Source organism: Microcoleus sp. K1-B1 (genome assembly GCF_036704705.1).
GTDB lineage: Bacteria > Cyanobacteriota > Cyanobacteriia > Cyanobacteriales > Microcoleaceae > Microcoleus.
In genome coordinates, this window is the sequence record NZ_JAUBSH010000043.1 from 1 (window position 1) to 57,671 (window position 57,671).

The following is a 57,671-nucleotide window of genomic DNA, read 5'->3' on the forward strand; positions in this document are numbered from 1 at the left end:
TATTTTTACCAACGGGGGATGAGGGCTATAAGTCAGATTCAGTCTAGCTCTTAGCCATCTTGTCACCCCCCCAGCTACGGGACACCTGGTGCGAAGGCTTATGCTTGAAAGTTTAGGATATAAGACATATTGCAAAACGCAGATGATTTGGAATCATCTGCGTTCATCGGCTGTTTAATTAAACCCTATTAAACTGAAGCCGCAACCTTATCTAAAGGCCGCACTTCAGCGAGTAATTTGTGCAAAGCCTCACCTTCAACTACTTCAGTTTCCAACAGTTGCTGCGTGATTGTTTCCAACAATTCCCGATTGGCTTTCAGAATATCCAAAGCTTGCTGATGTGCAGTTTCGACGATTTCTTTGACTTCTTGGTCGATCGCCTCAGCAGTCTGAGCACTGACGGCACGGCGGGCATTTCCCATACCGTCATTGAGGAACATTGATTGTTGACCTCGATCGTAAGCAAGAGGCCCCAAAACCTTACTCATCCCGTAAGTTGTCACCATCCGTTCAGCTAAATCAGTCGCCCTTTGCAAGTCGTTGGAAGCGCCAGTAGTAATGCTACCAAACACCACTTCCTCAGCCGATCGCCCTCCAAGCAGTGTAGCAATCTGACCGCGCAATTCCGATTCATCCAACAAGAAACGGTCTTCTGTCGGTACTTGCAACGTGTAACCCAATGCTGCCATACCGCGCGGGACGATCGATATTTTGGCCACTTCGCCGCCGCCGGTCAGTGCAGCACCAACCATCGCGTGCCCGACTTCGTGGTAAGCCACAATCTTTTTCTCTTTTTCATTGAGCACCCGGCTTTTCTTTTCCAAGCCAGCTACAACGCGCTCAAACGCCTCAAAAAAGTCTTCCTGCGCCACAGTTAGTCGCTTGTTACGAGCGGCTAACAAAGCAGCTTCATTGACCAAATTTGCCAAATCTGCGCCCGAAAAACCGGGGGTACGAGTGGCGACGGCCTTCAAGTCAATATCCGGGCCCAACTTCACTTTTTGAGAGTGAATGTTCAAAATTTCTTCGCGGCCAGATAAATCGGGGCGATCGACTAAAACTTGGCGATCGAAACGACCAGGGCGCAACAAAGCAGCATCCAAGCTTTCTGGGCGGTTAGTTGCAGCCAGCACAATTACCGTAGTATTGCCCGCCGCAAAACCGTCCATTTCAGTTAATAATTGATTGAGAGTTTGTTCGCGTTCATCATTCCCACCGAAGCTAGCGTTACTGCTACGAGATTTGCCGATCGCGTCCAATTCATCAATGAAAATAATACAAGGAGCCTGTTTCTTAGCCTGCTCAAATAAATCTCTAACTCTTGCAGAACCAACACCTACAAACAGTTCCACAAACTCCGAACCAGAGATGCTAAAAAACGGCACGCCAGCTTCACCAGCCACTGCTTTTGCTAACAGCGTTTTGCCAGTTCCCGGAGGCCCGACTAACAGCACGCCTTTCGGAATTCTCGCGCCAATTGCCGTAAAGCGATCGGGAGTTTTCAGGAACTCAACAACTTCGACTAATTCAGTTTTAGCCTCTTCTACTCCAGCCACATCAGCAAAAGTAATTTTCGCCGATTCGCCTTCTACATAGACCTTAGCTTTGCTTTTGCCGAGCGAGAGCGCACCCTGCGGCCCACCGCCCTGCCTGTTCATGAAAAATTGAAAAATCGCCACAAAAATCAGCGGCGGAACCACCCAGCTTAAAACACTGCCGATCCAGCCATTTTTGGAAGGAGGAGTTGCCGCAAATTCAACGCCTTTTTCTTGTAAAAGTTTAGGTAATTCCAGGTCAAAAATCGGCGTAGTTGACAGCACTTGACCGGGTTTGTCGCCTTCACCTTTGAGTTGGTAGCGAATTTCATTTTGACCTACCGAAGCTCGGACTACATCTTGTTCTTGTACTTGATGGACGAACAAGCTGTAAGGTACTTGCGGAATTTGAGGGCCGAACAAATTCGGTAAAAAGATGTTTGCCAGCAAAAACAAACTTGAGAGCAATAACAAAATATTGCTAATTTGGCGAAAACGAGGTGGTTGGGGCTGGTCTTTAATAGCCATTGATAACTGTCATCCTTTGATTTAAAGCAGTTTTATTCATCTATTTTCTCATCAAATACCCACACACTGTTAAGCGGATTTCCTCACTTTATCGGGTGGGTTAACCCGCTAGCACCGCTGTGCTATTATTAACAATGTTTTTTTAACGAACCGCGAAGACGCTAAGGACACGAAGGAAGAGAAGAGAAGAGCGTTATAGTATGTAGGGTGCGCCGAAGAACACCGAATATTTATGCAGCTTCCGGATTTAACTGAATCATTTCCCAAGTGGTATAAGTGCCGATCGCACCCCAAATCGCGTAAGGCAAAAGTAACAAAGCGGCGGTTTGAGAAATGGGCAAAACAGCCAACGTCAGCACAACTCCCAAAATCTCGCCAGCCCCTCCCAAAATCGTCCCTACTTTGAGACTTTTGGCTCTGAGAGTAGCAGGAATATAAGCAACTGTTACAATTTCTAAAAGCAAGTACAAAGCCATCAGCAGCCAAGTTTTAAGGCTCCCTGGCTCCTGTTCCCACACGAAAGTAGCGCTGCCGGCCCCGCAAGCAAAAATCACCGTCCAAATTAACGGAATAGCAGGCTCAAAAAACATCCAATCCGGTCTTTGAAGTTTGACTGCCCAGTTAATATCGCGCAGTTTAAAAAACAGAGTACCGAAGGCGACTGAGAAAGTCACCCCGCCGATAATCATCCAAGATTGAATCATGGTTTTCAACTTTCCAATTGCTCGATCGCTCATTAAGTCGATCGTGTCAAATCAAAGCCGAACTTTGCTCCGCCTTTAGTAATAACTTTTGTAAAGCCCGATGCAATTATCGCTAACCGCCCGACACATTTTTAGCAAACTCTTCGCGTCCAGACACCAAATTAGCTGGAATGCCGTTAGGGTAATTTTGCGCGATTAAAGCTTGCAATTTTTGAACTCGGTTTTCAGGGTTGGGGTGAGAACTCAAAAACTCCGGCGGCGCTTCGCCCTTCCTAGCGGCACCGAGGATTTGCATCACCTCAACAATACCTCTAGGATCGTAACCCGCCTCGGTCATAAACCGAAAACCAAGCTGATCGCTCTCAAGTTCATCAGACCTACCATACCGCAAACCGACAACTTGATTGACAGCTTGAGCAATTAATGCTGCCTGCTGACCACCCCCGCGATCGTCGCTAGTAGCCACCCCAACCGCCGTTACCAAAGACCTGCCGAACTGCTGTTTTGCCAAGTGTTCCGCACCGTGGCGCGCCACAACGTGACCGCTTTCGTGCCCTAGTATAGCAGCCAACTGAGCCTCCGAATTCAGCCGCCGCAGCAGCCCCGCAGTAATGAAAACTTGTCCCCCCGGTAGAGCAAAAGCATTGACAGTTTGGGCGTCTCGCAGCAGGTGGAATTCAAACGGATAACCTGCTTGTTTCGCCGCCGAACCGTTGACAACTCGTGCTCCTACTTGATCGATATACTGCTGAACACTCTGGCTGGGATAAAGCCCCCCATGTTTGGCTGCTATTTGATCGCGCGCCTGCAATCCCAAAACTATCTCTTGGCGGGGAGAAAGCTGCACCCGCTGTCTCTCTCCAGTTACCGGATTTTGTACGTCGTTTGTAAAATAGGTTATTGCTCCAAAAAATGCCATTAATAGCCCGATCGCGGCTCTAAATAAAAATTTATTCACAGGCTTTTACCTAAAAAGTTTCGCGATTAGAATACTATGGTGACAGCTCTCTTGACATCTGTCTGAAGTATCAAGAAGGGAAAGTTGTTAGAGTTTTTTGAGATAATTTGCGAACAAGGCTTTTTTTAACGAACCGCGAAGGCGCGTTAGCGAAGCGGCGCGTTAGCGCTCTTGACACGAACGAAGAGAAGAAGAGAAGAAGGTTATAGTTATTAAATCGGTTAAATCTATTGAATCAATTACACAATCCGTTGCCGAACTTCTTTCGCAATATGTTCCAAGCTACCCGCCGTCGCCTCGCTATTTGGTACACAGCCGTTACTGCTGTATTGTTACTTGTATTCGCCACTGGTTTCTATTTCTACGTCCGCAATACTTTGATCGAGCGCATTGATGACACCCTCAATCATGTTGTCGAAGTAATAGAGCGAACTCTCGTTATCGAACCGCTAAATTTTCCTAATGCCACCGATAAAAATAAGTTGCAAGTTAATATTCAAGCCAGTTTTCGAGATAGCACCGATGCAGTAGAAGATGACCACATTGATTTAGAATGGTTTAGTCCTACGGGCGAATTGCTGTGGTCTACATTATCGGAACCGCTGAATATTCCCATTCACGCTAACCGCACCGGCGAAACAGTTTGGATAATTAATAATGAGTTGCAGTCGGCTCAAAACTATTCCCTCAGACAAGTAACGCAGCGAGTACAAATCGGCCGCCAAGTTCTGGGATATTTGCGAGTCAGCCATCCTTGGTTTGAAGTGACAAAACCCATCCGCCAATTAATTCTAGATTTGATTTTGGGCGCGAGTTTAACTCTAATTTGCGTGGCGGCGATTGGCTGGCTGCTGTCGGGATTGGCAATGGCACCGGTGCGAGAGTCTTACGGGCGTCTCAAACAGTTTACCGCTGATGCTTCTCACGAACTCAGAAATCCGATCGCCACTATTCAAACTAACGTCCAAGTAGCTTTGGCGGAACCGGATATCGAACCGCAGCAACACCAACAGCTACAAGTTATCGAACGCCTCACCCGCCGTTTGGGGCGCTTGGTTGATGATTTGTTATTTTTAGCCAGACAAGATAGCGGTATCGTGCAGCAGCAGTGGATTGAGGTTCCTCTCGATGCTTTGCTGATGGAGGTAATTGAAGAACAACAGGCGATCGCCACAACCCAAAATCTCTCTCTTTCTCTGGAAATTGTCGATCTGCCCAACGCTGAGGACAACTTTACACTGTTGGGCGACTGGGATCAACTAGCCCGACTGTTTACCAATATAGTCAGCAACGCCGTGCAGTACACGCCCTCTGGCGGCGAAATTGAAGTAGAATTGCAACTTGCAGCTAAAAACAAAAGAAATTCGCCGATATTAAATCCAGCGCTGCAAATCAAAGTAACAGACACCGGCATCGGGATTTCCGCAGAAGCCCTGCCACATTTGTTCGATCGATTCTACCGCGCAGATCCCGCCCGAACCCACCGCAGCGCCGCTGGTTCCGGTTTAGGATTAGCCATCGCCAAAGCAATTGTCGAAAATCACCGCGGCCAAATCCGCATTGACAGCCAAGTCGATCGAGGTACCGCAGTTACCGTCACCCTTCCCGCCCACAAATCAGAAGCATCTCGCGTCTAAAACTTCCCCTCCTCCTCTGCGCCCTCTGCGCCCTCTGCGGTAAAAAAATCTCCCCCTCAAGCCTGATTCTTCTTACCTCTAGCCCCAAGCAAGCTGTTAAAATTCAATTCCCGCATAGATTAACATGAACTTTGTTGGAAAACCTCGATCGAACTTGTGAGGAGTTATTTATGTTTCACCACAATCTACCGTTAAAAAAAATCAGCTTGCTAGCAGCCACCTGCGGAGGTTTACTCGTTAGTCTCGCAACACTTTCCCACGCCGGCGGCCCCCCGCCCCAACAAGGAAAACCCGTTTCCCAACCCGCAGAGACTCCCGCAGCCACTGAAGAACCCGTCAGCGAACCAACTCCGGCTGCGAGTCCGGGCCTCAGCGGGATGCCCTCTACACCAACAGACGCGCCTGCCCGCTTCCCCATGCCCAGTGCGCGAGTTACGCCTGCCGAAGGCATGATAGTAATTAAACTGGTGAATACCACCAATGCTGTCATCAATTATCAAATCGTAGGCGTCACCCAGCCGCGCACTCTGGGCGAACAATCGGAAATTTTGCTTCAAGCCCTCCAAGTGCCCATCACGATCACTTATCAGCGCCCAGACGGCGGATTGCTGCTGGTTCGCCCCCAAGCAACCGCGATGCCGGGAATGTTGCAAGTCAGTTTCGGCGCGACAACTGAGTTGGAGGCTGATACAAAATCGCTGCAAATTCAGGAAGATGGCAAGGTAATTTTGAATTAGGTTAATTAGTTGACTGTTGACTGTTGACTGTTGACTGTTGACTGTTGACTGTTACCATTCGTGTCAACTTAAGACTAAGGAATGAGAATTAAATAACTTAGAATTTTGATGGTTCTTGTGGGATGGGCGTCCCGCCCGTCCAGAAAGGGCGGGCTAAGAGTACCCAACCCCTACTTCCCACAAACTTGTGTAAATTATTTAATTCGCCATCCTAAAATCCATAATAAATATCGTTTATATTTGAGTTTCGATCCCCCCTAACCCCTCTTAATAAGGGGAGTAGGGGGTGGGATAAGATTATTCTTACGCCCCCTCTAACTCCCATTAATAAAGGGGAAAGAGCATTCAAAGTCAACCCCTACTCCCCTTATTAAGGGGGATTTAGGGGAATCGAAACTCAAATATAAACGAGATATACACAGGGTTTTAGTATTATGTTGACACCGATGGCCTGTTACTAATTCCCCATTTCCAATTCCAAATTCCCAGTCAACCGTCACTCGTCGAGTAACAAAGGAGGTAACTTAGTAAAAGGTAAATCCTCGTTTACTGCATCAATTTCTTGCTGTTCTCTTTCGTTAATTTGACCGATATAAGACTTGAGAATTTGGGCAAGACGGTTGTTATAAAATCGGTGCAAACTATAATTTGGCGTAGCTGGAAAGCCGCGCCGTTTTTTGTGCCTCCCGCCGGCACCGGGATCGAAGCTTTGGATGCCCCGATCGATCGCCCATTCGATCGGCGTATAGTAACAAGCATCGAAGTGCAAGCAGTCAATTTCCTGCAAACTACCCCAATAACGCCCGTAGAGTCGATCGCCCTTATACAAACAAAAAGACATACCCACCGGGTGTCTCTCATCTTCCTTGTCGTAGGCGGCTACAAATAAAACTCGATCGCGATAATTGTGGTGCAACTGTTCAAAAAATCGCTTAGTCAGATACTTGCTTCCCCACCAACCAAATTTGTCGCAAGTATTCTCATAAAAAGCATACATTTGAGCAAACATAGCTTGGGGAATTTCATCGCCTGTCAGCGTTTTTACCAACAAACCAGCTTGATCGACTGCTTTGCGTTCGCGTTTGATATTGCGGCGCTGGTTGGCATTAAATGCGCCTAAATAATTGTCAAAATTTTGATAGCCTTGATTTTGCCAAATATAACTGTGGTGCAGCCAAGCGCTGAAACCGTGGCGTTCCATGCGCTGCCGCCATTCTGGATCGACATAAAGAAAATTGCAGCCGGAGATATTGTGGCGATCGCAAAAATGGTCGATCGCACTTACCATTACTTCCGTTAACTCGTCTTCATCTTCTCCCTCGGCAATCAAAAACCGATAGCCTTCAGCCGGAGTAAACGGCGTCATTCCCATCAATTTGGGATAATATTGAACACCCAAACGTTGAGCTAAATCGGCCCACTGATTATCGAATACAAATTCGCCGTAACTGTGACTTTTGACATAAAGTGGCGCGCAAGCAATCAACTGTTTGTCTCGCCACACAGTCAAGTGATGCGGTAGCCAACCGGTTTTACCTGTCGCACTGCCGGAGACTTCGAGATTGTTCAGCCAATCCCATTCCAGAAATGGAGTTTTTAGTGGCATCGCCAGGGCATCCCACGACGCTTGCGGGATTTCGCCTATTTTGCTAATCCAGGCTACAGAATATTGAGGTTTTGGCTGTTTCAGCATAGGGAGATTTGAGCGTAGAGCGATCGAACTTCATTTAACTTAATATAATTTCCCCTCTTCGACACTTGTTACCAGGCTCTTCCTGGTAACGCAGATCCAGAGGCTCTGCCTCGATTTTCCTTCTGCTTGCGAGCTCGATTTTCCTTGGGCTGGCGAGGCAGAGCCTCGCTTACATGGGTTCCCAGGCAGAGCCGGGAACCAGTTAATGCGCGACTATCGATCGACCCGATAATGCAAAAATACCTCTTGTCCCACCTGTTTAACCGCCAAAAGCTCCAATTTCGGAGCTAAATCCGCCAAAAAACCCTTTCCCTCCACTGGTGTCGGTGCATCCGCGCCGCCCAAAATTAACGGGCACACCGTCAGCCAAAGTTCGTCTACCAAGCCTGCAGCCAGCACAGACGCTACGAGTTTTCCCCCGCCCAGAATCGCCAAGCGTTTGATATCGAAGCTTGCTAGCTGTTGAAACGCATCCATCCAATCAATCTCTCCACCTACGGTTTTCGCATAGATAATTCGATCGAATTGAGATGTGGCACTATTGTCAATAAGCCTTTGATCAACAGGCAAGATGCCTGTTCCACAAGCAAATTCATCTCCTGTGGAACGGGCATCTTGCCCGTTGTTGAGAGATGTTGCACCATTGTCAATAAGCCTTGGGTCAACAGGCAAGATGCCTGTTCCACTAGAAAATTCATCTCTTGTGGAACGGGCATCTTGCCCGTTCTGGAGAGATGTTGCACCATTGTCAATAAGCCTGTGATCAACAGGCAAGATGCCTGTGCCACTAGAAAATTCATCTCTTGTGGAACGGGCATCTTGCCCGTTCTTGAGAATGGTGCCAGATGTGCGATCAAACTTACTGTCTTTCGTCGGGTACGGAGAGGGCAATGCCGTTTCCCTACTGTCTTGCCCTGTCAGCAGCCAGCGAGGTATCGGTTGCTGGAAAAATCGCAAGTTTGGGTCAAATTGGGACGATCGCGAACATACAATTTGCACCGGTTGTGGGGGCTTCCCTTGCAGTTCCCTCTGTTTGAGCAATTCCGGCGAAATCACTCTCATCGTCGTCCCATAAGCCTGTAAAGTGCCGTTGCCGAACAAAACCGCGTCGCTTGCTGCTACTTGCTGTTCGAGGTGGGCTTTGTCGTTGGCAGAACCGAATCTCGCGGGCGATCGTACTGCATCTGCAATTTTACCGTCCGCACTAATCGCAAGTATTACTGTGGCGTGAGGTTCAGTCATGACTTATCAAAATTTCCCAGAACATTTAACTGTAGCAATTCACAACTATTTGTAAAGTTTGTTTTCAACTCGCTCCCACGGGTTTTATTTGACGGATAATGTGGGTTTATTTATTTTGCAACCCCAGCGATCGCCCTAGCAAAGTATTTACTTTTCTTTACAAACAGCAGATCAAAAAACGGCGCGACAGGTAAAAATTTCCTTGCAGACTTCAAATGCGTCGCGCGATCGACTAGAGTAAAAAAAATGGCTTTATCCGTTTATTCATCGCAAAGGAAACAAAGCTCATGGTTCAACGCGGTTCTACAGTTCGGATTCTCCGCAAAGAATCCTTCTGGTATCAAGAAGTGGGCACCGTTGCTACGGTAGACCAAAGTGGCATTAAATACCCAGTTATCGTTCGCTTTAACAGCGTAAATTATGCAGGCGTCAACACCAACAACTTCGCCCAAAGCGAATTAGTGGAAGTGTCAGCACCCAAAGCAAAAGCGAAAACAGGGACTCCAGTAGCTTCCGGCGGCAAACAAACCACGCTGGACGAGAAAACGCGGAAAACCGGCAGCGGTGGCGCCCCCCAGCAGCCGAAAACTTCGACGGACAGCAAACCAGGCGCCGAAGTGACCGGCAGCGTCGAAGGTTCGCCAAATCAAGGAACAGAACAACGCTAATTGTGCCAGAACTGCCAGAAGTTGAAACTATTTGCCGGGGTTTGAATCAAGCAACCCTCGATCGAGAAATGTTGGGCGGGGACGTGTTGTTAAACAGCACGATCGCCCGTTCAATATCTGCGACCGATTTTTTGGCAAAACTCCAAGGAAAGTCGATCGCCCGCTGGTACAGACGCGGCAAATATCTACTGGCAGAACTATCTCAATTCCCAGAAGGAGAAAGGGAAAGGGGGAGAGAGGGAGAGGGGGAGAGGGGGAGAGTGGGAGAATTTCTTGCCCAAACTCCAAACTCTTCCCCAACGCCTTCTTTCTCCCCCTCCCTTTTGCCTTCAAAAGCCGGCTGGTTGGGCGTTCACCTGCGGATGACAGGACAACTGCTGTGGGTGAACCGATCCGAACCCCTGCAAAAACACGCGCGAGTGCGGCTGTTTTTTGAAGGAAACCAAGAATTGCGGTTTGTAGACCAGCGCACCTTCGGGCAAATGTGGTACGTGCCCGCAGAAACCGAGGTTTCGAGCACTGTCATCGGTCTGAAACTCTTAGGGCCTGAACCGTTTTCAGACGAATTTACAACAGAATATTTGGCCCGCAAGCTGCACCGGCGGGCGCGACCCATAAAAACAGCTTTGCTAGACCAGTCACTGATAGCTGGTTTGGGCAATATTTACGCAGACGAAACTTTGTTTTTGTCGGGAGTGATGCCCACAACTCTGTGTGCGGATTTGACCGCAGAGCAAATTGGGCGCATCCATACAGCTATTATTCAAGTTTTACAGAAGGCGATCGCATCCGGTGGCACCACTTTTAGCAATTTTCTCAACGTCCAAGGTGTCAACGGCAACTACGGCGGCGTCGCTTGGGTCTACAATCGCGCCGGTCAACCCTGCCGCACTTGCTCCACAACCATCGAACGTATAAAATTAGCAGGGCGATCGACTCATTTTTGCCCCATTTGTCAGACATAGGAAGCAGTCAATGGATTTTAGGCTTTAGATTTTAGATTTTAGATGTACCCCACGAATCGCACTCCTTTATTCCTTAGTCAGCTTGGAGTGACTTCGTTTGTTTAGTAGCGATTTCAATCGCAGAGTGACTTTCCAGCCAAATCTAGATTAAAATTTGTATAGTTTTTTAAACTAAACAAAGCAAGTTATGGCAATCAAGAAAGGCAGCATAGTTCGCGCTGTACGCGAAAAATTGGAAAACAGTCTAGAAGCCAAAGCCAGCGACCAGCGCTTTTCCTCGTATATATTTGAAACAAAGGGCGAAGTGATGGATGTTCGTGGCGACTATGCCTTCGTCAAATTTGGCAAAGTTCCCACCCCCAATATTTGGCTGCGGGTAGACCAACTCGAAGATTTTCAGTAATTCACCAAAACTAAACATCACTGTTCTTAATGTAGCGAAGGGTGCACACCGCGCACCTTTCCCCAATTAAGTTGATTGCTAAAATCTAAAATCTAAAATCTAAAATCTAAAAGCTAAAACCCAATGAATTCTCCATCAAACCGCGTATCAATTATTGGTGCAGGCAAAGTCGGCAGTACGTTAGCCCAACGAATTGCTGAGAAAAATCTGGCAGATGTAGTATTGCTAGATATTGTGGAGGGTTGGCCGCAGGGCGTTGCTTTGGATTTGATGGAAGCAAGGGGAGTGGAACGCCACGATCGCCAAATTGTCGGTACAAATGATTATATAGATACGGCAAACTCAAATATCATCGTAATTGCCGCCGGAGTGCCGCGCAAACCCGGTATCAATCGGGAAGATTTAATTAAAATCAATGCTCGAATTGTCACCGAAGCCACAAAAAAGGCGATCGAGCATTCTCCCGAAGCAATCTTAATCACAGTCACAAATCCCCTAGATATCATGACTTATTTAGCTTGGGAAGCTGCGGATTTGCCCAAAAACCGAGTCATGGGGATGGGGGGAGTTCTCGACTCCGCCCGCTTTCAAACTTTTATTGCAATGGAATTGGGCGTTTCAAATGCTCAAGTCAATGCAACTGTCATCGGTTCTCATGGCGATTTGATGGTTCCTTTGCCCCGCTATTCTACTGTCAACGGTATTCCGATCAATCAACTTATGGATGCTGGGACGATCGATCGACTCGTACAGCGGACTCGCCACGGCGGCGCAGAAATTGTAGAATTGATGAAGACTGGTAGTGCTTATTTTGCACCCGCATCTTCTGTCTGTTTGATGGTAGAATCTATTTTATTTAATCAGTCGCGACTGTTGCCTTGCTGCGTTTATTTGCACGGCGAATATGGTGTGCAAGATATCTTTTTAGGAGTGCCCTGCCGCTTGGGATCTCAGGGAGTCGAACAATTAGTGGAACTTGAACTCAGCGATACCGAAAGAGCAGCCTTTATCGAGTCGGGGAAATTGGTTGCCCAAAATATTGAGGAAGCCAGGGCTATACTGAAAACGGCTTCTTAAGCTTGTAGGAGTTCGTTGAGAAAAGCAGCCTGCTCGTCGCTTCAATATAATAATTTATACTGAGTATGATAGTGCGATCGCTCTGTCGTAAGTAGGCTTCTGGGATTTCAACAGTCCTTTGATAAATATCATTTATCATCTTTGTTAGGCTGTATTTCACCAGCCCAAAAATGGCAGCAACGAACCGATTGATAAATATAAAATTTACTCTCACAAACTTGCTGACAACGCAAAAACTGGCAAAAGCACTTGAAATTGGTTTGCGCGACAATACCCTCAGAGTTTCTGTATAAATTCAAGCAAAAATCTGCCATCTTTTCTTTACTACTAAACCAACAGCAGAAGCATTTGGTTTAGGCTGAGATCTCACTTGCGATCGCATTGTCCAACAACACCGTGGCACTTTAAAGGTAGAAAGCGAAATGCGAGTTTCTACGGAATTTGTTATTACTTTTCTCAAACTTTAATGTTCGCGATCGCCATTTCTATTGAGCGAGCTTGAAATACCTTTACTTTTCCCCAAAATGTGATACCCTAAATATTTGTATTCTCTAAAATTTTTACACTTGTCAAAAATCGCAAAAATCGGGCAAAAAGTCTCCGCGCGGGCTCGTTGCGGTACAGAATCGCCCTTCAGTTGAGCCAGTTTAACCATAGCCTGCAACTACCTCAACTGTTTGACCGAAAACTCACCTCTGATTCGGTGAATTTTAATCAGTTTAAAAAATCCCATCCCTTGCATAAAATAACGAGAAGGCAAGGAAAAATATCTAAAATTTATGCTGACTCTAAAGATTGTAAAAAATCTAATTTAGGATAGATAAATCGAGCATTACTTAAAACTCTAGAAAAGGCGATCGGCTAAGTTTAAACAAATTTTAATAGAGGCGATTCCAACAGGATAGTCGATCGCCAAAACAAGGAAACCATTGAGCGAGTTTGGGGTAATAATAAAAAGGTGACAATTGCAACCAAAGGCGAGCAAAAAAAATGTCAAAATTAGTCATAGACGCTCCTCCCGATCGCGAAATGGAACCGGGTTTCTGGTTTCCACTTTCGGAGTTTCCCTGACTTAATTACGTTAAGAAACCGAGTTTATGTGTAAGTTTTGTTAGCATTATTCTCAATAATTGACACTTAATGAAGTAGCAAATTATGCCACTTTTTCAGTAAATATACGGGAGCTAAGATGGTCGATAGACCTCCCAATCTCGAAAAAATACGGAAATGCAGTGTCAGTAGCTGCTAAGGGTTAGCAGAATGAGGAGAATATGTTCTTTGCCTTTTTGAGTTACCAGGCTCAACTTGCAGAGCGCTATTGAGATGCCATCAACCTCGATAACAAACCGCAAAATAACTAAAGAAAAAACATTATGTTTCATGAATACCTGTATTACGAAGTCTGCAACCTGCGCGAGAAACTAGCTCACCTAGAAAGAGAAACGCAGTCTCAAACCTGGTTTAAAAAGCTGCAAGCGCTGATGGGAGTTATTAGCAAAATTCGTGAATCCCTAGACTTAGAAACAATATTCAAAATCACAGCCACCGAAGTTCGGCAACTCCTAAATGCCGATCGAGTCGCCGTCTATCGCTTCTTTCCCGAATCCGAATTGAACGAGGGCGAAGTAGTGTCCGAAGACGTACTGCCGCAATACAGCCCATCTTTGGGAACCAGAGTCCGCGACTACTGCTTCGGCGAACAATTTGCCGCCAAATACACCAAAGGATACGTTCAAGCAGTCACGGACATCTACAAAGCCCGGTTGAGCCCTTGTCACCTCAAAATCCTCAAGCGGTTTCAAATCCGAGCCAACTTAGTCGTACCCCTACTGCAGGGGAAACATTTGTGGGGATTGCTGTGCATTCACTCCTGCGGTCAACCCCGCCAGTGGCAAGAAGACGAAATCGAATTTGCCAGACAAGTAGGCGACCATTTAGCAGTTGCCATCCACCAAGCCGAACTGCACTTGCAAACCCAGAGGCAAATAGCACAAATCGAAGCGGCACAGCAGAAACTCCGCGACAGCGAGCAAAAATATCACCAAATTCTCGATTCGATCGGCGATATGGTATTAGTCAAAGGCCCCAAATCCAAAATTGTTTGGGCAAATCAAGCATTCCGCGACTATTACGGCATGACTGAAGAGGAACTTCAAGGCATCGTAGACGCACCTTTCGCCGATCCAGACAATACTCTCCAGTACGTCAGAGATGACGCCTTCGTATTTGACACCGGACACACTCTTCAAATTTCCGAAGAACCGGTGACGCGGCACGACGGAGAAGTGCGGCTGTTCAGCACCGTCAAAACACCAATCCGCAACGCAGACGGCCAAATCGTCATGACTGTCGGCGTCTCCCGCGACATGACGGAACGCAAAAAAACAGAAGAAGCGATCAAAGCCAGCGAAACCAAATACCGCAGCCTGGTAGAAACCTCCCAAGACATGATTTGGTCGGTAGATGCGATCGGGCGCTACACCTTCGTCAACCCAGCAGTTAAGTACATCTACGGTTACGAACCAGAAGAAATGATCGGTAGGCCGTTCTCCGACTTTGTGACACCAGAACAAAGCCAGAAAGATTTAGAAGTTTTCGCCCGCCTGTTTGCCGGAGAATCACTTTTCCAGTACGAAACCACCCAAATCGCCAAAGACGGCAGCATGAAACATTTGATGTTTAACGCCATCGCCCTCTACGACGAAACCGGAAACTTCCTCGGCACCACCGGTACAGCCACCGACATTACCGATCGCAAGCGAGCAGAAGCAGCCTTACAACACGCCAACGCAGAACTAGAGCGCAGAGTAGAAGCACGCACGGCAGAACTGCGCCAGACTTTTGCCGCCCTCAGTGCCAGCGAAACCAAGTTTCGGACGATCGCAGCTACCATGCCCGGAGCTCTGTTCCAATTTTGCAACCGTGACGGAATTTGGCGCATTGACTACATGAGCGATCGCATCTTCGATATCAGTGGCGTTACAGCAGCAGAAATGATGCAAGACATGAATACATTTATTTCCCGCGTTCATCCCGAAGACTTGGAAGGCTACATCGCTTCGGTGAACCAGGCCATAGAAAACCTCTCCCTCTGGCACTACGAAGGGCGGTTAGTCAAGCCCGACGGTGAGATTCGCTGGTGGCAGGGCGACTCCATGCCCACCCGCAGCGAGAACGGCGAAATCGTATTTTGCGGCGTATTGTTCGACATTACCGATCGCAAAGTTGCCGAAACCGCCATCCGCAACAGCCAGCGACAGCTACAAGAAGCCCAGAGACTCGCCCACGTCGGCAATTGGGAACTCGACGCAGCTACCGAAACCCTCAGTTGGTCGGAAGAACTTTTCCGCATCTTCGGGCTCGAACCGGCCCCCATCGCGCCCAACCTAGCCGAACAGGTAGCTCAGATTCATCCAGAAGATTTGGAATTGTGGCAAACTCAAGTGCAGCGGGGACTTGCAACAGGCATCCCTTTTGATTTTGACTTTCGCCTTTACCGTCCCGACGGCACCTTGCGACACGTGAACGCCGTGGGCAGAGCCGAAACCGATGTGAACGGCAAGGTGCTAAAACTGTTCGGTACGGTGATCGATATTACCGATCGCAAAGCCGCCGAAGCAGCACTGCGGCAAGCAGCAGTCGAGTTAGAAGACAGAGTGAGCGATCGCACGGCCGAACTTTCCCAAGCAGTCACCCAACTAGAACAAGAAATTGGCGATCGCAAACAGGCAGAAGCAGCGCTGCAAGTTTCCGAGCAAAACTTGAGAACCATATTTAACAACGTCTACGATGCTATCTTGATTCACGATTTAGAAGGAAATATTCTCGATTTCAATAATCGAATGTTAGAAATGTACGGAGTTACTCCAGAACAAGCAACAAAATTATCAATTAAAAACGACTATTCAAGTAGCGACAATCCCATTGAACAAATGGGAGAACTTTGGGAAAGAGTATTAGCCGGCGAAACAGGTCGCGTGGAATGGAAAGCGAGGCGTCCCAACGACGGTTCAACTTTTGATGCAGAAATTGCCCTATCCAGAATTCACCTCAACGGTAATCTCAACATCATTGCCAATGTCCGAGATATTAGCGATCGCAAACAGGCAGAAGCTGAACTCCAACACGCCCAACAGTTTATGGAGTCCGTACTCAAAACCATACCCGTAGGAGTTGTTGCCAAGGATGCCCAAGAACTGCGATTTGTTCTGTGGAACCCAGTAGCTGAACAGTTACTCGGTTTCAGTGCAGCAGAAGTAATCGGCAAAAATGATTACGATTTTTTCCCAACACAACAAGCTGATTTTTTCACCGCCAAAGACCGGGAAGTGCTCAACGGCGGGCACATTGTAGAAATCGCCGAAGAAGAGATTGAAACGAGGCAAGGAGAAACGCGGATATTTCATACCAAGAAAACAGCAATACTCGATGCTGAGGGCAAACCGCAATATCTATTAGCTGTCACAGAAGATATTACCGATCGCAAGCGGGGAGAAATTGCCTTGAGGCGATCGGAAGCCCAACTCAGACAGCAGGCCGATCGAGAAAAATTGCTCAACAACCTCACTACTCAAATCCGCAATTCCCTCGACTTCGACAGCATCGTTACAGTCGCAGTTAAGGAAATTCGCGCTTTCCTGCAGATCGATCGTTGCAATTTTGCCTGGTATCGCGACGACGGAGAGGAGCCTTTCTGGGAAATTCTTAAAGAATCTCGCCTTCGGGAACTTCCGGATTTAACAGGTAGCTATCAAGCTTCCGACTTCGGTCTTGTGGGAGAAAAAGTATTGCAGATGGAAATGCTGCGGGTGGATGATGTCGAAACAGTCGCAGATCCTGTTTGGAAACAAATCGTTCGATCGATGGGCTACCAATCTGTATTAATCATTCCCATGCAGGCACTTTCTGGGGTAATAAGTGCAGTTAGCTGCTCCTCCTGCTGTTCTGTTCGGCCCTGGAGCGACAGCGAAGTAGAATTGTTGCAAGCGATTACAGTTCAATTGGCGATCGCTCTCAACCAAGCCGATCTTTACGCCCAAACTCGGAATAAAGCTCTCGAATTAGAACAAACATTGCAGAAATTAACCAGCACTCAATCGCAGTTAATTCAAAATGAAAAAATGTCGAGTCTCGGTCAACTTGTGGCAGGAGTAGCCCACGAAATCAATAACCCAGTTAACTTTATTTACGGCAATCTCAGCCACGCCAACGACTATACCCAAGACTTGCTACACCTGATCGAACTTTATCAAAACCACTATCCCGATCCAGTCCCGGAAATTCAAGAAGAAGTAGACAATATTGAACTCGAATTTCTGATGAAAGACTTGCCAAAGTTGCTTTCTTCAATGAAAGTCGGTGCAGACAGAATTCAACAAATTGTTGCTTCTCTCCGCACATTTTCCCGCATGGACGAAGCGGAAATGAAAGCAGTCAACATCCACGACGGCATAGATAGCACCCTGATGATTTTGCAGCACCGACTCAAAGCTAAACACAATCATCCAGAAATTGAGGTGATTAAAGAATACGGTCAACTGCCCTTAGTAGAATGTTATGCCGGACAGTTAAATCAAGTATTTATGAACATCTTGAGCAATGCTTTGGATGCTTTGGAAGAACGGGATCTGCGCCGTTCTGCTGAGGAAATGCGGCAAAAGCCCAGCAACATCCGCATCCGCACTGAACTATCGCCTGCGGGCAAAGTAATCATTCGGATTGCTGACAACGGGCCGGGAATACCGGAGACTGTCGGCACTCGGCTTTTTGACCCGTTTTTTACCACTAAACCTGTCGGTAAAGGCACTGGAATGGGCTTGTCAATTAGCTATCAAATTGTTACAGACAGACACAACGGGTCGCTGAAATGCACTTCTTCGCCGGGACAGGGTACAGAATTGGCGATCGAGATTCCCCTCAAAGCTAATTGTTAATAGGGAATTGGTAAGTTGTAATATCAAATCCGTTAGCATCGGAATAGTAAATTCGAGTTCACTGTTGACGGTTGACGGTTGACGCCGTGAACAGTCAACCGTCAACCGTCAACATCATTCCGGTGTAACCGGAAATGATATGAGTTTGTAGCAAAAATGTCTTCACGGGGTGACGCACCATTTACGAATCTGTACCTCACTCAGTCCATAATTGCTATATTACCGAGATTTATCAGCATTTCTGTCACGGCAGAACTTTCCAAAGGTTTAGAAAACCAATATCCCTGAGCTAATTCGCAGTCTAGTTCTCGAAGCTGTGCTAACTGTTCGGCTGTCTCTACACCTTCGGCGATCGCATTTAATCCCAAATTGTGAGCCAAAGTTACGATCGCCCGCACAATCTGCAAAGGCTGACCCCCGTCGTCACCATTTTCTACAGCCCCCAAGCGGCTCACAAAAGATCGATCGATCTTCAGTGTATCCAGCGGAAAACGGTGCAAGTAACTTAAAGACGAATAGCCGGTACCGAAATCGTCGATCGACAATCGAATATTTCTACCTTTTAATTCGGCTAGCACAATATTGGCTTTTTTCACATTTTCCACGATCGCGCTTTCAGTAATCTCCAATTTTAAACAGCTCGGATCGCAGCCCGTTTCTGCTAAAATGTCATCGATTTCCTCGATTAAATTCGGCATACCTAACTGTTTAGGAGAGAGATTCACGCTCATTGTTAATTGCGAAGGATCAATAATGGGTAATTTAAAATTCGGAATTGGTACCGGGGAAGCTGTACTGAACGTAGCCGAAGAGTTGGGAATTGGGAATTGGGAATTGGTAATAGAGGAGTGGAAATCGGTAATCGGGAATTGGTAACTGGGAATTGGTAAATTTGTACCGATTCTTTCTTCCCTGTGACCAATACTGGGGCTACGCTCAGTAAAAGTTCCGTGTTCCTCATGCCCTGTATCTGTTACATCAGTTAAATTCCCTACATTGCCCGTTGCCCTCTTCTCTGTTGTTACCCTAAGCGAAGTCGAAGCGCCTTCTTCCTTCTTGTTACGCTGAGTGACTTGCCCTGAGTGCAGCCGAAGCGAGTCGAAGGGCCTTGTTCCGACTTCCATTGGACTTCTTCCCTGTTGCTCAATTAACATTTCTTGCCAAATCCGCAATTGCTGACAAGCTTCCCGCAACACCCAGGCTCCCAGAGGCACGATCAAACCTGTTTCTTCAGCTACAGGGATAAAAGTAGACGGCGGAACTAAACCCCGAACTGGGTGGTGCCAGCGCACCAAGGCCTCAAAACCTTCGAGCGCACCGCTGGCGAGCGAAACAATCGGTTGGTAGTGCACAATAAAGTGCGAACATTGATCCTTGCTCTCTCCTAATTCCTCCTTGCCCAAAATAGCCAACCGCAGGTCAGTTTCTAACTGCAACAGCGACATAGTTTGGTCGTGCATCGCCAAATTAAACACTTCGTGGCGGGCCTTACCCAAAGCTTTAGCGCGGTACATAGCGATGTCAGCATCGCGTAGGAATTCTTCCGGGTGAGTGTACTGATTCGATTCGCCACTGGCGGTGGCTTCGCCTCGACTGAAAACAATGCCAATGCTAGCGGTGGTAAATACTTCGTGCCCTTCGAGATGAAAAGGCTTCGTCAGTTCTTTTTGTATCTTTTTAGCTGCGAAAGTGGCGTCGCTGAGGCTCTGAATGTGGTCTAGCAGGATGGTGAATTCGTCTCCCCCCAGTCGGGCCACGGTATCAGAAACCCGGACGCAGGTTTGCAGTCGCTCCGCGAGGGCGATTAGCAGTTTGTCTCCTAAAACGTGTCCTAAAGAATCATTAACTACTTTGAAGCGGTCTAAATCTAGGAAAAGTAAACCAAATTTGTAATCGGGGGACTGATTGGATCGGCGGATGGCTTGTCCTAGCCTGTCGATGAACAAAACGCGGTTCGGCAAACCCGTCAGCGCATCGTGAAAAGCGCCGTGCAGAAGTTGCCGTTCTACTCGCTTGCGCTCGGTGACATCTCGGATAATAATCTGGCCAGCAGTCGAACCTTGATAAATAGCGGGGATGCCGGCCATTTCAACGTCTATTATTTGTCCGTCGAGCCGCATCAGTTTTTGTTCGGCAAGGTCGAGTGGCTGATTTTCTATCTCGACTAGCCGAATGCGCTCTGTGGCTATTTGCACATAGTTTGGATGGACGAAATGCAATATGGGAAAGCCGATTAGCGCTTCGGGAGAACTCGCACCGAGGAGTTTCGCGCCGGCAGCATTGATGTAGGCTATTTTCCCTTGACTGTGAACGGCGATCGCTTCGGGAGATAGTTCTACTAAACGGCGATAGCGTTCTTCACTTTCTTTGAGAGATACTATCAACTCGCAGCGCTCTTTTTCAGCTTGCTGGCGTTCGACTTCCATTTGGTGAACCGCCAGAATTTTGCCAATACTTTGAGCCATCAATTCGATAATTTCTATTTCTTCGTACTTGAACTTTCTTTTCTTTATTTCTGGCGAACTAAAACTCAAGGTACCGTAAGTTTTATTGTTCACAAATATCGGCGTTCCAATGTAAGATTCCGCCTTGCAGTTCTGATAAGCAGGATGTTCGCGCATCTCAATATCTGCTCCTATATGAGAATACGCAACTGTTTTGTTAAGTTGAATGACTGCCGCGCAGTAAGTATCGCTGAGGTTCAATTCTAAGCCTCGCACCAAGTATTCTAAATCTGTTTTAGCTGCTCGGACAATAAAAGTCTCGTTGTCAACTTCAGCCATGATGCCCATAGAAAGTCCAAACATCAAACAGCCTGCTGTTAGATAATCGTCAACCAGTTCTTCAAAGTTTTGATAATGATAAGTTGTAATCCGATGCAAGTGTTTGAGATTAGCGCTAAAAGCTGCTAAAGCTTGAGAATTTAAAAATAATTCTTCTTCCGATCGCTGGCGGTCGGTAATGTCTGTTTGCACTCCAATAAAGTGGGTTAGGTGTCGCCGCGAGTTGTAAACCGGAGCGATCGACAGTTCGTGCCAAAAAGGGGTGCCGTCTTTCCGAAAGTTGCGTAATATAACTTGAGATTCTCTGCCTTCTTCAATGGCAATTCGCAATTGTTTGGCAGCGGGGGTGTCAGTGTCTGTGCCCTGCAAAAATCGGCAATTTTTGCCCATTAACTCGTCTCTGCGATAACCCGTAATCCGCTCAAAACTGGGATTGACATAAATAATCGGATTATCTGCAACGGTTGCGTCGGTGATTGCAATGCCGTTGCTGCAACTTTCGATCGCCCGTTCCATCATTTGTAAGCGCTCTTGCGATATAATTCGCTCGATCGCCGCAGCCAACACGTTGGCGATCGCTTCTACAAAATAAACGTCATCTTGACTGAAAACCCGCCCTTGGCTGGTATGAACCCCCAAAATACCCCAGGCCGGCGAGGATGAACTGTTCGCTGGTTCTGCTTGTCCCCAGTTGCTCCCCAGTCCCCGATTGCCGGGAATAATTACAGTGACGCCGCTGACAGCCCGGTGGTTGTGCAGTAGCGGCAACTCACTAAAGCGCGTTTCCACCCGCAAATCTTCGACGATTGTCGGTTCGCCCACTAGCAATGTGTAACCTGCTTGCGATCGGGCAGAAGCGGCAACAGTAGCGCTGCCGACGAGGCCCGGCTGCCAGCCCACCCCCGCTCGCAGCATAAAAGCATGACCAGAGGGCAACAGTTCTAACACCTGGCAATAATCAACGTCCAGGGTTTGAGCAATTAAAACCGCAGCTTTGTCCATCAGTGCGGACAAATCTGTTTCGGCCAGGGCCTGCTGCCCCAAGTAAGCGACGGCCGCTTGCTGGCGGGCTCGCGAGTGGATTGACGTGAGCAATTCCTGCTCCTTGGCGGCCGCTCGCTTCCGATCCGTAATGTCGGTGAACACCGACAGAACAGCTTTCCCCGACACCAATGTCAGATACCGCATCGATACACTTGCCCAAAACAGCGTGCCGTCAGCTTTTTTAAGCCGGACTTCTGTCTCGCGGACGTGTCCGTTGCGGGCGAGCCGCAACAGCAATTCCTGGCGCTCTGCCGGTTTGTGGTAGAGCATTTCGGCTTTTTGGCGGTCGATCGACTTGAATCCTGTAAACCCGAAAGCCTGACGACATAAATCGTTACTATAAAGAATTGTGCCGTCCGCCAGACTGCTCACGACCAGGGGTATTGGCATCGAGTTGGCGATCGTCAGCAGTAATTCTTTGGTTCCTTGCAGCTCTTTGTACAAGTCTGGCTTGGAGGCCCAGCCGTGACAGTCTTCAGACTTTTCAGGGATAAAACTTTCCATTGTTTAATCGATCCATTAGCAGGACAACTTTTTTAAACTTGTGGTCAATCAATACTGCGGACGGTTTTTAATAAGCATTCGTAGAATAAAAGTGTCAAGGCGATTCGCCAATCGAGCTACCAACGGAAAATCAAGGGTTTCAAACTACGAACTACAAACAGTCCAGACTATTGGTAAATGACGATTTCAGATGCAGAGGAGGATATACAGTAGCCCACAACACATTAATCTTAACCAGAACTATGCAACTGAACGCCCCTAAACTGCTCGGCTGAAGTTTGATACGCTGCTCTCCCGTTAAAGACCACATCTGTCTTTGGTATGACAATCTACTGTTTTTAAAGTTGCGTTAAGTTTTGATAAGAGCGAGGTACTTTACCCAATGTGCAGCGGAAGCTCCTAATCTAAAAAGTAAAGTCACCTACAAACAACCACCGAATACTATCCGAGGAGAGAGGAGAAATGCTTGAATCTTACCGCCGTACCGCTGCCGAACGGGCCGCTTTGGGAATTCCACCCCTGCCACTAGACGCCCAGCAAACGTCGGAACTGTGTGAACTGCTGAAAAATCCGCCGGCACAAGAAGAAGAAACCTTAATAGAATTATTGCGCGATCGCGTCCCCCCAGGCGTAGACAGCGCCGCCTACGTCAAAGCTGGTTTTTTAACTGGCATTGCTAAAGGCGAAATCCACAGCCCCCTAATTGCTCCCAAATGGGCAGTTTACCTGCTGGGGACAATGATGGGCGGTTACAACGTCCAATCTTTAATCGATTTGCTCAATCCCACTGCCGAAATCGCCATTCCCGCCACCGCCGCCCGGGCACTGAGCAAAACGTTGTTAGTATTCGACGCTTTCCACGACGTTATAGCTTTGTCTGATACCAATCCCTACGCCAAGCAGGTAGTCGATTCTTGGGCGGATGCCGAGTGGTTTACAGGTCGTCCTGTGTTGCCAGAAGCGATTACCGTTACAGTCTTCAAAGTTCCTGGAGAAACCAATACTGACGACTTGTCGCCTGCACCTCATGCTACCACGCGGCCGGACATTCCCCTACACGCTTTGGCGATGCTGGAAAGTAAGATGCCAGGAGCTTTGCAAACCATTGCAGACTTGAAGCAAAAAGGTCATCCCGTCGCCTATGTTGGTGATGTTGTCGGCACCGGTTCCTCGCGGAAATCGGCGATTAATTCCGTGCTCTGGCATATTGGCAATGATATTCCGTTTGTGCCGAACAAGCGCAGTGGCGGTTATATTTTAGGAAGTGCGATCGCCCCGATATTCTTCAATACCGCTGAAGATTCCGGCGCATTGCCGATCGAATGTGATGTCTCCCAAATGGAAACAGGAATGGTAATTACCATCCATCCCTACAAAGGCGAAATCACCAACGAAGCCGGAGAAATTATCTCCACCTTCACCCTCAAACCCGACACAATTCTAGACGAAGTTCGCGCAGGTGGACGAATTCCGCTATTAATTGGACGAACTTTAACCGACAAAACTCGCGCTGCTTTAGGACTAGAACCTAGCACTATTTTTACCCGTCCTACAATTCCAGTAGATACGGGAAAAGGCTTTACTTTAGCACAAAAAATGGTAGGAAAAGCCTGCGGTTTGTCCGGCGTTCGTCCCGGTACATCTTGCGAACCAGTAATGACAACAGTCGGCTCGCAAGATACCACCGGGCCAATGACTCGCGACGAATTGAAAGAACTTGCTTGTTTGGGATTTAGCGCCGATTTGGTTATTCAAAGTTTCTGCCATACCGCCGCTTATCCAAAACCTGTTGATGTCAAAACTCACCATGAATTGCCCGATTTCATGGCAGAGCGCGCCGGCATAGCTTTGCGCCCCGGAGACGGCATTATTCACTCTTGGCTCAACCGGATGTTATTGCCCGATACAGTGGGAACTGGCGGCGATTCTCACACTCGTTTTCCTTTGGGAATTTCCTTTCCTGCGGGTTCGGGATTGGTGGCATTTGCTGCGGCCTTGGGCGTCATGCCTTTGGATATGCCGGAATCGGTTTTAGTGCGGTTCAAAGGTGAATTGCAGCCCGGAGTAACGCTGCGGGATGTGGTGAATGCAATTCCCTATGTGGCAATTCAAAAAGGTTTGCTAACCGTCGCGAAACAGAACAAGAAAAACATCTTTTCTGGGCGGATTATGGAGATTGAGGGTTTGCCCGATTTGAAGGTTGAGCAGGCTTTTGAATTGACCGATGCGACGGCCGAGCGTTCTTGCGCTGGATGCACGATTAAATTGAGCGTGGAGACTGTTTCCGAGTACATTCGCTCCAATGTCGCGCTGCTGAAAAACATGGTAGCGCGGGGCTATCAAGATGCGCGGACGATGATGCGCCGGGTGGCGAAGATGGAGGAATGGCTGGCAAATCCGGTGCTGATGGAGGCGGATGCTGATGCCGAATACGTTGAAATCATCGAAATCGATCTGAACGAGATTAAAGAGCCAATTGTGGCTGCTCCCAATGACCCGGATAATGTTAAGTTGTTGAGTGAGGTTGCGGGCGATCGCGTTGACGAAGTATTTGTCGGTTCTTGCATGACAAATATCGGTCACTACCGCGCCACAGCGAAGGTGTTGGAAGGTGCAGGGGAAGTGAAAACTCGCCTGTGGATTTGTCCCCCAACTCGGATGGACGAACAGCAACTCAAAGAAGAAGGTTATTACAGCATTTTTGGAGCCGCTGGAGCGCGTACAGAAATGCCCGGTTGCAGTCTTTGTATGGGCAATCAAGCGCGGGTTAAAGATGCGACAACGGTTTTTTCAACTTCTACTCGTAACTTTAACAACCGCATGGGCAAAGATGCTCAAGTTTATCTCGGTTCGGCAGAACTGGCTGCTGTTTGTTCGCTGTTAGGTCGCATTCCTACAGTCCAAGAATACAATGACATTGTGTCGAAGAGAATCGATCCTTTTGCGGGTGATTTGTATCGCTATTTGAATTTCGATCAAATTGCAGGTTTTGAGGATGAAGGCAGAGTTATTGCTTTGGAAGATATGCCTCGCATTGAGGATATTTTGGGGATTCCTGATGGTGTGTTGAGCAAGTAAAAAGTGTGGCGGGCAATTGCCCGCCTTTTATTTATAATAGGAGAGGGGTTCACGCCTGCATCTCTAGTTCACGTCCAGGATATTGATCGACCTGCCCCCATCCCCTTTTCGTAAATCAATCAAACTTCATATAAATCTGAGAAAGGAGAAAAGTGATTATGCCTGAGCAAGCTTTAATTAGCGAAAGCCAAGCGACAGGAACTTCAGCGCCCGAAACTCGCATAGGTGAAGAAATTGTAGATTTTTTGCGGGAGATTCAGCAAACTCCGAGAGAATATTGGCCAAACTTACTTCAGATGATTCGGCTATTTCGCTCCACAGTAACACTGAAGCCAGGAACCCCCGATACTTCGATAAAAGCTAGAGACGAAATTAAGACCATCGATCCCGTACAGCAGCACGAAGCTCTGAGCAAATTGCTACAGTCTTGGGTTGACGATGGAGATGAACAGGAGCAAACAGAAACCGCTGAAGTTCTCCGCAAGGCACTAGAAGAAAACCCCGTGCATATATAAGATCATTCCATGAGCAGAATAGTGTTGTTAGATTCTGGGCCTTTAGGAATTGTTACAAATCCCAAAGCCACCTCTCCTTTATATCAAGAGGGCAAACTTTGGCTGCAATCTTTGCCACAGAAAGGTTACATTGTAATGCTCCCTGAAATTGCTGACTATGAGGTGAGGCGTGAATTAATTCGTGCAGGTAAGGCGACAGGTATTAGACGACTTGATGAACTTAAATCGCAAATTCCCTACCGTCCTTTGACTACAGAAGTAATGCTTTTAGCGGCTCAGTTGTGGGCTGACGCGAGAATGAGAGGAAGACCAACCGCAGAAGCCAATGCACTTGACGGGGATGTGATTTTGGCGGCTCAAGCAATATTGGAGGCTAGTGAAGGAAATCAGGTGGTAATTGCTACAACAAATGTGGGGCATTTGTCGCAATTTGTGGATGCTCGCGAGTGGCGGCTAATTGAGTGATGTTTAAATCCATCGCACTTAGCCAATCCCTGCTATACTTTGAACTACAGATATTTTTACAGACACCGTTGGCGAGATAAACAGGATGGTGGAAACAGTGGAGACAAGCGAAAAAATTGACGATCGCACACAAACCCGCTACTGGGGTCAAGTTACAGTCATAGACGCGGGCGATCGTTATAAGATAAATCGTATTGAAGTCAAGCCGGGGCATCACATCAGCACCCAAATGCACTATCACCGCAGCGAGCACTGGGTTGTCGTCTCCGGTACCGCTAAAGTTATCTGCGACGACAAAGAGACGATTCTCATGCAGAAACAGTCAACCTATGTTCCCATGAATACTGCTCACCGCGTAGAAAATCCAGGCGTTATTCCCCTGGTGATGATTGAAATCCAAAATGGTGAATACCTCGGCGATGATGACATTATCCGCTTCGCCCAAGATGCTCACGAGGAAGATTGATCCTAGATCCAAATATGAACCCACCGTAGACGCCTGGGAAAAGCTTCGCACACCGAACAATGACCTAGGCTACGCAGCGACCGGAAACAAGATAAATCCTACAATTAAAAATTTAGGGGCAATTTCAGAATTGCCCCTACCTTATTATATTAACTTTGTTAAGCACCAGAATTTGATATAGCAAGTGGCGATCGTCCTACGGCAAAGAAGCGTTTTTCAAATCTACATTTGCCATATTGGCATTCTTTAAATTAGCACCTGTCAAGTCCGAACCATTCAAATTTGCACCGTTCAAATTTGCATTGGTCAAATTTGCATCCCGCAAGTTGACTCCCTGTACGTCTACTCCCGACAAACTGCCACCTCTGAGGCTGACATTCGCTAAATTCGCTACCGACTGGCGAGCATTTCTCAGGTTTGCACCCGCCAAATTGGCGCTTTCTAAATTAGCGCCGATTAAATTAGCGCTGGTGAGGTTGGTATTTTTCAAACTCGCAATCACTAAACCCGCCAAACTCAGATTAGCGCGGCTCAAATCAGCACCCTCCAAATTAGCCCCGTGCATTTTAGCCGCAATTAAACTCGCACCTTGCAATTTAGCTTGTTTCAGATTTGCTTCATTCAGTTTGGCTTCGTTCAAATTTGCACCGCTGAGGTTGGCACCGCTGAGGTTCGCACCGCTCAAATCTGCGCCAGTCAAATTGATACCAGCAAGCTGCGCTCCTGTCAAGTCACATTGGCTACATTTTTTAGTTTCTAATAATTGCTTGACGTGCGATACGTTTTCTGCCTTTACTCCGGAGGCACAACCGATCGCAATCAGCAGCCCTGTTGTTGTTAAAATTCCAAGTTTCATATACCCACCCTCAGCAAAATCTCTCTTTAATAATATCCCACATTATTAAAGAGGTTAGGGTGATCAGTCTCTTTGATAAACTGTGACAATCATCACCCTGTTGTGCACAAAATATGCAATAATTATTGAGTTTTAAACTCCCAAAAATTATTGTAAAGAATTATTGCTTTTTCAGGAACCAAAAAGGAAAAGATTGCGTCGGTTCTAGACGGACGCCGGTAATGCTGTTCTGAGCAAATGTATAGTCTTTATCCTGCCAAAGAGGGATGAAAGGTACATCTTGACCCAGTATGTCTTGAATTTCGGCAAACAGGGCTTTGCGGGTTTCAGGATTTGCTTCTTTTCGTTGCTTGTCGATTAGTTCATTTACCCGATCGCTATAATAAAACGAACCCTGACCTTGACTTTGACCCTTGGAGCAGCCCTCAGCCTCGGAACCTGTCGCACAATCTAAAAACGGGTGGATGTAATTGTCAGCGTCAAAAAAGTCGGCGGACCAATCCACTAAAACCGCAGGATAAATTCCCTTCTCTATGTTTTGAAACAAAGTCGAAGATTCAACGCTGTTAATTTCAACCTGCATTATTCCGTCCATTTTGAGTTTAGCTTGCTCCTCCATCATACTCGCGACTAAAGCTCTTTTTCTTGAAGCCGAAGCATACCAGATTGGCAGAACAAAAGGATTTGTGGCCGAGTATCCCGCTTTCGTTAAAAGTTCCTTAGCCTTTGTCGTGTTGGCATCGCCGTACAGTTCTTTAAAAACAGGTTTTTGAACGTCGAAGTTTGTGGGAATCAGACTGTAAAGCGGTTGTGCTTGTCCCCGCAGTACGCGCTCGTTAATCACCGGGCGATCCATCACTGCTGCGATAGCCTGTCTCACTTCTAACTTGTCCAGCGGTTTAGACTTGGTATTCAGCACCATGTAATTAACCGTACTGCTTTCCCCCGCGATTTCCTGCCATTTCCCTTTTTTTGCTCCCTCGTCCAAGCTTTGAACTTGGTCTGCATCCAGAGACAAATAAGCTACATCGATCGCACCCGTCTGAAAAGTATTGAACAAATTTGACGAACTAGAAAGCAGCAAAAGGTCAATTCCTTGATTAACCGGCTTTTCCCCCCAATACTTGTCAAACACATCAAACTTGAGAGAATCGCTGCCGTACTTCGCCAGCTTGTAACGTCCAGTTCCCACAAAGGTATCGGGTTTAAATTTACCCTGTCCAATCTCGTATGCTTTCGGAGAAACCGCACACATACCGGAAAATGTCAACAGGGAAGGAAAAGCAGTAAAAGGCTTTTTGAGTTGAAAAGTTAATTCGTATTCGCCCGTGGCTTTTACCGATTCTACTGCATCGCTCAACAACATAGCCGGACTGCCACCATTTTTGATAAACCGCTGCAAGGAAAATTCCATTGCTGCGGCGTTAAACGGTGTGTCATCGTGAAAAATAACACCTTGACGCAAGGGGATTGTATATGTCAATCCGTCTTGGCTAACTTTTGGCATTGCTGTCGCTAAGTGGGGGATTAACTTTGTAGTTCCAGACTCGTAGGTGTAGAGAGTGTCGCCCAAATTTCGCAGCAATTGTCCTGATAAGGTTTCGTAACCGTCCGCAGGGTCGATCGTCCGCAATTTCAAGGTTGTGCCAATAGTAACGCGGTTATTAGCATTTTCGCCGGTCGCATTCACCGATCGACGCGCTCCCTGTCCGCAACTTGCAGTTAACAAGCAGCACAGAAAGAACAGAGCTATCGCTTTAATCACTGAAGGTTTTATATGTATTCTAGGCTGCTGCTTGTTAATTCCCATCGTCTTTTTTTGACACTCCAAATTATTGATTATATTATCAGGACTTACGCACTATTAAACTAGAAACCGGATTTATTGATAGATTCTCCTGTAATACAAATATCGCTGCCTAACCAGAGTAACTTAAAAGCTTGGTGATGTTCGATCGTTTGAGATCCTTCGGCTCAATCTTTATAGCTTGCGGGGTCATGAGTGTTCTTGCTAAGAAGTGCGGCGATCGTCTTAATTAACTTATCCGGTTCGATCGGCTTTGCCAGATGTCGTTGAAATCCAGCTTGCAAAGCTTGCTGTTGATTAAACTCCCCCGCATAGGCAGTCAGGGCGATCGCGGGAATCAGCCCACCCCGTTCTGGCGGCAGGGTTCGCACTTGCCGCAACAGCATATAGCCATCCATCCCCGGCATTCCAATGTCGCTCAACAGGACATCGGGCTGGAAATTAGTCAACGCTGTCACGGCTTCTTGAGGGACAGCAACAGTCACTACCTCTGCACCTGCATCTTCTAGCACAAAGGAAATCAACTCTCGCATATCCGGCTCATCATCTACCACAACTATCCGCATCCCGGATAACGGTTCATCCGCAGTCGATCGTTCCGAAAGTCTTGCCAGAGAGTTTTCTTGTCTTACCTTCCCTGATAGGGGCAGTCTTACGGTAAAGGTAGCTCCTAACCCTTCACCCTGGCTCTGGGCCCCAACGGTGCCACCGTGCAGTTCGACTAAATGCCGCACGATCGCCAGCCCCAATCCCAAGCCACCAAACTTGCGGGTTGTAGCGCCATCTTTTTGCCGGAAGTAGTCAAACACGTAGGGTAAAAACTCTGGTGCGATGCCAATCCCTGTATCCGCCACCGTAATTTGAGCGTGATTGCCAACACGAGTCAAATTCACCTCAACGCGCCCCCCGGCAGAAGTGAATTTGACCGCATTGGAAACAAGATTCCACACAACTTGCTGCAAACGGCCCGAATCCCCCAAAATTTGTCCAATCTGAGGATCTAACACAGTCCGAATGTCAATGGATTTGGCAACAGCAGCCAAATTGACAGTTTCGATCGCCGATTCCACAGTTAAAGCTAAATCGACTGGACGAATATTAAGACTGAGCTTGCCTTGGAGAATTTTCGAGACATCAAGCAAATCTTCAATCAATTCAGTTTGCAGCTTGGCATTGCGTTCGATCGTCGCTAACGCCTGTGCAGTTTTGGCCGCATCCAGCTTGCCAGTTTGCAGCAGCTTTGACCATCCCAGGATGGGATTGAGGGGCGATCGCAATTCATGGGATAGTACCGCTAAAAACTCATCCTTGATCCGATTTGCCTGTCTTAGCTGTTCCGCTTGCTGCTGGAGTGAATCGTTCAGATTTGCCCGTTCCAGAGCGATCGCGATCTGGTCACAGATAGATCCCAGCAGATCGATTTCTGCAGGGGTAAAGTGCGTCCGAGTCAGACTGGCAAATGAGAGCGTTCCTAATAACTGCCCTTGAGCGATTAACGGTTGACCCGCGTAAGCCGTGATGCCCAGTTCATAGGCGGCTCTACCATTCGGATGAGTGGAGAGTTCGGCTTGATTCAAGACAAGTTGCTGGTGCGTTTGGGCAACCAGTCCACAGAGATATTGCCCTAATTCGATCCATGCGATCGCCTGCGCCCTTTCTTCAGAGATGCCATCATAGTTTCTCAAATGCAGCATCCGGCGGTTGTCTTTTTCTTCCACCATGAAGTTGTAGTAAGAGTGCAGATCGAGTTGCACTGCTAGTTTGCGGAATAGCGTGTCCATCAACGCCAGAGGCTGTTCTGTCTTCATGAGATCGCGGGTAGTTTCATACAGCAATTGCAGTCGCTCACTTGCTTGCCGTTGTGAGGTCTTGTCCTGCATGATTTTGACCAATCCCTGCGGACAATCCGCTTCGTTAAGCAGGGGCATCATCAATCCACTAGCCCAAAAGCGATTCCCATCTTTGCGGACGTGCCAGCGTTCGTCTTCGGCCCGTCCTTGCAGTAGAGCCGTTTGCCTCTCGTACTCGGCTTGTCCTTGTTCGTTATCTTCGGGTGTGAAGATCATCCGACTCGAGCAACCAATTGCTTCTGTCTCGGTATAGCCCAACAACCTTTCTGCCCCTGAGTTCCAACTGGCAATGATGCCGTTAAGGTCGATGGTGAAGATGGCATAATCTTTGGCGCTTTCAATGATCAGACGGAGGCGGGATTCACTCTCGCGCAGGGCTTCCTCAGCTTGTTTGTGGTCTTCAATATCAACACAGGAGCCGATGTAGCCCAAGAACTCACCGTCCAATCCGTAGCGAGGAACAGCTTCATCCATAACCCAACGATATATGCCATCACAGCGTTTCAAGCGATATTCCATCTTGAACGGTTGACGGGCATCAAAGGCAGTCACATACGTGTCTAAACACCGATCAAGGTCGTCGGGGTGGACTCCTTGTGCCCAACCATTGCCCATTTCTTGCTCGATCGTCCGTCCCGTAAAGTTTAGCCACGGGAGGTTGAAGTAATAACAGAGTTTATCGGTTCCCGACATCCAAATCAGCACAGGGGCGGCATCTGCCATCACCCGGAACCGTGCCTCACTCTCCCGTAGTGTGGCTTCGGCTTGTTTGCGATCGGTGATATCGTTGACCAGTGCTACAAACCCTTCAACTTTTCCCTGGCTATTGCAGCGGGGAACATAGGTCGCATTGACATAACGGGTTCGACCATCTTTGTAGGGAACTTGGGTTTCAAAGGTCACTTCCTCTCCTGCCAAGACTTGCTCAACATAAGGACGAATCCCTTCATAGCCAGTTTCCCCTAAAACCTCTTGGAGGTGCTTGCCATAGATTTCCGTTGCCGGATGTCCAAACCATTGTTCATATGCTCGATTGTTGAAGCGGTAGCGTTGGTCTGAGTCTACAAAGGAAATCAAGGCAGGCACGGCATTGGTGACTAAACGAAGTTCTGCTTCTCGTTGTTGCAATACCTCCTCGGCCTGTTTTCGATCGGTGACATTTCGGAAATAAACCGTAATCCCGTTCGCGGCAGGGTAGGTGCGAACGTCATACCACCGATCGTGATCGGGATAAAACGCCGTGACTGACAAAGCTACGCGCTCGTTTGCCACGCGCCGATAAACCCGCTCAAACTCGCTGCCATTGAGTCCGGGGAATTCTTCCCACACATTTTTCCCAATCAGATCGCTTGCAGTGCGGTCTAGCAGAATTCCGCCAGACGGATTCACGTAAGTGAAACACCAATTCTCATCAAGGGAAAAGAATCCATCATCAATGCTCTCCAGAATGTTCCGACTGTGCTCTTCGCTTTGACGCAACGCTTCTTCGGCTTGTTTACGATCGCTGATGTCGATTAATACGCCGCGCGTCGAAATAATCATGCCATCAGCGTTATAGGCGCAATCGCCCTTTGCCAAAATCCAACGAACGGTGCCATCTGCCCACAGCGCCCGATACTCAATTTCAGTATGCGGTTGATTCGCTTTTAGCTCAGTGAGGACGCTGTGAACGAATGGGCGATCGTCCTGATGCACGGCTTCTAAAAACACCTGCATCGACATTGCCGTATCTACGGGTAAACCAAACATCGCTTTGGCTATGTCCGTAAAACTCAGCGTGTCAGTTTCTATATCCCAATACCACAAACCCAAATTGCCGCCTTCGGAAGCCAGTCGGAGTTGTTCTTCGCTCTCACGCAACGCCTGGAACGATCGATCGCGCTCGAAGGCGATGCTGGCAACTTGGGTGCCGAACTCGGCGAGTTTATATTCCCAATCCGTCGGCCTCCGCGCCTCGCTAAAGCACAGCATCAGCGACCCCAGAGGTAGATTGTCCTGCCTGAGCACGGGCTGAGAATGACAGGCTAGAATGCCATGAGCCACGCATAAATTTCGCCATGCTTGCGACCAGCGCTCGTCGTTGGCAATGTCGGCGCAGGTCACGGGCTGACCGCTATACACTGCTTCGCCGCAGGTTCCAATGCACAAATCGTTAATCGGAGCATCTTGAAGTCCTTCAGCAAAAGATGGTGGAAAGTCTGGAGTAATGTATCTGTTAAACGTTAGGCGCTGAGCATCCGCTAGCAGGAAGCCCGCGCGGGTACCCGGATTCAGCCTGGATACTGAGTTACATACCGCTGCCAGACAGTCGTCTAGTGGCTGTCCGAAGGCGATCGACTCCAGCAGTCGTTTCTGCTCGATTAAGAGGAGTTCCGCCTGTTTGCGATCGGTAATGTCAGCAAGCAAAACGGTCAGTCCACTGGGCGAAGGGTAAATTCGATGGTCATGCCAACCCTTCCAAGGTGAGTAGAGATAATCAAACTGGAGCGGCGTTTGTGCGTGCATTGCCCGATGAAATTGCACATAAGCATCGGTGTCAACTGCCGCCGGAAATAGATCCCAAACGTTCTGACCCAGAATCGCTGACCGCGGCATTCCAATCATTTCACAGTAGCGATCGTTGGCATAGGTGTAGCGCCAATCGCGATCGAGGATGTAAAACCCATCGTTGATGCTAGAAAGTACCGTTTCTAGCTGTTCTTTTGCCTCCGTCGCCGCAGCTTGTGCGGCTTCGCCCCGAAGCTGGGCTTTTTGTTCTTGCGACCTTGCTTCCTGTAAAATTTGCAAGGCTGCTTTCGCATTTTTTAGAGCACTGCGCCACGATAGATTGAGTGAAGCGCTCAATCCTGCGGCGAGCGAAAACATACCCAGCCGAACAATTGTCTCTACATTAACTATCTGTAAGGAATAGAATGGCTCAATAAAAAAATAGTTGATGGCCAGCGTGGATAAAATTGTTGCCAGTAACCCAGCCCCGAAACTGCCATACCACGCACTCACCATCACCGCGATGAAAAACAGGGGCATCGTGGTTGGGTAGAGCCACGGTAAAAGCAATCGGGTTAGCGCCAGTGCCAGAGCCACGGAGAGGGTGGCCACACCATAGGGAAGTAGTCGAATATCTCTGAAAATGCTGTTGATTTCCTCTACACTCACCCTTTGTACTCCTTATCCGAAAAATATCTTGCTCGCAGCGCCTGACTGCATTCGCCAAGCGTTGCAGTAAGGCGAATCACCTAACTCATCCAGCAATATCTCAATTTGCTTGAGTGGCAAGCGAGAAGTTGTAGCGTGTCCATTTTCCCAACGATTAATCGGGGTAAGGTCATCCCTAATTCATTCGCCAACTTTTTCTGAGACAGGTTCAGCGCTGGCCGCCGTTCTCCCACCAAATTACCGATCGCTGGTTTTTCTGCCCTAAGCCGTTCTCTTTTGAGAACCCTCAGAAGTAACAAGTATAAAGCTATTTATATTTTACACCTTTTACAGCTTTTAGGAGTCAGTCACCACTCTCAAGATATATAGCAATCCTTCCAGGAGTCGTAATTTTTTTACCCCACCCCAACCCTCCCCGAACCCGCAGAGAAAAAGTAAGAAATTCACAAGTGATGCGAGAATTGCTATATGGAGTCAATTTAAAATCTCAAATAGACTAATTTACTTTAAATTCCTTTGAGGAGCGATCGCCAATCCCGACAGCGTTTCAGGTAAATGCGAGCTACATGATCGCTGGGATTTGTTCGCAAACACTCTTCAAATAATTTTCCCGCTTCTCGGAATTCCTTGCGATCGCACAGTAACATAGCTTCATTATATACAGACAAATTTGCTAACTTTGCCGACAAACTTTCCGGCGGATCTGCATCAAATACCTCATATACTACGACATATTGAGATTTTCCTTTTACCTGTACTTTATCCACAATCCTAATAGCATAATCTGTTGGATTTCGCAACCGTTCCAAAGTCTGCTGAGAAATTAACAAAGGTACGCCGTAATCTTTGGTCAATCCTTCAATGCGAGATGCTAAATTAACAGCATCGCTAATCACAGTGCTGTCCATTCTGCTTGTACCCCCGACTGTCCCCAGCATCAAAGAACCCGAATTGATGCCAATGCCAATTTGAATCGGGACGTAGCCGACGCCTTGACGGTATTCGTTATAATTCTTCAGGATATTTAGCATTGCAATACCCGCTTTCACTGCATCATCGGCAAAGTCACTAAACAAAGCCATAATTGCATCGCCGATGTATTTGTCAATAAACCCGTTATTTCTAGTAATCGCAGGCTCCATCCGCGAAAGGTAAGCATTGATAAATTTAAAATTTTCTTGGGGAGTCATAGTTTCTGAAAGCGTCGTGAAGTCGCGAATATCCGCAAATAGCACCGACATTTCTTGCTGCACTTGGTCGCCTAAATGGACATCTATAATACTTTCATATCCCAACAGATTTAGAAATTGGTGCGGCACAAATCTACCGTAAGCATCAGTTAAGTCTGATTCGGCATCCAGGGATTTTTCTAAATTTTGGTTGAGGTCAAATAGTTTCTTAATAAATAAATGGCGATCGGCTTCAGCTTCTTTACGTTCCGTGACATCTTGAAAAACTGCGATCGCAAAAGCAATTTTGCCACCCTCGTCAAAAATTGGCGTTCCCCAAATCTCAAGGGGAACTTTCTTGTCGGCTTGATGAATTTCTAGATCGTCAGCCGTCGCGTTTTCGCCCCTCAAAGCTCGGACTATCGGCAAATTCTCGAAAGGGTAAATAGTCTCAGTTCCTGCAATATAAATTTGATAACTTTCTGACAAATCCTCAACTGAATTTAACGGCAAAACTCCTTGACCGAGTAACTGCTGTCCGGCGTGATTTACGTAGTAAGGTCTGCCTTGAGAATCCAGCACAAGCACACCTATGGGAATCGCTTCGAGAAATTGAGCCAGCTTGATTTCGCCTTCGCGCACGGCCTCGAATGCGCGAGAGCGTAACTCAGTTTCAACCGTATCGGAATGTTCAGCAGTAGTTTCCAGCAAGATTTCCAGATCCGCTTTTTCCTCCTTCAAGTCTTCCACTTGCTGGCGCAATCTTTCTATCTCTAAAAGTAGCTGTTCTCTAGATGGTTGTTCTTCCAGCATAACTCGAGAATTTGCGCCTCGACTAACAAAAAATTGCTTAACATCTCGCACCCTAAAATTAATCGTGTTTTTATAGAAATTCCAACTGCAAACCAGGCATTAGGCGCTGAAAATTCCTCAAAGATTTACCGTGCCAAGCTATGCTTTGAGAGCCTTGTACCGCCATTTGCACCCTGGCTGTTTTGCGGATCTCGATAATAAACTTCGATAGCATATTGATGCCAGAACTGTTCAAAAATTCTAACTGCTGCAAATTGAGGGTAATTTTCGTCGGTTCCAAGTCGGCAACTTTGGTCAGAAACTGCGCTATCGGCGCGTACTCTGCAGGCCCGCTCAGCCTTAGAGATCCAATCAAACTCACGGTTGCCGTTGCTGGATCGTAACAGATCTGGTAATCTTCTGTATTAATTTCCATAGCCACAAAAAAAAGTCTCTTAGATATTATCGATCGCCAGCGTGGCTTATACTGTTAATTGCACCATAGTTGTGACCGCAATTACTTCCGGGTCTTTGTGCACAGTCTGGAATTTCCAGCCAAGTTTGGCGGTATAATCGGTGAGCATGGTCAACAAACCCAATCCAGAATTGGTACACTTGTCGTCAGCAGCATTTTTTTCCAGCCGCTGAATGTAAAGTTCCCTCGGTTCGGAGGTCAGCAACTGGTGAATATAAGCCTGAAACTTGTCCACAGCTTGGGGAGAGATGCTGTTACCAACTGAGAAAATCACTCCGTCACTCTCTAATAGCAGTTTAATATCGATCGGGTAATCCGAGGTTTCATCATTAAACTTCATGGCATTTTCCAATAACTCGTTGGCAATGTAGCTAACAGCGCTTTTTATTTCAGCTTGTCTTTCAATTGTCGAGGGATCATCTTGGTTGCCCGGAAAAAAAGTTATCAAGTAGTCAGCCAAAAAATCCGCCGACAAACCGTTGTTCCGCCACCGCTGCTTGAGAGGAACCGAACTGGGAGAAAATCCAATTATTAAGTATTCTTGGCTAGCGGGCTGCTCGATGAAATCGCCGAAAATCTGAGTCATACCGATGTGAGAGCTAAAGTTTGAGATGAGGGGGATCATTGAATATATTTTAAACTTTAGAAGGGATCAGCAAGTAATTATTTTTGTTTCAGTACCAGCAATGTGATGTCATCAAAAACTTTTTGTTCGCCGATGTGCGATCGCACGTCCTTAATTACAGCGTGCCTAATTTCGGTAGCCGAACGCTGCCAATTAATCTCTATTACCTCTATTAACCTATCTAAACCATAAAGCAGTTCATCCATATTTTGAGCTTCCGTAATCCCGTCAGTGTACAGCACAACCACATCTCCTGAACGCAAATGCACAATTTTCTCTGCAACAAATTCAGCAATATCTGCATCCAGCCCGATCGGGAAACCCAAATCGATTGTATCAAACCTCTCTACACAACCGTTACACCGCACAACAATCATTTCTTCGTGCTGGCCGCTCAACTTCAGCATCCCCTCCTCATAGTCTAGCAAGGCAAGGCTAGCATTTTTATCGGATTTCATCCGCTGCACGTTATCGTAAATTACACTATTAATAGCACTTAAAAATTTCACCGGATCGGATTCATTATAGGCGAGCAAAGTTCGGACAGCGGTTTGAACCATAATCATTAAAACGCCGCTCTCCAATCCGTGTCCGGTAACATCGCCAATGCCGATTTTTACTCTACCTTTGTGCTGGAGTACGTCGTAATAGTCGCCCCCCACTTCCTCAGCAGCCTCCATAAATCCCGCAATATCTAAGCCGACAACTTCCTTAAGTTCTCGCTCTTTTGGCAGCAGCATCTGCTGAATCTTCCGAGTAACGTCTAGTTCAGCGCTCATTCGCATATTTTCAGCTTTTAGGCGATCGTTGAGAACAGTAATTTCTTGATTTGCAGCAACTAAGGCATCGGCAATCTTGTTAAACGCACGCACAACTTGCCCCAATTCATCTCTGTTATCCAAAATAATTTTCTGGGTAAAATTGCCATCAGCCATCTTTTTTGATGTTTCGTCAAGAACAAATACAGTTTGCATAACTGCCCTGTAAAAAGACACAAATAGATAAATGACTATAGCTAATATTATCAACACTAAAATAATAATTAATTGTTTTTTATTAACAAAAGCAGCAATCCGATACTGAAGAAGAAAATTTAACTCATTTACCGTTTTATCTCCGAGTTTAAAACTGGCATTTAAAGCCAAATTGCTTCCAGTGATGTAGGCGTAATATTTTAGTGATACACTTTGATATATTGTTTGATCTAGTTGCTTAGTTAGCTGCTTAACCAGAGAGTTGAATTTTATTAAATCCTCTGTTAATGCCGAGCGCAGATTACCCTGATGATTATTGCTAAATGCTACCTCCATATTAATTGCCAAATCATCATTGATTTCTCTCAATCGGCTGGAAAGAGTAATTAGTTGCGCTCTTTCTTCTGGTGTAGCATCGGCACGCAGGCTGATTTTTTGAGAAATAAGCCTAATCTCTGACAAAATTTTTTCCATTTCTGGAAGCTGACGCAAAGTAGCATTTATTAAATAATAGGTATCCAAATCTGGGTCTGAAATCAGATTGGAAGTATCGCCGACGCGAGCACTCAGTCTATCAATGTCTGTAGCTAAACGTTGATAGACAAAATCGTAAGTTTCTAAACTCCACTGGCTGCGGCGAAGTTTAAAATTTTGCCAATCTTGATAAATCTTATTAAAATTTTCACTGGACATTAATATATTTCCGAGCTGGCTATCTGTATTGGCTAGGGTTTGAAAGTTCTTGTCTATCTTGGCTTCTAAATCGTTTCTGCCTTCTGAAGTGCTTAAATTAGGATTTAAAATCTGATAATTTAACAGTTGAAGTTTCGGTATGTATTCCCTCAACTGGCGCAGCGATCGCAGGTATTCATTACCGTAGATTTCTTTTTGAGTAAAATCGACCCTGCTGTTGATTTCTGAAATCAACAGGTACATGACCAAGGTTAAGGGTATTGCAAATAGAAAACCGATCAGGAGAAATTTTTGAGGATAACTCAGCCGATTCATTAAATGGATTGCCAGGGATTTCCTGTTCATAATGGATAGATGTCAACAAAATTATACTCAAAAAGTAGCCTTTGCTACTAAAGTAGTTGCGAGGACGCTCGCTCGATAAAACCACAATACTAATACAATTAATCAGCGATAGCTGATTTAATTTCTAATGCGTTTTCGTCCTGTTGCAACAAATTTTGAGGCATCCCTGTGATATCCTTGGCTCAGCTCGCCTCCCACAGTCTAAAACACGTTTAGCAGTTTTGGAACGCAGAATAGTAATTTGTACTGAGAGTTGGGGGCAGGATTAGAGGCTTTTAAGAATATTTACTTAAGCATAAATTTTTCTTAATACCCTGAGACAAAAAGTAAAAATTAAGTAATAACTGGGTAGTGCAAGTTTCCTGAAACACAACTGCAGGCGGCGAGTAGAAAATACTTGCGCCGCACGCACCAGCAGTCAAATCGGTTCTGCACAAAGGAACCAATAGCACCAGCAATAGTGTCTAAGTAAGTATCTGCAGTTGAGTGTTCAGGAGCGATCGCGCATTGTGTAAAGTGAGGCAGAGGGCATATTATGAAAAGAATCTCCAAAAATAAATTTCAAAAAAATAAAAACCGAGACCAAAAGCAGCCCAATCCTGTAATCTTGGCTTTGGTGCTGACAGGAATTCTGGTATGGGAAATGTATCCGGCCCTAAGACACACCGCTGCGGCTAACGCGGGTGCTCTCAAAGATTCCCTGGCCCAGTTGGAAAGGCAACAGCAGCAAACCGCGCAGCAATTTTCCTCAGCCGCGGTGCCCCAAAACATCAGCTATTCGGTATTGGCACTTAATACTCTCACTTCCGAACCGGGGAATTTGGCCGAGGGTACGCGCAAAAATCCCCCGAACAAATTGCCTGCAACCGTAGCAGAAGCAGTTCGCCGAGAGTTGTCGGACTCCACTGGCATTGCTGCTGACAAGTTGAAAGTAACTGAATCAAGCGGACAAAGTTGGCCGAATACTTGTTTAGGACTCTCGAAAGCGGATGAAATTTGCGGTCAAATGATTGTCGAAGGTTGGCGGGTTGTGGTTTCTGATGGTAGGCAAACTTGGGTTTACCGCACTAATGCTAGGGGAAATATCTTGCGTTTGGAAAAAAAGTTAGCTAGGTAAATATACCCCTGGGAAATGAAATATAAGTTTCCTTTTGGAACAGGCAAGATGCCTGTTCCACAAAGAGTGAGTTTTTTTGTGGGCTTCTGGGAACAGGCAAGATGCCTGTTCCACAAAGAGTGAAGTTTCTTGTGGGAAGTTTCTTGTGGGCTTCTGGGAACAGACAAGATGCCTGTTCCACAAAGAGTGAATTTTCTTGTGGGTGGTTTCTTGTGGGCTTCTGGGAACAGGCAAGATGCCTGTTCCACAAAGAGTGAGTTTTTTTGTGGGTGGTTTTTTGTGGGGAGTAGGGGTTGGGCTTCTAGCCCGCCCCTTGCCTTAATTTGGGATTTGGTTTCTTTCGATGATGCCGCCGCCCAATAGCACATCGCCGTCATACCAAACAGCGGCTTGTCCGGGGGTAATACTCAACTGCGGTTCGTCAAAAATCAACTTAACTCTTGTACCGCCGACTTTTTCCTCTGCTTGGGAGGATTCTACAGGAATAATTGTAGCCGGGACGGGTTGCGATCGATATCTAATCTGTACCTGAGCCCGAATCGGAGCCGTCGGCGCAGCCACAGAAACCCAATTCACTTTCTGGACTGTACATTCAGATTCTACTGCCAACTGTCGATCGCCCACAATTACCCGATTGCCAGCAGCATCGAGTTCAATCACGTACAGCGGTTCCGGTGCAGCAATTCCGAGTCCCTTCCGCTGGCCGATGGTGTAGTGGTGAACGCCGTCGTGCTGTCCAAGCACCCGCCCTGACTTGTCCACAATGTCACCCTTTTGCGGCGCAATGTACTTATCCAGAAAAGCCCGCATCGAACCGTTACTTTCCACCAAGCACAAATCCTGACTTTCCGGCTTATCAGCAGTTGTCAAGCCAAATTCCGCCGCAATTTTGCGAGTTTCTGTCTTGGTAATTTCCCCCAAAGGAAATTCTGTACCCGCCAACAAATCCTGTGTTAGATCGTACAAGAAATAAGACTGATCTTTCGCAGGGTCGATCGCCCGCAGCAACTGATAGCGACCAGTAGAAGCATCGTAAGTAATCCGAGCGTAGTGGCCTGTAGCGATTTTGTCAATTCCGAGTTCTTCGCGAGCAAACTTAAGCATCGGCCCGAACTTCACAGTTTTATTGCACTGCGAACAAGGCAAAGGCGTAACTCCTGCACTGTAACCCTCCACCAAATAATCGACAATACTTGCCTGAAAGACCTCGCGGCTGTCAACAATGTGGTGGGGAACGCCCAAATCTTCGCAAATTTTAGCTGCATCGACCATTCCCTCAGAGCAGCACTGACCTTTGCCCTTCATCAACCACAGCGTTAAACCCACCACTTCATATCCCTGATGGTGTAAAATTGCGGCTGCTGCGGAACTATCGACCCCGCCGGAGAGGCCTACAACAATCTTGTTCATGGTTGGGGAGAAATTGCTATTTTACTGTTACTTTGTTCGATCGAGCTAATTTATTATACCACAAGTATACTACAACTTGCCACTGCTGCTGTTAGCTGAAATTTTAGCATTAATATGACCATTCAAAAATTTGTTGTCACCGCCGACCAAATGCGGCAAATAGAAACGAGAATTTTTGCTGCTGGAATGCCAGTCGCAGCTTTAATGGAAAAAGTCGCGGGACTGATTGCTAGACGCATTCAGGAGCTTTTGAAGGCGGAAGGAAGTTCGGCAAGCAGTGTACGGGATTTAACGGATAGAAGGAAGAGGGAAGAAGGGAAAAATCTTGTTAATTCTCAATTGCCAGTTATCGGCGTATTGGTTGGGCCCGGACACAACGGCGGCGATGCTTTGGTTGTTGCCCGCGAATTGCACTTTCAAGGGTTCCAAGTAGTTATTTACTGCCCGTTTTCTAAACTCAAAGAACTAACAAAAAATCACGCTGATTATGCGCGTTGTTTAAATATTTCATTTAGTGACAAAATTGAAAATCTGAAAAACTGCACTTTGCTCGTAGATGGTTTATTTGGCTTTGGATTAGAACGAGAAATTAATAACGCTACCGCAGCAGCTATTGACGAAATAAATAATTTAAACATCCCAGTTTTAAGTATAGACATTCCCTCGGGAATTCATACAGATACCGGAGAAGTTTTGGGGACGGCAATCCGGGCAAAACATACATTATGTTTGGGTTTGTGGAAAATGGCATTTCTGCAAGATAGAGCGTTAGAATATATTGGCAGTTCAGAATTAATTGATTTTGATATTCCCGCCGCAGATATTGCAGCAATATTGGGTGAAACGCCAGCAATACAACGCATTACAAAAGCCTCGGCAACTCAGCATTTGCCGTTACCCCGATCGCCAATTTCGCACAAATACACCAACGGTAACATACTAATTATTGCAGGTTCCCGCCGCTACAGCGGAGCGGCAATTTTGGCAGCATTGGGAGCAAGAGCCAGCGGCATCGGAATGCTGTCAATTGCTGTTCCTGAGTCGATTAAACCGATGTTGAGCAGTCAGTTGCCAGAGGCATTAGTTATAGGATGTCCCGAAACCCAAAGCGGTGCAATTAGCGAATTGCCCGTAGCAATTGATTTGAGTACCTATGATGCGATCGCGGCAGGGCCTGGTCTGACATTGGAAGCGGCAATCGCTGTAGAATCTGTACTGGAGAGCGATCGACCTCTGGTTTTAGATGCTGACGGTTTAAATATTCTCGCTCAACTCGGCACAGTCCCGATTTTGTCCGAACGCTCTGCACTGACAATTATCACGCCTCATCCGGGCGAATTCAAGCGTTTATTTCCCGAATTAGCCGACGAAACCGGCGATGATCGAATTGCGGCAACTCAAGCAGCAGCTCAGCTTTGCGGTGCAACGATATTGCTCAAAGGAGCCAGAGTGTGCATAAGTTGGAAGGATGAGGGCGATTCCCTACGGGATAGCGACGCTTCACGTACCATCACCTACCTCAATCCCGAAAGCACCCCAGCCCTCGCCAGAGGTGGCAGTGGCGACGTTCTCACTGGCTTGTTAGGGGGACTGTTAGCAAGTGCGATCGCCCGCAAATCCCCCCCCAAATCAGTTGCTGCAACAGCAGCTTGGTGGCACGCTCAAGCCGGAATCATGGCTGCCAAAGAACGGACGGAATTAGGAGTAGATGCCTTTACTTTGACACAGTATTTAATTCCAGCTTTGCGAGAATTTTCTTAGCAAACAATCAACATGAGTTGGTAGAGTGCGTACCCCGCATCTTTGTATTGGGTAGGTGTTCACCGCGCACCTTAGCTCTTGGTTTGTATTGACAACGGAAGTCCTCATAAAAATATTACAAGTTGCATTCCTTACGACAAACCAACGGGTAACTCAAACCAGTGACACTCAAATGAGTGACACTCCAAAAAGTGACTGTGCATCCACAAATCCCACCAGTTATACCTGAAATATCAAACACCAAAACTTAAATATTGAGAGGAATCACATTATGTACACCGAAGAAAGAAGCTTGAACAATGAAACTATGGCTCTCGTCGCCGATACTACTGCTCAATCAACTCTGGCATTTGCTGAAACCACTGGAGTAAACAAACCGACTTTGCAAAGGGGTTCAACAGGTCAAGCTGTCAAGGAACTACAACAGCTTCTATATCATTGGGGTTATTATTTCGGGTCGATTGACGGTATTTTCGGCGTCCAAGTTCAAAACGGGGTCAAAGGCTATCAACACCGCGTCTTTTTAAAAGAAGATGGGATTGTCGGCCCTCTCACTTGGGAAGCACTATACTCTGGTGCACCTGTGAATATGCCGATCGTCATGAAGGGCAGTTCTGGTAATGCTGTTAAAATTGTTCAGAATGTCTTGAAAATCAATGGATACTATTTCGGATTCATTGACGGATTATTCGGGCCGATGACAGATGTAGCAGTGCGACAATTGCAACTGAGCATGGCTTTACCGCAAGATGGAATTGTCGGCTACAGAACTTGGCACGCCCTCAGCAAGTTACCGCACTAATTACGGGTTGGATTAATATCTATTCCGGTTTTACTCAGAAATGACTGTTGACTGTTGACTGTTGATTGTTGACTCGATTTGATGATTCTGATGCAACCGGAAAGGATATCACTTTCTGTGATGGCAAAAAATCGGTAGCTCAATTAGGGATTTAGGCTTTGCCTAAGTCCCTAATTCTCGTTAAGGGTAAGGCAGCGCGCGGGAAGGGCGATTCCCTGCGGGATAGCTTCGCTTCACGCAAATTATGTTACCGTTCCTGGCGATGAAAAATATTCTTAACTTTGCCGTGTTTATTTGTTACTATATCTTAGGAAATTGGGAGCCACAATCCGGTTTATTTTTCTTCTGATTTAGTTCTAAAGAGTTGCACTCAGAAAATTATGATTCAGATACTTACCTAACAAGACTTACCGATGGGAGGCTTATTCCCGGTTTCTAGGAAAAATCCGAGGTTTATTAACGATAAATATAGGAAGAAACCGGGTTTTTAAGCCAAGCGCACGCAAGTCACGAACTAGCCTTTGATGAACTTTTCTAATTTGTGAGCCATTTTTTCGACAATTCCCTCCGAAGTATCTGTCGCCGATGCTTCAGCTTCAATACGCTTGACCACATCATCTGAAAGATTCAGCAACTGCACTAATTTTTGATAAGCTGCGGCTTCTTCAGCGTTAATTTTTGGTTCGTCAGGAGTGCGAGAACTAGATGAAATCACTTCATAGCCGAGTTGTAGGACTAATTCCCTTTCATCTTGAGTTTCTAGTTGACCGATCAACTCGTCAAGGGGGATATTTTGCATGATGTAATCCCGCAGTTCTTGTTGCATTTGTTGCCCGTCGGTATCTGGGGCAAACAAACGACAAAAGCTATCGAGCATTAAATTAACTTCTTCTGTGGCGAGTTCGCCGTCAGCCCAGGCCATAGAAGCAACAATTCTCAGCAGATTCATTTGGCGGGGCGTAATTGATGGAGGAGGTGGGGTTTGCATAATCAAAATTGGTAATTGGTAATATTAATTCCGGTGCAAGCGGAATTATTGTTGACTGTTGACTGTTGACTGTTGACTGTTGACTGTTGACTGTTGACTGTCAGTCGAAAAATTGAATGATAGTTGAGTATTGACTGGTGATTCAATTTTACCAGGAGGATGCTAGCGGAATTGGGAATTGGGAATTGGGAATTGGGAATTGAGCTTGATTTTTTCTGGTCTTTTCTTTCCTGTTCACCTTCTTTTATGTCACAATTTTGATAGAGGAACTCCCAGCCATCCAGTAAAGTTTTGTTTCTGAATAGCGGTGGGCTTTTCCACCGGCACGATCGAGTAACGCATCGGGCGCGGCGGGGCGAGAGTAACAGGACAAGTCCGCAGTTCGTCTTGGTGAAAAACTGTCACGGAGACGATATCCCCAGGCTTGAAATCTTTTAGTCTCTCGCCCGCTTGTTCTACATTTACCCGAAAACCTTCGATCGCCAGCAACTCGTCTCCAGCATCAATTCCGGCCAATTGTGCCGGAGATCCTACTTCGACAAATTTAACCATTTCCCGTCCGTTTTCCGTTCCCAACGTCCAACCGATGCGAGGTATTTCGCTAGTTTCACCTGCGGTGAGTTCTAGCCCGAAAGGTTCCAGATACTTGTTGTAAGGCAACTCTTCTGTGCCGTCTATATAGCGGGCAAAAAAGTCGCTCAAATCAATGCCGGCGACGGACTCGATCGCACTTTGCAACTCTTCGGGAGTAAAGCCTATTTCTGCTGGCAGCGAAGGAGAATTTAAGTGTCCGTTTGAGGTTAAATGCGCCGATTTGCCGTCTGTTCCCGACTTCAGGTCAAAATCGCCGTTTTGGGCCGCATTAGCATTGCCAAACTGCTGCCACATCAAACGCATCACATCGTCGAGCGATCGCTCATTGCCGTGTCTGGCTCGAATCAACAAATCGAGCAAAAACGAAACAACTTCCCCTTTCAAATAATAGGAAATCTGCGAATTATCGCTGTTAGCATCCCGGCGATAAAGTTTAATCCAAGCATCCCAGCTCGACTCGCCCAGAGGCTGCACCTTCCGCCCCGCAGTCGTCTGCAAGCGAGTAATTTCCTTAGCCATACCTTGGAAAAAACCTTTCACGTTGTAGAGACCCGCTCGAAAAGGAATCACCAAATCGTAATAACTGGTAGTCCCTTCAGAAAACCATAAAGAAGGAGTATAATTCTCTTTTTCGTAGTCAAATACTTCGAGAGCTTTCGGTCGAATGCGCTTGACATTCCACAGGTGAAAAAACTCGTGAGCTACCAACTGAATAAAGCGTTCATACTTTTCCTTAGCCCGAAAACCAAAACGCGGATAGTTGAGAGTGCAGCTCTCCTTGTGTTCCAAACCGCCAAAACCAGAGCCGGACAAATGCAGGAAAAACACATAGCGTTCGTAAGGCAAACCGCCGAACATTTTTGCCTCGACTTCGATCACTTTTTGGATATCTCGAATCGTGCGATCTGGTTCTAAATTGCCTTTTCCCCAAACAACTAGCTGGTGGGGTTTTCCCATCACTTCAAACTCGTACACTTCGTGATAGCCAATCTCAAAAGGACTGTCTACGAGAGTGTCAAAATCCGCAGCAGCGAAAGTAAGATTTTTCTCAGAAACAGGTGGCAAAGTCGTAACGGTGCGCCATTCGGGCTGCGGTGGCACAACGGTTACGGTGTAGCAGTTGCTCTCAAAACCGGGCAAGAAAAAGCACAAAGCCGCCGGATTGAAATAACCGTGAGTCGAGTCTAAATGATTGGTTCGCACTGTCAGTTCGTTGGCAAAAATGCGGTAGAAAACAGTGACATCTGACACCGAATTTGTCTCGATTTGCCAGTGATTTTTGCTTTTTTTGCGCCAAGGTAAAGCACGCGCGGCGTAGCTATCCTGCAGGGAATCGCTCGCCTGGGCTCTAAAATCTTGCAGGTGGCGGGCGTACTCTCGAATTAAGTAAGAACCGGGAGTCCAGACAGGCATTTTTAAATCCAGAACCGGCTCCGACCAACCCTGCACGCGCAAAGTTACTTCAAAGAGATGGGATTCAGGATTGGGCATCGCCACCGAATATTGAATTGTCGGTGCTGTTAGTTGCCCCTCACGGTGGCCGGCAGCGGACGAGGTATCCAAAGAAGTAACATCAGTCATTGACTTGCCAAATTAATCAAGTGCTTGAGGTTGATCAAATGGATAGTTTGGTGGTCTGGATCGATATTGATCCAACCTTTACTATCGAGTTTTTCCATAATTTTGCTGGTTTCATCTAGGGTGATATCTGTCACATCAGCTAAGTCTTCATAAGGAATATTGAAGATATCTTTGCCCTCAGCAGTTTTCTGACCGTAGTTTTCTGCCAGCTCGACTAAAGTATTTGCTAGTTTAACCGCTGGCTGGCGGTTTCGGAGTTGATAGCGGAGATTGGTTTGGCGGAGTCGCCGTACCATCAGTTGCAGCATCCGGTGGTGCAATTGCGGGTCTTTAAACAGGGTTTGGATAAATCGCTGAGCTGTGACGCTGAGAAGTCGCACGGGCGATAGAGCAAGTACGTCATTCGATCGGGGAGATTCGTCCAGAATGGCCATTTCGCCGAAGAAGGCACCCCGTCCTAAAATAGCCATTGATACAGCTCGATCGTTTGACAAGCGGCGGACTTTTACCCAGCCAGACACGACAAAGTAAATCGCGTTGCCCCAAGAATCCTCCATCACCACAGCTCGGCCTGGGGGATACTCATGCTTGACGGCATTTGATAGCAGCCCTCCCAAGGTTTCTGGGTTAGCACCCTTAAATAGAGGGAACAGCTCACTGAAAGCTTCTGTCTTCATGCAAACTCGCGGAGGTGGGAAATATGATTAGGCGACACCCAACAGCTAGGGAACGATCGATGTTTGGGAACACAAACAATCCGTTGCTCCTTTAATTGATGATAAGGGTGCAGAGGCCCGGTTCACGTAAAATTGGTAGATTCTTTAATCTTAAACGGGTTTACAAGCCTGCCACTGCCTGTTGAACTTTACCCAACAGAGGTTCTATATAGTCCGGCCAGCCGATCGCGATTGACTGGGTGTGGGCCAGAGTTTCCGGCTCGATCGCATCTTTACTCCACCTCAGCGGTTGACCTTGCAAGTCGCAACAAACCAATCCGGCTGCTTTTGCTAAAGCCAGAGGGCCGGCGGTATCCCACACTTTAACTCTGCCGTTGAGATACAGGTACAAACCAGCTCGACCGAAGATAACTTCCATCACTTTTAAGCCAAAGCTGCCCAGCGAGTAAAATTCGGCTCCGGGGATGCTTTGGGCGATCGCCTCGGCGTAGTTTTTCTGGTCTTTGTCTCCGAGAATAATTTTACAATTTTCCGCTGTCGGAGCCGGGGGTTTGCATAGGGCGATCGGCTGCGGCGCTTGAGTTCCCACACTTTGGAACAATCCCCAATCTTTGCCGCCAAAATACATTTGGTCAAAAGCCGGGGCGTAGAGCCAGCCGGCCACCGGTTCCCCTTCCAGCAGCAGCCCCACCATCGAAGCGTAGTGCAGTTTTCCCCGAATAAATTCTTCAGTCCCGTCGAGGGGATCGATGCACCAGAGGCGCTGGTAATTAGCTCGGTAAGCTGCTCTGGAGGCGCTGTTTTCCTCGGTAATCCTGCCGTCTTCAGGAAACAAAGCGCTAAATGCTGCCGATAGTTGTCGGTCTAGGTATTGATCGATACTCGTCACGTAGTCGTTGGGCCCTTTCTCGGAAACTTCAAAAGGTTGGGCTGCTAGCTTGTAAGCTTCTTGACCGCACTCGCGCAGGGTGTAGCGAATTTTTTGGTCTTGCTCTGGAGAAATATACATGAGGTTAAACATAAATTTTTTAGCTAACTTCAGCATAAAAGCTTAAGTCCTTGGAATTGATCGGCGCGTGTCACTGTTTTTGATTCGTACAGGATTTGCGCGCCGGTGCCGAGAAACCCGGTTTCCTAACCATCAGCACCGTTGCGATACAAGCGCCAGATAGGATTGGTGGAGATCAAAAAAATTTACACATTAAGGAGAACCCCCCAAATTTATCTGTAGAGTAAAATCTAAAATCTAAAATCTAAAATTTAAAATCTAAAATCTAAAATCTAAAATCTAAAATCTAAAATTGACTGACAGATCACACTAGCATTTTCAACAGCAGAGGATAGAATTTTCTGAGGTTAGATAATTTGTGCCTACACCAGGATAACTATAAGGAGAATAGTTTGAAATACCATTTGGCATTAGGTCGAAAAATAGACCTAGATGGAATTGACCAGGATGCAAAACTCGGCAAATGCCCTCGCCACGTCCTGGGAGCCCTCAGAGACCGCTTAAATGCCACTGTCCACGCCCCGGATGGCGAAGCGATATCGTTGAGCGACAAGCTGCGATCAAAAATTTCTTCTAAACCCGAACATTGGGCCGCCGCCCGCAAGTTGTCCAAGCAAGTCAGCAGCGACGACGTGATATTTTGTACGGGCGAGGACATTGGGATTCCAGTGGCGGCGGTGTGTGGCCAATTGCCCGATCGCCCGAAAATTGTTGTATTTTTCCACAATATCGATCGGCCGCGTGGCCGCCTCGCCCTGAAACTATTCGGTTTGGCTGACAAAATTGACGTATTCATGGTCAACGCCCGCCCTCAAACAAACTTCATCCGTAGTTATTTAGCTATACCTGAATCGCGCATTTTAGTGCTGCTAGAACAGACAGACACCCAATTTTTCACACCGGGCCCAGTTTCTGGCGAGAAAAAGCGGCAAACAGTTGTTAGCGTCGGATTAGAGAAGCGGGACTACCGACTCTTAGCAGCAGCAACTGCTGACTTAGATGTTGACGTAAAAATTAGCGGTTTTTCTAAAGATGCCAAAGCTTTATCGCAAGCTTTCCCCGATACTATGCCAGAAAATATGTCCCGCAAATTCTACGACTGGCCAGATTTAGTGCAGCTTTACCGCGATGCAGACGTAATTGCAGTTTGTTTGGTAGACAATAAATATGCTGCTGGAGGTACGGCTTTACTGGAAGCAATGGCCTGCAAGCGGCCGGTCGCCATTACTCTGACTCAAGGTCTCGTCGATTATTTAGCGGCTCCGGATATTGCTAAAGTGGTAGATGTGGGAGATGCAGCCGCTTTGCGGGAGGCGATCGTCCATTTGCTAAAAAATCCTCAAGAAGCTGAATCTCAAGCGCAGCGGGGGTACGAAAGGGTTGTGAACCAGCACAGCAGCGAACGTTATGTCGATGTTTTAGCCCAGAAGTTGCGATCGCTTTAATAATAATGTAGGGTGCGCCGAGGCGCACCCTACATCACGTTCGCAGGATGCACAATGCACACCTTACTGATATAGATAAAAAGCCCAACTATTTATTACCTAAGTCATATTTTAAAAATCATGAATTATGAGTTGCAGTTCCTAATTAAATCTCACAGCAGTTACTTACCTACTAAATAAACCGAGTTTTAAAAAGATAATCGAAAGCCTTAAGGAAGTATTTTCTTTCATCAAACCCGGTTTCTGTGCCTAAAACTGTTTCACACAAAACTCCGAAATCAAAACTATTAAGATTCCCGTCCACTCGCCCACTTGTCCCGCCATTTCACAGTCCCTTCCGAAACTAAAACCCAGCGGCGACAAACCAGATTTTCTCGCAGCGGCGACATTCCTTCCCGTAGCAGCGCATACTTATAAGAAATCAACTTCCCCGCACTTTCATTAAAAGGAATTTCCCCAAACCAAGTATTAGTATTGATATACTCCAACGGGTAGCCCTTACTAATATCCCAATTCCCCAATTCAGGACAATCTCCAATCACCACAATTCTTTCCCCAGGCTGAGTTCTAACGCTGTTAAGCTGCGCCCGCACAATAGTTTTCGCCTTAACTCGCTCTCCGACGCGGCTAAAAATCATTACTTCCCGCGAACCCAACTCTAAGTTGTACAGCATCCCATCTTTAACTTCAAACTTACGGCGCGATAAAACCTCCGTATGCTCTCCATCAGGCAGCTCAGTATCAACCTCTTTAATTGTAACAGCATTGCCACGATTCATCGCTACAAACACCACGGAATCGCGATAGCGGCGCACGTAACAATAAACGTCAGGAGTTAGATATTTTTGCCACTGACTCCCCATAGAAATAGCTGGATTCAGCCGCCGCAATCCCGACAGTAATCGCACAGCTCGGTAAATCGGCGAATCAGTATCCCACTTTTCCATCATCGGGCGGTTGTACGGGTCATTTCCCCCATCTGTATCATCGTGCAGATACTGTTCGGTGCCGTAATAAATGCAGGGAATGCCGCGAGTCGTCATAATTAAACATATCGCCAAATTCAGCATTTCTGGATCGGGATTCAACGACTGAAACCTCGGCATATCGTGGTTGTCAATAAAAGTAATCAACTCCGTCGCCCCGTAGTAGCGGTGATCCAAATTCAGGACATCTTGGACTAACTTAAATCCCGCGCCCGCACCCTTTCCCAATACTTCTCGAATTGCCACACACAGACCAAAATCTAAAATAGTCATCCCCGACTCGTTGGCAAATTCCACAGAACGATCGTTTCTAGGGTCGCTGTAAATCCATTCGCCAAAAATGAAAACATCAGGTCTGTGTGTTAAAATGTCAGCATTAAATTCCTGCCAAAACCAAATAGGCATATGCTTGACTGTATCAACCCGCAAAGCATCAACACCTCTGTCCAGCCATTGTTTAATTGCTGACTTAATGTAATTCCGGTAGGCAATATTATTTTCGTTGAAAGTTGCTAAACCAGAAAGTTCGCAGTTTTGGACTTGCCATTCATCTTCCCAGTTTTGGACTTCGCCGTAGTGGTGATACCAGTTATCTTCATCGTCGTTAAAGTCAGCTATTTTTACGCCGTCATCGTAGAGTTCCCCTTTTTTACCGCTAAAATCTGGGTTGCTGTGATTGCAGACAATATCGAGCACGAGTTTCATGTTTCGCTGGTGCAACTCGTGTACTAATTTGTCAAATACGGTATCTTTAGTTTCTTGTGTTTGGTTGATAGAAGGATTGTCGCCTGTGGCAATAAAGCGGGGATTTAGTCGCTTAAAATCTTTAGTCCAGTAGCCGTGAATTGCAGCTTGTTCGACAAATAATGCTTCAACTTGCTCGAACAGTGGAGTCAGCCAAACTGCGGTAACTCCCATATCTTTTAAGTAATCGAGTTTGTCGATAACTCCCTGCAAGTCGCCGCCCCAATATTTTCCCCAATCTTTCCCTTCTGGATCGTAAAGTTCTGGGTTGGGGCCTTCGTTATTTTCGGGGTCGCCGTCGTAAAAGCGATCGACTACAATGAAATAAATTGTTTCTTGTCGGAATTCAATATCTCTGGTGTAGAGGAATTCTAAATCGAGTTCGCTTTCTGGCTTAACTTCTTCTACCAGAGACTCAATTTTTTCTTCTGGTTCGCTAACTTCGTATTGAGAGGAAGTTTGATTGGGAGTGACTGATGTCATGAGATGTATTTTTTTATATTGTAAGATTGGTCAGTTATTCGGAGCTAGAGTCGGAGATAGCTTTCCCCTCTGACTGACTTTTACAGCATCATACGGAATTTACTGGTTTAATGAAATCTTCCTTTAGAGAGAGGGCAGACTCATCCTTAAGGATTATGTGGATGAGAGTTAATATTTGCCATCATTCTCAATCAAAGAGGCAGAGACTCAAAAACCTGCGCTACCAGGCTGATCCTAGTAGCGAGAAAAGGTGTACTAATTGTGCGATCGCACTTTTTCCCTTCCTTTCTATTCCTGCCACAAGTTTTGGATATTTTCAACGCTCAAACCAGTAGTTTGACTAATGGTTTGATTGTCAAGGACATTGAGAAGTTGCCTAGCAATTTCTAGACCCTTTTTTTTCATTCCTAGCGCGACTCCTTCTTCTCTGCCTTCTGCGATGCCTTGTGCGATTCCTTTTTCAATTCCCTTGAGCAAGACACCCTGCTGATCGAGAATAAACATTTCGCGTTCTTCTAAATCTGCCAACTCCTCTGGATTCAAATTAGTTTCATTGGCAATCGCAAAGGCTTGCTGTATTTCCGATACTGTTTCCATTGTTGACGGCACTATTTCCAAGCTGGGAGCATTTTTCATAAAATAAATCTACTTGTCATTCCAAGTTTCTAACTCATCCAATTGTTTATTGAATTTTGGCAATTCGATAAATATTAGTTCAATCTCTGGCTCGACATAATCAAATAAACGCTTTTTCTCCTTGAAGACAAAAGGATAAATTACTTCTTGGTCATGATCAAACATTTCAAAATCTGTAATTGTCAAAGCAATTACAGGTTTTAACTTAAAGTAACCTTGACCGCGAATCAGTTGAAAAGAACGATCGCCCTACATCTACCCCAACCCTAGCTAACTACAGCCACCGCAGACTCTGGCACCTGAGAATGCTCCACCCGAAAAACATTTGCGCTCAAATTAGCAACAACTTGTTTTCCCTGCTGCGTCAGTTCCAAATAGCCGATCGCATCCTTCACATACCGATAAATCACATTCCAATAAAACTTCGGATAACCATCCCGCAACTCCCCCGGATTTTGATAGCCTAAAACCCGATTTTGCCCAATTTCCTCAAACTCGTAAAACAGAGCCGCAATCTTTTGCAAATATCGCGGATCACTCAACTGACCAATTAAATCAGCAGCCCGAACTAAACCCGGATAATTTACAGTATCTTGATAATCTTCATCTGCAGGAACTGGGAAACGAGTCAGCTCAATATTATGCTTAACCAGCTCAGCATCAATCAGTTTATGACCGCCAAAACGCTCGTCAATAAACATTTTTCCGCGATCGACATGATAAGGCATCAAACTAGCATCCGTCGCCCCCGGAGGCAGCGTTAATTTCAGGTCGCCTATTCCCGTCGCATACAGTCCCAAATCTGTTCTATCTTGCCGGCAAACACCTTTAACATACCCAATATCGTGACATAGCAAAGCAATGTGGAAGTGCAGCCAATCTTCGCAGGAAACACCCCCTTCGCGGATGTGCTTCCCACCCAGAATTGCTTGTCCCACCAAAGTCACTAAAATAGTGTGTTCGACATTATGGTAAAGAGCATCGCTATTAGCAATATTTTCTAAAGCCATACTCGCCACCCAAGCAATAATCTCACCATAGTCAGATTTAAACCCGCCATAAGTGTGGCGGTAGCCTTCAATCAGGCGATTGACAAAAGCCTTAATCAGCAGTTCCGTTGCGTTAAACATATTCACTTCCCTGAACCCACGTAGATTATTAAATTATTTTTATAGTTATTGTTTTTCCTGCTACCATTTGATGTTATTTTTGGCTTAAGCGCCACGATGGATACCCACTCCTATCGACAGGCATCCATTGATATTATCAACAATTATGGCTTAAATTATGGCTCTCGCAACTACCAGAGCGACAGACCCCATAAATAATTGATATCAATGGGCGATCGAGGTATGACACCCCTCAATCAGTAGTACAGGGTTACATCTTCGCCGCATACCTCAGTCGATTTTAGATTTTAGATTTACTCCACAGATACATCTGGGAGTTGGAACTAGGATCTAAAATTTTGGGTTGCCCACCACTGTTATCGGAAACTTGTATCTGTTTTGGCTGACCCCGCCCAACAACGAGAGCGAGCGAAAGCGTAACCCTATTAATTCCTCATACACAGGATTAAGCTTGCACATAGGCGGTATGTAGAAAAGATGGTGTTCCCATAAGGGAATATCTCTCTCACAGAACACCGTGCGAGTATAAGTTAGCACACCACTGAGTTACTGATAGCTCTCCTACTGCTATGCTATCGAGCCACTGTCGCACTTGTTGCACGAGCCGATCGCAAAAAGTTAAGTCTTGGCACTGATTTTCCGGGAAAATACTTGTAGTCAAGTTCATGATTGATCTCAGTAATCATTACTAACAAAAACTTATGAATCACCCGACTTAATCCTCAACGAAACCCACTGTTGCTCCGGTGACGTGAATAAGTTTTATGAGTGACACTCACAGTCGCAAAATGTGATGCGAAAAGCTAGTATTTGTGATTTAAAACTCGCTAAAGTGTGAGATAGATCACGCCCTCTGTTCCCTCCAGAATGTATATTTAGATAGATGGCAATAAGATAAGACAGAATAACTGGCCGCCCTCCCTCGCAGCTCCCCTCTCCCATCATCTGCGATCTACTACTCTGTATACTTACTAATATAAGGTTTCAGGCAATGATTAAACAAAAACATAAATATGCCGACCTTGCTCAACTCCCTCACACCGATACCGTGCTCCAAAAACTCCCTGCAGAAGTTAAAGAATGGGCCCAAAGCTTGCCTTGGAACCAACGGCGCTATGTCTTATCCCTCTGCTACATATTGTGTGCATCTACTCCCGACTTGCAAGCAGAATTTTTAGATAATTATACAGCCGACGGTTTAGTCTCAAAAATGTTTGAAGATGTAGATACTCTACACCGAGTCAAAGAGTATTTAATCAGATTTCGGGTCAAAAAACAATTAAACGAATCAGATTTAAGAAGCTATATCAAACAATTTTATATCCACTCAGCTCAACAATCGCGCCGAGAAACTGACCAATATTTAGAATCTGCACTCCGCTTCGTCTTGAGTACAGAAGAACGCAATAATGTTTTTAACTACATTTTGGGCTTTGAATTTATTAAAATTGTGTTTCAAATGAGCTGGTTGCAACACGAAAGATTAGCGAGACTGCAAAAAAATCAGTCGCAGTTTATTGAAACCTATATCAAGCCGATTCAACACGCACATAGAATTAATGGCATAATTCTCCCCAAAGATGAGAGAATCTTTTTTGCCAGACGCACTTATTACGTTCAACTACCTAACATTTCCTACAGAAGGCTAATTGAGTTAGTCATGGCAACTTTTACTACAGAAATGGTCAGTAATTGCGGATTTTCAATCAGTCGCCACTCTCAAGCTCTGCGTTTTGACTGCGATTACATTTATGATCCAGAACCAGAAGAAGAAAGATTTCCTACTGACTTGCAATTTATTCATTAACTTGACGCAATAAGGTGTACCCTACGTTGCTTTTTTCTCTTTACTTTTAGTTGCGCTTTGGAAACAGGATAGTTTTTGAATCATGGGACTTCTAGTCGGCCAGTTAAAACTGAATTTTTCAGCAAGATTTTATATAAAATGGGATGGCTCCATCAATTAACCTTCCGCTTGCATTTCTTCAATGTCAAACCAGCTAACTATCACTCCCGCTAGCGGAATCGCCAGAAATATACCTAAAAGTCCTGCTGATCTTGCCCCGACTAACAGTGCAAAAAATACCACTACTGGATTGAGGTTAAGGGAATTTTGCATGAGTCTCGGATGAATAAAGTTGTCTTGAATTTGCTGCAAAACAATGCAAGCTGCCAATACTTTTAAAGAGAGCCACACATTTTGAGACAATACAATAAAACAAACTAAGCTAATCCCCAGCGTCGCTCCGATCCCTGGAACTAAATCAAACAATCCGATAATAAAGGCTAAAATCAAGGGAAATTTCACATCTAACAGCAGAAAAATTAAAAAACTTGCTGTTGTCAAAAATAACATTAATAGGATTTGTGCCTGAAAAAATCCTAAAAAGTTTTTCTCTATTGTTATACTTAAACGCCTGTGCAGGTGTCTAGGTATAAATTTGAGAACTAACAGCCACAGCCTCTCTCCATCAAGTAACATGAAAGAAGCCACTATCATAATTAATATTAAATTCAATAAATTGGTTAAAAATACTTGTAAAAAAGCAATACTCGATACAACTCCAGCCAAAGCTTGATTTCGCAGTTGTTCTTCAATAACTCGCAGGTTAACTTGCAGGTTTCTTGCCC

41 protein-coding genes (1 of these 41 running past the window's edge) are annotated in these 57,671 nt (G+C 46.3%); 16 read left to right on the forward strand and 25 right to left on the reverse strand.

Annotated features, from left to right (window positions below; all coding sequences use genetic code 11):
• Positions 1-188 precede the first annotated feature (188 nt).
• The 3 genes from ftsH4 to QUA83_RS16925 all read right to left on the reverse strand — a co-directional run bounded on the left by ftsH4 (position 189) and on the right by QUA83_RS16925 (position 3,725).
• Complete coding sequence (ftsH4, locus tag QUA83_RS16915) at positions 189-2,063, reverse strand: ATP-dependent zinc metalloprotease FtsH4 (protein WP_333294507.1); 1,875 nt, start codon at positions 2,061-2,063, stop codon at positions 189-191.
• 230 nt (positions 2,064-2,293) lie between these two features.
• On the reverse strand, positions 2,294-2,767 hold the full coding sequence (locus QUA83_RS16920; protein ID WP_333294510.1) for a tryptophan-rich sensory protein: 474 nt from the start codon (positions 2,765-2,767) through the stop codon (positions 2,294-2,296).
• A gap of 112 nt (positions 2,768-2,879) precedes the next feature.
• Complete coding sequence (locus QUA83_RS16925) at positions 2,880-3,725, reverse strand: M48 family metalloprotease (protein WP_333294512.1); 846 nt, start codon at positions 3,723-3,725, stop codon at positions 2,880-2,882.
• Between the two features lie 272 nt (positions 3,726-3,997).
• Between QUA83_RS16925 and QUA83_RS16930 the strand changes: the two genes are divergently transcribed.
• Both QUA83_RS16930 and QUA83_RS16935 read left to right on the forward strand, forming a co-directional pair.
• A complete protein-coding gene (locus QUA83_RS16930) occupies positions 3,998-5,362 on the forward strand; it encodes an ATP-binding protein (protein WP_333294601.1) in 1,365 nt (454 codons plus the stop codon).
• A 170-nt stretch (positions 5,363-5,532) separates the two neighbouring features.
• Positions 5,533-6,099: a hypothetical protein gene (locus tag QUA83_RS16935; protein WP_333294517.1), complete on the forward strand. Its 567-nt coding sequence runs from the start codon at positions 5,533-5,535 to the stop codon at positions 6,097-6,099.
• A 496-nt stretch (positions 6,100-6,595) separates the two neighbouring features.
• On the opposite strand, the gene QUA83_RS16940 is transcribed toward QUA83_RS16935, so the two are convergent.
• Together QUA83_RS16940 and QUA83_RS16945 are read right to left on the reverse strand one after the other, a co-directional pair.
• Positions 6,596-7,792: a GNAT family N-acetyltransferase gene (locus QUA83_RS16940; RefSeq protein ID WP_333294519.1), complete on the reverse strand. Its 1,197-nt coding sequence runs from the start codon at positions 7,790-7,792 to the stop codon at positions 6,596-6,598.
• A 213-nt stretch (positions 7,793-8,005) separates the two neighbouring features.
• Positions 8,006-9,034 carry a RibD family protein gene (locus QUA83_RS16945; RefSeq protein ID WP_445301783.1) on the reverse strand — a complete coding sequence of 343 codons (1,029 nt, stop codon included), beginning with the start codon at positions 9,032-9,034 and terminating at the stop codon, positions 8,006-8,008.
• A 287-nt stretch (positions 9,035-9,321) separates the two neighbouring features.
• On the opposite strand from QUA83_RS16945, the gene QUA83_RS16955 reads away from it, so the two are divergent.
• The 5 genes from QUA83_RS16955 (at position 9,322) to QUA83_RS16975 (ending at position 18,080) form a co-directional block, all read left to right on the forward strand.
• Entirely contained in the window at positions 9,322-9,702 is a 381-nt protein-coding gene (locus QUA83_RS16955) for a photosystem I reaction center subunit IV (RefSeq protein ID WP_333053993.1), read from the forward strand.
• Between the two features lie 2 nt (positions 9,703-9,704).
• Positions 9,705-10,667, forward strand: coding sequence for a DNA-formamidopyrimidine glycosylase (locus QUA83_RS16960; protein WP_333294522.1), 963 nt, complete (start codon positions 9,705-9,707; stop codon positions 10,665-10,667).
• 187 nt (positions 10,668-10,854) lie between these two features.
• Entirely contained in the window at positions 10,855-11,070 is a 216-nt protein-coding gene (locus QUA83_RS16965; RefSeq protein ID WP_333053996.1) for an NAD(P)H-quinone oxidoreductase subunit O, read from the forward strand.
• 123 nt (positions 11,071-11,193) lie between these two features.
• Positions 11,194-12,147 carry a malate dehydrogenase gene (gene mdh, locus QUA83_RS16970; protein ID WP_333294525.1) on the forward strand — a complete coding sequence of 318 codons (954 nt, stop codon included), beginning with the start codon at positions 11,194-11,196 and terminating at the stop codon, positions 12,145-12,147.
• Positions 12,148-13,520: 1,373 nt separating this feature from the next.
• A complete protein-coding gene (locus tag QUA83_RS16975; RefSeq protein WP_333294528.1) occupies positions 13,521-18,080 on the forward strand; it encodes a PAS domain S-box protein in 4,560 nt (1,519 codons plus the stop codon).
• Between the two features lie 200 nt (positions 18,081-18,280).
• Here QUA83_RS16975 and QUA83_RS16980 read toward each other — a convergent pair whose 3' ends face one another.
• A complete protein-coding gene (locus tag QUA83_RS16980) occupies positions 18,281-22,411 on the reverse strand; it encodes an EAL domain-containing protein (RefSeq protein ID WP_333294531.1) in 4,131 nt (1,376 codons plus the stop codon).
• Between the two features lie 462 nt (positions 22,412-22,873).
• Between QUA83_RS16980 and acnB the strand changes: the two genes are divergently transcribed.
• The 4 genes from acnB (at position 22,874) to QUA83_RS17000 (ending at position 26,935) form a co-directional block, all read left to right on the forward strand.
• Entirely contained in the window at positions 22,874-25,489 is a 2,616-nt protein-coding gene (acnB, locus tag QUA83_RS16985) for a bifunctional aconitate hydratase 2/2-methylisocitrate dehydratase (protein WP_333294534.1), read from the forward strand.
• Positions 25,490-25,647: 158 nt separating this feature from the next.
• Positions 25,648-26,004, forward strand: a complete 357-nt coding sequence (locus QUA83_RS16990; protein ID WP_333294537.1) for a hypothetical protein — start codon at positions 25,648-25,650, stop codon at positions 26,002-26,004.
• A 9-nt stretch (positions 26,005-26,013) separates the two neighbouring features.
• The gene (locus tag QUA83_RS16995; protein ID WP_333294540.1) at positions 26,014-26,469 is read left to right on the forward strand and encodes a nucleic acid-binding protein; all 456 of its coding nucleotides are present in this window, start codon (positions 26,014-26,016) and stop codon (positions 26,467-26,469) included.
• An 85-nt stretch (positions 26,470-26,554) separates the two neighbouring features.
• Positions 26,555-26,935, forward strand: a complete 381-nt coding sequence (locus QUA83_RS17000) for a cupin domain-containing protein (protein WP_445301784.1) — start codon at positions 26,555-26,557, stop codon at positions 26,933-26,935.
• A gap of 196 nt (positions 26,936-27,131) precedes the next feature.
• On the opposite strand, the gene QUA83_RS17005 is transcribed toward QUA83_RS17000, so the two are convergent.
• From QUA83_RS17005 to QUA83_RS17035, 7 genes are all read right to left on the reverse strand, one after another.
• On the reverse strand, positions 27,132-27,791 hold the full coding sequence (locus QUA83_RS17005; protein WP_333294542.1) for a pentapeptide repeat-containing protein: 660 nt from the start codon (positions 27,789-27,791) through the stop codon (positions 27,132-27,134).
• A gap of 160 nt (positions 27,792-27,951) precedes the next feature.
• Complete coding sequence (locus QUA83_RS17010) at positions 27,952-29,601, reverse strand: ABC transporter substrate-binding protein (protein WP_333294547.1); 1,650 nt, start codon at positions 29,599-29,601, stop codon at positions 27,952-27,954.
• 164 nt (positions 29,602-29,765) lie between these two features.
• Complete coding sequence (locus QUA83_RS17015) at positions 29,766-34,604, reverse strand: PAS domain S-box protein (protein WP_333294550.1); 4,839 nt, start codon at positions 34,602-34,604, stop codon at positions 29,766-29,768.
• A gap of 506 nt (positions 34,605-35,110) precedes the next feature.
• Positions 35,111-36,586 carry an adenylate/guanylate cyclase domain-containing protein gene (locus QUA83_RS17020; protein WP_333294552.1) on the reverse strand — a complete coding sequence of 492 codons (1,476 nt, stop codon included), beginning with the start codon at positions 36,584-36,586 and terminating at the stop codon, positions 35,111-35,113.
• Positions 36,587-36,656: 70 nt separating this feature from the next.
• The gene (locus QUA83_RS17025; RefSeq protein ID WP_333294555.1) at positions 36,657-37,001 is read right to left on the reverse strand and encodes a slr1659 superfamily regulator; all 345 of its coding nucleotides are present in this window, start codon (positions 36,999-37,001) and stop codon (positions 36,657-36,659) included.
• Positions 37,002-37,047: 46 nt separating this feature from the next.
• Positions 37,048-37,626 carry a DUF6272 family protein gene (locus QUA83_RS17030; RefSeq protein ID WP_333294558.1) on the reverse strand — a complete coding sequence of 193 codons (579 nt, stop codon included), beginning with the start codon at positions 37,624-37,626 and terminating at the stop codon, positions 37,048-37,050.
• Positions 37,627-37,703: 77 nt separating this feature from the next.
• Positions 37,704-39,677 carry a PP2C family protein-serine/threonine phosphatase gene (locus QUA83_RS17035; protein WP_333294561.1) on the reverse strand — a complete coding sequence of 658 codons (1,974 nt, stop codon included), beginning with the start codon at positions 39,675-39,677 and terminating at the stop codon, positions 37,704-37,706.
• A gap of 535 nt (positions 39,678-40,212) precedes the next feature.
• Here QUA83_RS17035 and QUA83_RS17040 point away from each other — a divergent pair.
• Complete coding sequence (locus tag QUA83_RS17040) at positions 40,213-40,794, forward strand: hypothetical protein (RefSeq protein ID WP_333294564.1); 582 nt, start codon at positions 40,213-40,215, stop codon at positions 40,792-40,794.
• 318 nt (positions 40,795-41,112) lie between these two features.
• Here QUA83_RS17040 and mnmA read toward each other — a convergent pair whose 3' ends face one another.
• Positions 41,113-42,204: a tRNA 2-thiouridine(34) synthase MnmA gene (gene mnmA, locus QUA83_RS17045; RefSeq protein ID WP_333294567.1), complete on the reverse strand. Its 1,092-nt coding sequence runs from the start codon at positions 42,202-42,204 to the stop codon at positions 41,113-41,115.
• A gap of 114 nt (positions 42,205-42,318) precedes the next feature.
• Here mnmA and QUA83_RS17050 point away from each other — a divergent pair, with 114 nt between their 5' ends.
• Positions 42,319-43,965: an NAD(P)H-hydrate dehydratase gene (locus tag QUA83_RS17050; RefSeq protein ID WP_333294570.1), complete on the forward strand. Its 1,647-nt coding sequence runs from the start codon at positions 42,319-42,321 to the stop codon at positions 43,963-43,965.
• Positions 43,966-44,236: 271 nt separating this feature from the next.
• A complete protein-coding gene (locus QUA83_RS17055; protein ID WP_333294574.1) occupies positions 44,237-44,767 on the forward strand; it encodes a peptidoglycan-binding protein in 531 nt (176 codons plus the stop codon).
• A 514-nt stretch (positions 44,768-45,281) separates the two neighbouring features.
• Here the strand turns inward: QUA83_RS17055 and QUA83_RS17060 are convergent.
• From QUA83_RS17060 to QUA83_RS17075, 4 genes are all read right to left on the reverse strand, one after another.
• A complete protein-coding gene (locus tag QUA83_RS17060; RefSeq protein ID WP_333294576.1) occupies positions 45,282-45,755 on the reverse strand; it encodes a TerB family tellurite resistance protein in 474 nt (157 codons plus the stop codon).
• Positions 45,756-46,004: 249 nt separating this feature from the next.
• Positions 46,005-47,930: a M61 family metallopeptidase gene (locus QUA83_RS17065; RefSeq protein WP_333294579.1), complete on the reverse strand. Its 1,926-nt coding sequence runs from the start codon at positions 47,928-47,930 to the stop codon at positions 46,005-46,007.
• Complete coding sequence (locus QUA83_RS17070; protein WP_333068980.1) at positions 47,927-48,607, reverse strand: Crp/Fnr family transcriptional regulator; 681 nt, start codon at positions 48,605-48,607, stop codon at positions 47,927-47,929. Before QUA83_RS17070 ends, QUA83_RS17065 begins: the two co-directional genes overlap by 4 nt.
• Before the next feature lie 160 nt (positions 48,608-48,767).
• Positions 48,768-49,628: an inositol monophosphatase family protein gene (locus QUA83_RS17075; protein ID WP_333294582.1), complete on the reverse strand. Its 861-nt coding sequence runs from the start codon at positions 49,626-49,628 to the stop codon at positions 48,768-48,770.
• 380 nt (positions 49,629-50,008) lie between these two features.
• Between QUA83_RS17075 and QUA83_RS17080 the strand changes: the two genes are divergently transcribed.
• Entirely contained in the window at positions 50,009-51,061 is a 1,053-nt protein-coding gene (locus tag QUA83_RS17080) for a glycosyltransferase family 4 protein (RefSeq protein ID WP_333294586.1), read from the forward strand.
• A gap of 287 nt (positions 51,062-51,348) precedes the next feature.
• Here QUA83_RS17080 and QUA83_RS17085 read toward each other — a convergent pair whose 3' ends face one another.
• The 6 genes from QUA83_RS17085 to QUA83_RS17105 form a co-directional block, all read right to left on the reverse strand.
• Complete coding sequence (locus QUA83_RS17085; protein WP_333294588.1) at positions 51,349-53,274, reverse strand: alpha-amylase family glycosyl hydrolase; 1,926 nt, start codon at positions 53,272-53,274, stop codon at positions 51,349-51,351.
• 288 nt (positions 53,275-53,562) lie between these two features.
• Positions 53,563-53,910 (reverse strand): hypothetical protein, encoded by a 348-nt coding sequence (locus tag QUA83_RS17090; RefSeq protein ID WP_333294590.1) that lies wholly within the window; start codon positions 53,908-53,910, stop codon positions 53,563-53,565.
• Positions 53,911-53,919: 9 nt separating this feature from the next.
• The gene (locus QUA83_RS17095; protein WP_333294607.1) at positions 53,920-54,141 is read right to left on the reverse strand and encodes a PD-(D/E)XK nuclease family transposase; all 222 of its coding nucleotides are present in this window, start codon (positions 54,139-54,141) and stop codon (positions 53,920-53,922) included.
• A 35-nt stretch (positions 54,142-54,176) separates the two neighbouring features.
• Entirely contained in the window at positions 54,177-55,040 is an 864-nt protein-coding gene (locus QUA83_RS17100; RefSeq protein ID WP_333294591.1) for an Npun_R2479 family HD domain-containing metalloprotein, read from the reverse strand.
• A 330-nt stretch (positions 55,041-55,370) separates the two neighbouring features.
• Positions 55,371-55,577, reverse strand: a complete 207-nt coding sequence (locus QUA83_RS30600; RefSeq protein ID WP_445301785.1) for a Mo-dependent nitrogenase C-terminal domain-containing protein — start codon at positions 55,575-55,577, stop codon at positions 55,371-55,373.
• The gene (locus tag QUA83_RS17105) at positions 55,546-55,707 is read right to left on the reverse strand and encodes a hypothetical protein (protein ID WP_333294593.1); all 162 of its coding nucleotides are present in this window, start codon (positions 55,705-55,707) and stop codon (positions 55,546-55,548) included. Before QUA83_RS17105 ends, QUA83_RS30600 begins: the two co-directional genes overlap by 32 nt.
• 324 nt (positions 55,708-56,031) lie before the next feature.
• Here QUA83_RS17105 and QUA83_RS17110 point away from each other — a divergent pair, with 324 nt between their 5' ends.
• The gene (locus QUA83_RS17110) at positions 56,032-56,847 is read left to right on the forward strand and encodes a cobyrinic acid a,c-diamide synthase (RefSeq protein ID WP_333294595.1); all 816 of its coding nucleotides are present in this window, start codon (positions 56,032-56,034) and stop codon (positions 56,845-56,847) included.
• 156 nt (positions 56,848-57,003) lie between these two features.
• Here the strand turns inward: QUA83_RS17110 and QUA83_RS17115 are convergent, their stop codons facing one another.
• Positions 57,004-57,671, reverse strand: partial view of an AI-2E family transporter gene (locus tag QUA83_RS17115; protein ID WP_333294597.1) — the 3' portion only. The gene runs 376 nt beyond the window's last position; 668 of the gene's 1,044 nt are visible here — the last part of the coding sequence; its start codon lies beyond the right edge, outside the window — the gene reads right to left on this strand; its stop codon occupies positions 57,004-57,006.

Bases quoted from the DNA above. Each gene is read 5' to 3' on its own strand.
- acnB (WP_333294534.1), top strand. From the start codon at position 22,874: ATGCTTGAATCTTACCGCCGTACCGCTGCCGAACGGGCCGCTTTGGGA.
- QUA83_RS17025 (WP_333294555.1), bottom strand. From the start codon at position 37,001: ATGGAAATTAATACAGAAGATTACCAGATCTGTTACGATCCAGCAACG.
- QUA83_RS16975 (WP_333294528.1), top strand. From the start codon at position 13,521: ATGTTTCATGAATACCTGTATTACGAAGTCTGCAACCTGCGCGAGAAA.
- QUA83_RS17085 (WP_333294588.1), bottom strand. From the start codon at position 53,274: ATGACATCAGTCACTCCCAATCAAACTTCCTCTCAATACGAAGTTAGC.
- QUA83_RS17030 (WP_333294558.1), bottom strand. From the start codon at position 37,626: ATGACTCAGATTTTCGGCGATTTCATCGAGCAGCCCGCTAGCCAAGAA.
- QUA83_RS16935 (WP_333294517.1), top strand. From the start codon at position 5,533: ATGTTTCACCACAATCTACCGTTAAAAAAAATCAGCTTGCTAGCAGCC.
- QUA83_RS17070 (WP_333068980.1), bottom strand. From the start codon at position 48,607: ATGAAGACAGAAGCTTTCAGTGAGCTGTTCCCTCTATTTAAGGGTGCT.
- QUA83_RS17050 (WP_333294570.1), top strand. From the start codon at position 42,319: ATGACCATTCAAAAATTTGTTGTCACCGCCGACCAAATGCGGCAAATA.
- QUA83_RS17035 (WP_333294561.1), bottom strand. From the start codon at position 39,677: ATGAACAGGAAATCCCTGGCAATCCATTTAATGAATCGGCTGAGTTAT.
- QUA83_RS17100 (WP_333294591.1), bottom strand. From the start codon at position 55,040: ATGTTTAACGCAACGGAACTGCTGATTAAGGCTTTTGTCAATCGCCTG.
- QUA83_RS16990 (WP_333294537.1), top strand. From the start codon at position 25,648: ATGCCTGAGCAAGCTTTAATTAGCGAAAGCCAAGCGACAGGAACTTCA.
- QUA83_RS16945 (WP_445301783.1), bottom strand. From the start codon at position 9,034: ATGACTGAACCTCACGCCACAGTAATACTTGCGATTAGTGCGGACGGT.
- QUA83_RS17055 (WP_333294574.1), top strand. From the start codon at position 44,237: ATGTACACCGAAGAAAGAAGCTTGAACAATGAAACTATGGCTCTCGTC.
- QUA83_RS17065 (WP_333294579.1), bottom strand. From the start codon at position 47,930: ATGACTGATGTTACTTCTTTGGATACCTCGTCCGCTGCCGGCCACCGT.
- ftsH4 (WP_333294507.1), bottom strand. From the start codon at position 2,063: ATGGCTATTAAAGACCAGCCCCAACCACCTCGTTTTCGCCAAATTAGC.
- QUA83_RS17110 (WP_333294595.1), top strand. From the start codon at position 56,032: ATGATTAAACAAAAACATAAATATGCCGACCTTGCTCAACTCCCTCAC.
- QUA83_RS17105 (WP_333294593.1), bottom strand. From the start codon at position 55,707: ATGAACTTGACTACAAGTATTTTCCCGGAAAATCAGTGCCAAGACTTA.
- QUA83_RS16920 (WP_333294510.1), bottom strand. From the start codon at position 2,767: ATGATTCAATCTTGGATGATTATCGGCGGGGTGACTTTCTCAGTCGCC.
- QUA83_RS17075 (WP_333294582.1), bottom strand. From the start codon at position 49,628: ATGTTTAACCTCATGTATATTTCTCCAGAGCAAGACCAAAAAATTCGC.
- QUA83_RS17090 (WP_333294590.1), bottom strand. From the start codon at position 53,910: ATGAAAAATGCTCCCAGCTTGGAAATAGTGCCGTCAACAATGGAAACA.
- QUA83_RS16930 (WP_333294601.1), top strand. From the start codon at position 3,998: ATGTTCCAAGCTACCCGCCGTCGCCTCGCTATTTGGTACACAGCCGTT.
- QUA83_RS17000 (WP_445301784.1), top strand. From the start codon at position 26,555: ATGGTGGAAACAGTGGAGACAAGCGAAAAAATTGACGATCGCACACAA.
- QUA83_RS16940 (WP_333294519.1), bottom strand. From the start codon at position 7,792: ATGCTGAAACAGCCAAAACCTCAATATTCTGTAGCCTGGATTAGCAAA.
- QUA83_RS16955 (WP_333053993.1), top strand. From the start codon at position 9,322: ATGGTTCAACGCGGTTCTACAGTTCGGATTCTCCGCAAAGAATCCTTC.
- QUA83_RS17060 (WP_333294576.1), bottom strand. From the start codon at position 45,755: ATGCAAACCCCACCTCCTCCATCAATTACGCCCCGCCAAATGAATCTG.
- QUA83_RS17005 (WP_333294542.1), bottom strand. From the start codon at position 27,791: ATGAAACTTGGAATTTTAACAACAACAGGGCTGCTGATTGCGATCGGT.
- QUA83_RS17040 (WP_333294564.1), top strand. From the start codon at position 40,213: ATGAAAAGAATCTCCAAAAATAAATTTCAAAAAAATAAAAACCGAGAC.
- QUA83_RS16965 (WP_333053996.1), top strand. From the start codon at position 10,855: ATGGCAATCAAGAAAGGCAGCATAGTTCGCGCTGTACGCGAAAAATTG.
- QUA83_RS16980 (WP_333294531.1), bottom strand. From the start codon at position 22,411: ATGGAAAGTTTTATCCCTGAAAAGTCTGAAGACTGTCACGGCTGGGCC.
- mdh (WP_333294525.1), top strand. From the start codon at position 11,194: ATGAATTCTCCATCAAACCGCGTATCAATTATTGGTGCAGGCAAAGTC.
- QUA83_RS16995 (WP_333294540.1), top strand. From the start codon at position 26,014: ATGAGCAGAATAGTGTTGTTAGATTCTGGGCCTTTAGGAATTGTTACA.
- QUA83_RS17010 (WP_333294547.1), bottom strand. From the start codon at position 29,601: ATGGGAATTAACAAGCAGCAGCCTAGAATACATATAAAACCTTCAGTG.
- mnmA (WP_333294567.1), bottom strand. From the start codon at position 42,204: ATGAACAAGATTGTTGTAGGCCTCTCCGGCGGGGTCGATAGTTCCGCA.
- QUA83_RS17020 (WP_333294552.1), bottom strand. From the start codon at position 36,586: ATGCTGGAAGAACAACCATCTAGAGAACAGCTACTTTTAGAGATAGAA.